Consider the following 55,402-nt stretch of genomic DNA (forward strand, 5'->3'; position numbering starts at 1 on the left):
CGTTTATTTTTCCGCTTTTTTATTAATATTACCTACCGCCAGGTCGGTTAATTTAACATCGGTTTGCTTTTCTTCTTCCAGGGTTTCGGCCAGCAGTTTGACCGCTTTTTTATAACCCAACTGTTCCGCCAGGGTAACCAGGGTACCGTAACTGGCAATTTCGTAATGCTCGACCTTTTGCGCAGCGGCAATTAACGCGGCATCGCGTACCTCATTTTTTTCCGTGCTCTCAACGACTTCATTGGCCTCTTCGATCAATCCTTCCATGGCCACGCATTTCATGCGTTTGATTTTCAGACCAGATTCCTGCTCAATAATCTGGTCGATACGTTCAATCTGGCCCTGGGTTTCTTCAAGATGAGCATTGAACGCCGCGCTGAGTTTTTCACTGGACGCCGCTCTGGCCAGTTTTGCCAGCCCGCGGGTTAATTGTTTCTCTGCGCTGTAGGTATCTGAGAGCAGGTGAATAAATACATCTTCAATGCTTTTCATATTCATAGAAATACCTTCTGGAGTCAGAAAATAACTGCGAGTCTGTGACAGACTCGCAGGAGATACTTTCACTTCAGGGTGCAAGGAAAAGGATAATCAGGAATTATCGGACTTGCGGCCACCGCCGTGGCTGTTTTGTCCGCCTTTTTTACCCGCTTCAGACGCACGCTGCGGATCATTTTTAAAGTTCCCGCCGCTGTGCTGACCACCTTTACGACCTGCTTCAGAAGCTTTTTCACGGTCTTCAGCAAAATTTCCGGAACCACCACGATGCTCTGCCATATTTCACCTCATGTATATCGGTTATGTCAGTACGATACGAAAATATTCCGTATCACTCGTCGTTCGATATTTAAATCTAGCGGGTAATGCTGGTTAGTCAAATTATTATCCCGTGTTTTTGATGCCTTTTAGGAGTAATTCGGAATAATTCTACAAAACACATCAAAAATAACCAGACGGTACATTCCCGCTAACTTACTGTGTTCAGGGAAATAATGCACACAGAGCACCACTGTGGCAAAGAATTATTTATACCGGCGGAGTACTCCTGTTGGGTTATATAACGAAGCGGCAGTAACGCCCTTAGTCTGGTTGAAATTCAGATTTTTTCTTTTTTTAAGGCAAAAAAAAGCCGCTGGGGAAGCGGCTGGAAAATAAAACGGAGCGAATATCATGCCCGATTAAGCCTGGCATACATAAGGGGAATAGGCAAATAACCTCAAATAACCTCAACAAACCAGCCGCTAAATAAGCGAAGCGTGGAATACATTCACTGAGTGGAATATCACGCAGTTCCATTATAAGTACTCTACGCTTTATTTTTACTGTGGTTTATCGGCGGCAATAACGTTAGGTCACAATGCCTTTTCGCCTGCTGCTATCAGCCATTCTCTCCAGGAGAAGACTTTATGAAAGCACTCACTTATCATGGCCCCCATCATGTCAGCGTCGACACCATGCCCGGCCCGGCCCTTGAGGCGCCGGACGATATTATTCTGCGCGTCACGGCGACGGCGATCTGCGGTTCCGATCTGCACCTTTACCGCGGTAAGATCCCCGGCACGCACCATGGTGATATTTTCGGCCATGAATTTATGGGGGAAGTGGTGGAAGCCGGTTCCGAGGTCACCGCGGTTCGTAAAGGTGATCGGGTGGTTATCCCGTTTGTCATCGCCTGCGGAGACTGCTTCTTTTGTCGCCTGCAGCAATATGCCGCCTGCGAAAGCACCAATAGCGGCCAGGGGGCGACGCTCAACCGAAAAGGCATTTCGCCACCGGCGGCCCTGTTCGGCTACAGCGATTTGTACGGCGGGATCCCCGGCGGCCAGGCGGAATATGTGCGCGTTCCCAAAGCCAATACCGGACCGTTTAAAGTGCCAGACACCTTACCCGATGAAAAGGTGCTGTTTCTGTCAGATATTCTGCCTACCGCCTGGCAGGCGGTAAAAAACGCCGAGGTCAAACCCGGCAGCAGCGTGGCTATTTTTGGCGCCGGCCCGGTTGGCCTGCTGTGTGCCTCCTGCGCCAGGCTCAATGGCGCAGAGCAGATATTTATCATCGATCATAACGATTACCGACTCGACTTCGCGCAGCGGCGCTATGGCGCGATCCCGATAAACTTCGACCACCATGACGATCCGGCGCAGTGGATTATCGACAACACCGCCGGCCATCGCGGCGTCGATGCGGTGATTGACGCCGTCGGCTTCGAGGCGAAAGGCAGCCTTACGGAAACCGTCCTCAGCACCCTGAAAATCGAGGGCAGCAGCGGGAAAGCGCTGCGCCAGTGCATCGCTGCCGTGCGCCGCGGCGGCATCGTCAGCGTGCCCGGGGTTTACGCCGGTTTCATTCACGGATTTATGTTTGGCGATGCCTTTGATAAGGGGCTGACCTTCAGAATGGGGCAAACCCACGTCCATGCCTGGTTGCCGGATCTACTGGCGCTTATTGAGCAAGGGTTGCTCACCCCGGAGGAGATTGTCACTCACCATATGCCTCTGGAGGAGGCCGCGCGCGGCTATCAGATCTTTGAGAAACGTGAAGAGGCATGCCGCAAAGTGATCCTCGTGCCGGGGATGCAGCCCGGAAAGGCAACGCTTTGAGGCGGAGATTAACGCAGCGAAATCCCTCGGAGGCCAGTCTGCGCCGTGCTATAAAAACAGCATGCGCTGGCCGGCCGTCGCTGATACAGCCGTTAACCACAGGGGAAGGAAATGCTCGAGTTACGCCCGAATTGCGAATGCTGTGATAAAGATCTGCCGCCAGACTCACGCGAAGCGTTTATCTGTTCGTTCGAGTGCACCTTTTGCCAGGACTGCATGACGGCGCGGCTTAACGGCCATTGCCCGAACTGCGGCGGCGAACTGGTGCGGCGCCCTGTGCGTCCCGAAGAGGCGCTCCGGCGCCACCCCGCCTCCACCCTGCGTCGCCATGGGCAGTAAAACCGGATGAGCAGGCGTAGCGAAAGGGAGCCCTCGGGCTCCCTTTCTTCATCCTTATTTCGCTGCCGAAAAGCGCCACTCTGCGGCGGTCGACAGCGTCACAAATGGCCCGGCAAGGGTGACATTGTGATGGCCAATGATGTCAGGCGCTGATAAACGTTCGTTATCCATGGTTGAGTGCGCATCTGAGATCAGCACCGTCCGTAATCCCAGCGCCGATGCCGCTCGGCAGGTCGTGTCCACGCAGAATTCGGTTTTCATCCCGGCAATAACCAGCTGTTTTACGCCGGCCTGAGCGAGCTGATGCGCAAGGTCAGTTTGCTGGAAACAGGAAGGGTACTTTTTAATAAAGACGATATCCCGCTCGCCGTTAACACCCATCTCAGGCAGCAGTTGAGTTAATGGACTTTGCGCGGAGAACGGAGAGTCGTCAGCTCCGGTATGGCGGGCAAAGAAGACGGGCACCTCAGCCTGTCTCGCTTTTTCAATCAGCAGGCAAACGTTCGCCAGAAGCGCATCGGCCTGATACGGGGAAACCGGGCCACGGAAAAGCCCCTGCTGCATATCGATAATTAACAGGGCATGCTCAGATGAAATCATGATGGGTCTCCATTCAGTCTGTCACGAACGGAGAGGTCTCTCCCCGTCCACATTGGCGGGGAGTGAGGATCTGTTTGTCAGGAGCCGGTCACAGATACGCCCACACCACCGCAGGTTACGGTCGTGGTGGTGACGGTGGTGGTTGGCTGCACTGACGTAATCATTATCTGACCTTCACTTATTCCTTACAGATAAAACATAAGCGCCATTAAAACGGCTCTTTTCTTATAGCATTGAGCAGATACGGATGGCAATTTATGCGCGATCAACGCAGCCGCCAGCACATAAATCCCCCCTCCACAGAGAAAAGGCAAATCTATGCAACATGCTTATACCAGCAATATCACATGGACCGGCAATCAGGGCACGGGTACCTCGGGTTACAAGGCTTATGCCCGGACCTGGGATATCGCGGTAAAGGGAAAAGAACCCATTCATTGTTCAAATGATCCATTACTGGGCGGCGATCCCGGCAAAATGAACCCGGAAGATCTCCTGCTCTCTTCTCTCTCTGCCTGTCACATGCTGTGGTACTTACATCTGGCCTCAGATGCCGGCATTACGGTCATGGAATATCAGGACTCGCCGGTGGCAACGGGTGAAGTATTTAAAGGGGGCGCGGGTCGCTTTATTTCTGCCACCCTCAGGCCGAAAATCACCGTATTACCAGGAACCGATCTCGACGCCGCCACGGCCATTCATCAGCAGATCCATCACGTCTGTTTTATCGCCCGATCGGTCAATTTCCCGGTCAGTTACCAGCCTGAATTTATTATTTTTAACGCAGAGTAACGCGTTTCTGGGACGGTAATTCGGCGCGCAGGCGCTGTGCCGCACGGACAGATCAGATGGCTCCGCGCGGCAACAGCCACGTAGTGCCATCCATCGGTCTGTCAGCGCCCGGGTTAATCAGGAAGCATGCGAGGCCTTGCCGGTGGATGCCGCTAAGGCTGACAAAACCTGGGTATGGGCATAGCGTAATACTGATTTTATCTCGTCGGCAGAGATATCTGCCAGGCCAAACCCACGGAGCAAAAAAGCGCCTTCCACGGCAAGAAACGCGTGGCGCACGGCAACGTACTCCCCGCTCACCGAACGAAGCGGATCGAGGAGTGATCGGTAAAGACTTCGGACGGGTTCCAGCATGCCGGGAGCATGAACGAGCGCGGTGATAAGAAACGCCGCCATTTGGGTGGAGACGTCCTCTTCCGCCAAAGCCTCTTCGATATGCGCGAGTACGAGTTCGATCGGTCCCACCGGAGCGGCAGGAAGACGCTGCCGGACTGCCTCCTGAAAACGGGCCACTTCACGCTCCAGGACAGCGTGAATCAGACCGTCCTTGGAAGAAAAGGTATATACCAGGCCACCCTTGCTTATGCCGGCACGCTCGGCGACGGCATCCAGGGTGAATAATCGGCCACCCGACTCAAGAATCAGGCTTTCCGCGGCATCCAACACCTTTTCTTTATCGATCTCTTTTTTACGCGTCACAACTTCCCCTTGTCTTTTTCGACTGATCAGTCGCATAATATTTTCGACTAGCCAGTCAGATTAGCACTGCGACCCGGTAGCAACAAGATTGCTACTGCATTTTTCCACAACAACATATTTATAAGGCAATGAAATGGAAGAATTTGTACCATCTGCAGCCATCGCACATTTTGTCATGAAGGTGAAAGACGTTGAGTCGAGTTATGCCTTCTACCAGGGCCTGGGACTACGCGGTATCGACAAATTTCCGGAAATGGCAATCATTGAGCTTCGCGGCGGCACCCATCTCCTGTTAGCCGCGAAAGACGATCCCATGGCGGGTGCGCTTCACGCCAGCCGCGTTGGCCAGCGTCCTGATTTTATTAGCGAAAAGATTGATCTGATGATCGCCGGACACACCAGAGCCGATCTCGAAAAATATCGTGCCGAATTAATGGCTAACGGCTACTCCCCTGCGGATATTGCCGAAGCACCGCTGTATGGGCATGATTACTTCTCAATGCTGGATCCTGATGGCCATGGCGTGAGCGTCTATACCAGCCACTGTGGCGATAAGCCAGTGTGAGATAACGCCGGGTGGTGATGGCCCTCCTGTCCTGCTTCCCGCCTGTCGCCATCGTCCGCCCTGCCGTAGCTTACTGCAGCCTGACGCTCGTTAGCCCTGCGCCAGAGGCCGGTCTGATGTTGAAAAAGGCGTATCGGGTAGTGGTACCCACCGTCAGACCGTTTTTTTTCCTAACAGGCATATTTCGCTACAGACCGAAGCATCCTGCTCGGGCCGTCAGTAGACTGCGGGGAAATTCACCACGGAGCAGACTGATGATTGCAGTACTTTTCGAGGCCGACGCCTTACCAGAAGCACAGGAAAGATATTTACAGCTTGCGGCCGGGCTGACGCCTTTGCTTTCAGACACGCCGGGGTTTATTGCCATTGAGCGCTTTCAGAGCCTGAATTCGCCCGGCAAAATCCTCTCGCTATCCTGGTGGGAAGATGAAGCATCGGTGGCCAACTGGCAGCAAAATGAGCGGCATCTGGCTGCCCAGCGCGAAGGCAAAGCATCGATTTTTTCATACTACAGAATACGCGTTGCCCGCGTGTTCCGGGATTACGCATCGGATCGAGGAGCGTAGCCAGATGTATGACATTCACGTGATTCTCAGCAACACGCCGGGCTCGCTTGGCGCAATGGGTATGGCGCTGGGTAACAACGGCGTGGGGCTCGAAGGCGGTGGCGTATTCACCACGCCTGATGCCGGACATGCGCATTTTCTGGTGGAAGACGGTGAGAAAGCCCGCAGGGTACTGACCGAGGCCGGTTTTGCCGTCAGCAGTGTATGCCGTCCTCTGATCAGAAAGTTACCTCAGGAACGACCAGGGGAACTGGGCGACATCGCAGACACCCTTGCCCGCAATGGCATTAATATTCTGGTACAGTACAGCGACCACCGTAACCGGCTCATTCTCATTACCGATGATGACACCCGGGCAGCGGAAGTGACCAAAAAATGGGCCATACTTTCTGAATGAATCTCCTGAAAACGCAGCAAGACAGTGAGCCAGAGGCGGCACTGGAAACCGCGATGGCGATGGTGGCCTCCGCCCTCTCTGACCCGTCAAGGGTCAGTATTCTCTGCGCGCTGATGGATGGGCGCGCATGGACGGCAACCGAACTCAGTACGGTTGCCGAGGTGTCTGCCTCCACCACCAGCGGGCATCTTGCCCGACTGCTCAGCAACGGGCTGGTGGTGTGTCTCGCGCAGGGGCGTCACCGCTATTACCGCCTGGCGGGCGCGCATATCGCCGCGCTACTGGAAAACCTGATGGGCGTCTCAATGCAGTCGCATAAGGCGCTGGCCACCAGCACGCCGGTGACACTTCGCTACGCTCGCACCTGCTACGACCATCTGGCGGGCGAACTGGCGGTGAAGATTTATGAGTTTATGCTGCGGGAAAAATGGCTGGCGGCCGATGGGCAGTCCCTGACGTCAGCCGGTAAAACCCAGCTTGAAAGCCTGGGCGCGGTACTTAACGCTCGCCCGCGACGTAAGCCTTGTTGCCCCTGTCTTGACTGGAGCGAAAGACGTTTTCATCTGGGAGGCGACGCCGGTTCGGCGGTGATGGCGCTGTTTGAGCAGAAAGGATGGATAACCCGCGCGCCGGGATATCGGGAAGTGCAAGTGACGGATAGCGGCAGAGCGGCGCTGTCCCGGCTGTTTAATCTGAAGGTGGGTGGATAGCCTGAGTTTAGGCTACATCGCATTTTCGCCGAACGGCACCGGTTTAAGCCGGTCGGGCCATCAGTAAGACCCCTGGCGTTCAATCCATACCCACTTGCGATCTCGCGGTAAACTGAGCTAGCCCTGTTGTAAGCGCATGGCTTTGATGGACATTGTGTTGCGGGAAATCGACCATGCTACCGCGCAGCGAGTGTCCGGCAAAATAACGGCCTGAATGCGATAAAAAAACGGGAGCCCATCGGCTCCCGCTCTTACTTAATCCACCAGCGGGATTACATGTTCGCGATAATCGCGTCGCCAAACTCTGAACATTTCAGCAGTTTAGCGCCTTCCATCAGACGTTCGAAGTCATAAGTCACGGTCTTGGCGGCGATAGCGCCTTCCATGCCTTTGACGATCAGGTCTGCGGCTTCGAACCACTGCATATGGCGCAGCATCATCTCTGCGGACAGGATGATGGAGCCCGGGTTCACTTTGTCCTGGCCAGCATACTTCGGCGCAGTACCGTGAGTCGCTTCGAACAGCGCGCACTCGTCGCCGATATTGGCGCCCGGGGCGATACCGATACCGCCAACCTGTGCCGCCAGCGCGTCAGAGATGTAGTCGCCGTTGAGGTTCATACAGGCGATAACGTCGTATTCCGCAGGACGCAGCAGGATCTGCTGCAGGAAGGCGTCGGCGATCACGTCTTTTACCACGATCTCTTTACCGGTGTTCGGGTTCTTGATTTTCACCCACGGGCCGCCGTCGATCAGCTCGCCGCCGAACTCTTCGCGAGCCAGCTGGTAGCCCCAGTCTTTGAACGCGCCTTCGGTGAACTTCATAATGTTGCCTTTGTGCACCAGAGTGACGGAATCACGATCGTTGGTGATCGCATACTCAATGGCTGCACGAACCAGACGTTTGGTGCCTTCTTCAGAGCACGGCTTGATGCCGATGCCGCAATGTTCCGGGAAGCGAATTTTCTTCACGCCCATCTCATCGCGCAGGAATTTGATCACTTTGTCTGCTTCAGCAGAGTCGGCTTTCCACTCGATGCCTGCATAGATATCTTCGGAGTTTTCACGGAAGATAACCATGTCGGTCAGTTCCGGGTGCTTAACCGGGCTCGGGGTGCCCTGGTAGTAACGTACCGGACGCAGGCAGACGTAGAGATCCAGCTCCTGGCGCAGCGCCACGTTCAGGGAACGAATGCCGCCGCCGACTGGGGTAGTCAGAGGACCTTTGATAGCAACGCGGTAGTCACGAATCAGATCGAGGGTTTCAGCTGGCAGCCAGACATCCTGGCCATAGACGTGTGTCGATTTCTCACCGGTGTAAACTTCCATCCAGGAAATTTTACGCTCGCCCTTATAGGCTTTCTCAACGGCGGCATCAACCACTTTCAGCATCGCTGGGGTAACGTCAACGCCGATACCGTCACCTTCAATGAACGGGATAATCGGATTGTGAGGGACGTTCAGTTTGCCGTTTTGCAGGGTGATTTTTTGACCTTCCGCCGGAACTACTACTTTGCTTTCCATTAACCTCTCCTTCGAGCGCTTCTGGTTCTGCTCTTCCCTCTTCACGCGAGCCTGGTGTTGGCTGAGTCGGCCAGCTTCGGAGTACCGGGTCATCCCGCTAACCGGAGCTATCGCGTCCGTGTCGCCTTCCTGCCTGTAGTGCGAATCGGTTTGAGCAATTTTTTGTTAATAATTTGTAATGAGCATGTCAATACTACCTGAATGTTTGCGTCCATGAAAGGCATTCGTAATTAGGCTATAATGCGGCAATTGATAGAGCCTGAAAATACCATGCAGAAAACTTCATTTAGAAAACATCGCGTTGAGCGATTCAGCACACAACAAGTCACCAGACAACGTAAAGAACGCCAGCCAAAAACTGTGATCTTGTTCAATAAACCCTATGATGTGTTGCCGCAATTTACCGACGAGGCCGGGCGCAGCACGCTGAAAGATTTTATTCCGGTGGCGGGCGTCTATGCTGCCGGTCGGCTCGATCGCGACAGCGAAGGCCTGCTGGTGCTGACCAACGACGGCGCGCTGCAGGCGAAGCTGACCCAGCCGGGTAAGCGCACCGGCAAGATCTACTATGTTCAGGTGGAAGGCGAACCCACGCCCGAGGCGCTGACCGCCTTGCGCGACGGCGTCACCCTCAACGACGGCCCCACCCTGCCTGCCGACGTAGAACTTGTGGAGGAACCCGTCTGGCTGTGGCCGCGCAACCCGCCGATTCGTGAGCGCAAATCGATTCCCACCCGCTGGCTGAAAATTACGCTCTACGAGGGACGCAACCGCCAGGTGCGCCGGATGACCGCCCACGTCGGCTTCCCCACCCTGCGTCTGATCCGCTACGCCATGGGCGGCTATACACTCGACGGACTGGCCAATGGCGACTGGCGCAAAGCCGAATAACTGAAAAGGAAAAGCGATGTTTAAACCTCATGTCACCGTTGCCTGCGTGGTTCACGCCCAGGATAAATTTCTCATCGTCGAAGAAACCATTAACGGCAAAGCGCTGTGGAACCAGCCGGCGGGCCATCTCGAGGCCAATGAAACGCTGCTGCAGGCCGCTGAACGTGAACTGTGGGAAGAGACCGGCATTCGCGCCACGCCGCAGCACTTCATCCGTATGCATCAGTGGCTGGCTCCCGATAACACCCCGTTTCTGCGCTTCCTGTTCGCTATCGAACTTAGCGATCCGTGCGCCACTGAACCGCACGACAGCGATATCGATCGCTGCCTGTGGCTCAGTGCTGAGGAAATTCTTAACGCGCCAAACCTGCGCTCGCCGCTGGTTGCCGAAAGCATTCGCTGCTACCTGCAGGACCCGCGGCAGCCGCTGTCGCTGATTGGCGCCTTTAACTGGCCGTTCACAGGGGGTGAATGAACGGTGAGCGCGTGCTAGAATACGCCGCCTCGAAGTTCAATGTAGCGAGTATTTCCATGTCAGAAAGCCAGAAAAAAGTGATCGTCGGCATGTCCGGCGGCGTCGACTCCTCGGTCTCCGCGTACCTGTTGCTGCAGCAAGGGTATAAGGTGGAAGGCCTGTTCATGAAGAACTGGGAGGAAGACGACGGCGAGGAATACTGCACCGCCGCCGCCGACCTTGCCGATGCGCAAGCGGTCTGCGATAAGCTGGGCATTGAACTGCACACCGTTAACTTTGCCGCCGAATATTGGGATAACGTCTTTGAGCTCTTCCTGGAAGAGTACAAAGCCGGCCGCACGCCGAACCCGGATATTCTGTGCAATAAAGAGATCAAATTTAAAGCCTTCCTCGAGTTTGCTGCCGAAGACCTCGGCGCCGACTACATCGCCACCGGGCACTATGTGCGCCGCGCCGATGTCGACGGTAAAAGCCAGCTGCTGCGCGGCCTCGACGGCAATAAAGATCAGAGCTACTTCCTTTATACCCTCAGCCACGAGCAGATTGCCCAGAGCCTGTTCCCGGTGGGTGAACTGGAAAAACCGCAGGTGCGTAAGATCGCCGAAGAGCTGGATCTGGTCACCGCGAAGAAAAAAGATTCCACCGGCATCTGCTTTATCGGCGAGCGTAAATTCCGCGATTTCCTTGGCCGTTACCTGCCGGCGCAGCCGGGCAAAATCCTCACCGTCGACGGCGAGGAGATCGGTACCCATCAGGGGCTGATGTACCACACCCTGGGCCAGCGTAAAGGGCTGGGTATCGGCGGCACCAAAGAGGGTAGCGAAGATCCATGGTACGTGGTCGATAAAGACGTTGAGAATAATATTCTTATCGTCGCCCAGGGCCATGACCACCCGCGCCTGATGTCCGTCGGTCTGATTGCCCAACAGCTGCACTGGGTAAACCGTGAACCGCTGCAGGGCACCCTGCGCTGCACGGTGAAAACCCGCTATCGCCAGACCGATATCCCCTGCACCGTTACCGCGCTGGATGAAGACCGTATCGAAGTCCGCTTCGATGAGCCGGTCGCGGCGGTGACACCGGGCCAGTCCGCGGTATTCTATTTGGGTGAAGTGTGTCTCGGCGGCGGAATTATTGAACAACGACTGCCTCTGCAGTCCTGAACGCGCGTTATTTCCGCCGGGACGAACCGCCCCGGCGGCTGACAAGGAGTATGTGTGGCGAAGAATTACTATGACATCACCCTGGCGCTGGCTGGCGTTTGCCAGGCGGCGCGACTGGTTCAGCAACTGGCGCATCAGGGACATTGCGACAGCGATGCCCTGCATGTGTCGCTGAACAGCATCATCGACCTCGATCCCGAGTCGACGCTGGCGGTGTTCGGTGGCAGTGAAGCCAATCTTCGCCTCGGCCTTGAAACGCTGCTCGGGGTGCTCAATACCAGCAGCCGTCAGGGCCTCAATGCGGAACTCACCCGCTATACCCTGAGCCTGATGGTGCTGGAGCGCAAGCTCGCCGCCAGTAAAGGGGCGATGGACACGCTCGGCAACCGCATCGCCGGCCTGCATCGTCAGCTGGAGCACTTTGACCTGCAGTCCGAAACGCTGCTCAGCGCCATGGCGGGCATCTATGTCGATGTGATAAGCCCGCTGGGCCCGCGTATTCAGGTGACCGGCTCCCCTGCCGTGCTGCAAAGCCCGCAGGTGCAGGCGAAAGTTCGCTCAGCGCTGCTTGCGGGTATTCGCGCCGCGGTGCTCTGGCATCAGGTGGGCGGCGGACGTCTCCAGCTTATGTTTTCCCGTAATCGTCTGGTTAACCAGGCAAAGCAAATTCTTGCTCATTTAACCCCGGAGTTGTGATCTATGGAATTATCCTCACTGACCGCCGTTTCCCCTGTAGACGGCCGCTACGGCGATAAAGTCAGCGCGCTGCGCGGTATCTTCAGCGAATTCGGTTTGCTGAAATTCCGCGTTCAGGTGGAAGTACGTTGGCTGCAAAAACTGGCCGCCCACGCAGCGATCAAGGAAGTTCCTGCTTTTGCTGCCGACGCAAACGGTTTCCTTGACAAAATCGTCGCCGATTTCAGCGTCGAAGACGCCGAGCGCATCAAAACCATCGAGCGCACCACTAATCACGATGTGAAAGCGGTAGAGTACTTTCTGAAAGAGAAAGTCGCTGACATCGCCGAACTGCACGCCGTGTCGGAGTTTATTCACTTCGCCTGTACGTCCGAAGACATCAATAACCTCTCCCACGCGCTGATGCTGAAAACCGCCCGCGACGAAGTGGTTCTGCCTTACTGGCGCAAACTGATTGACGCGGTAAAAGATCTGGCGACCCAGTACCGCGATGTGCCGCTGCTCTCCCGTACCCACGGCCAGCCAGCGACACCGTCCACCATGGGTAAAGAGATGGCCAACGTCGCCTACCGTATGGAGCGCCAGTACCGTCAGCTGAACCAGGTGGAAATCCTTGGTAAAATCAACGGCGCGGTGGGTAACTACAACGCCCACATCGCCGCTTACCCGGAAGTCGACTGGCATCAGTTCAGCGAAGAGTTTGTTACTTCGCTGGGCATTCAGTGGAACCCGTACACCACGCAGATCGAGCCGCATGACTATATCGCTGAGCTGTTTGACTGCATCGCGCGCTTTAACACCATTCTGATCGACTTCAATCGCGACGTGTGGGGCTACATCGCGCTCAACCACTTCAAACAGAAGACCATCGCCGGGGAAATCGGCTCCTCCACCATGCCGCACAAGGTGAACCCGATTGACTTCGAAAACTCCGAAGGCAACCTCGGCCTGGCCAATGCGGTCATGCAGCACCTGGCCAGCAAACTGCCGGTTTCCCGCTGGCAGCGCGACCTGACCGACTCCACCGTTCTGCGTAACCTCGGCGTGGGCATCGGCTATGCGCTGATCGCCTATCAGTCCACCCTCAAAGGGATCAGCAAGCTGGAGCTGAACCAGGATCGCCTGCTGGACGAACTGGATCACAACTGGGAAGTACTGGCTGAGCCGATCCAGACCGTGATGCGTCGTTACGGTATCGAAAAACCGTACGAGAAGCTGAAAGAGCTGACCCGCGGCAAACGCGTGGACGCGGAAGGGATGAAGCAGTTTATTGACAGCCTCGCCCTGCCGGAAGAGGAAAAAGTGCGTCTCAAAGCGATGACCCCGGCCAACTATATCGGTCGGGCAACCACCATGGTTGACGAGCTGAAGTAATCGCCCTGCCCCTCTTTCCGCCGGAAAGAGGGGCGTTTTATCGCCGGAAAGCGATCAGATCCAAACGTCGTTCACTGCCGTCCGCTCGCCGCCCTCGTGGCCGGTATTTAACACCCCGCGCGGTTCAATCAGCATCAGCTTCGCTTCCGTCTCCGCCGAGGTCTTATGTTCCACCCCTCGCGGCACGACGATCATCTCCCCGGCCTTCACCAGCACATGTCCGTCGCGGAAGTCCACGCGCAATACCCCCTCCACCACCATCAGCGTCTCATCGGTTTCCGGGTGGCTGTGCCAGATAAAGTCGCCGGCGATGCGCACGATCTTGAACTGATAGTCATTCATTTCGGCCACCACTTTGGGCTGCCATTGTTCGCTGAACAGGGAAAATTTCTGAGCAAGATTAACGAGTTGATACATAGGCTGTCTCCTTGTGATAAAGGCAGTCAGCATAGTTCGCCTCGCCGCGTTGACGCTTGAACGATTGTGCAACCTGCGCCGCCTTAGCCGCGGATCGCCCGCAGCCAGCGCCCCGGAGAGAGGCCAAAGCGGCTGATAAACTGGCGCGTCATGTGGCTCTGGTCGGCAAACCCCGCGTCAGCGGCAATATCCACCAGACGCTCCCCGGCGCGCATCCGCTGGCGACAAAAATCGAGCCGGCGCATCATGACGTAGCGCCACGGGCTGGTGCCGTACAGCGTTCTGAAATCACGGCTCAGGCTCCAGCGGTCCCGGCCGCTGACCTGCGACAGGGTGTCGAGGGTCATATCCTGCATAAAACAGGCATGGATATACTCCCGGGCCCTCTCCGCCGCCTGATAATCAAACGCCTGGCGACGGGAACGCTGCCCGCCGACCACGGCCAGGGTCTGCGCCAGGTCGTACAGGGCGTCTTCTTCCTCCAGCGGCTCGAAGGTATCCGTGACCGCTTTCAACAGCGGCTGCACGGCGCGACCTAGCCGTGGATCCGCCGACAGGCCGCCGGGGATAAACGGCAATGGCCTGCCGCCGAGTATCTTCTGGATCAGCGCTGGCTCAATGTAGACCATGCGGTAGTGAAACCCCGCCTCGGTGCCCGCCTCGCCATCGTGTATTTCGTCCGGGTGAAGGACCATCGTCCCGCCGGGCAGACTGTGCTGTAGCCCGCCGCGATAATGAAAGCTCTGCACGCCAGCGATCGTCTGGCCGATGGCGTAGGTGTCATGCCGGTGCGGCTCGTAGCCGTGGCCGCCGAAGAAGGCTTCGATGCGCTCCGTCCGGCTGGGCGATTGCGCCAGCCTGACCCAATCCGCGCTCTGCTGCTGAGACATAATGAATAACCTGCGGCGTTCTTGAGGGAGGATTCCAGCACTATTACACAAAAAATTAACATCACCAACCCGCTCACTGCCGCGCCCAGCCGCTGGGCGTTTGCTGAAATTACGCATAGAATGAAGGAGTTCCATACCCGCTGCGCAAAAGGCGCCGCTCAACGCCGGCCTGCCCGGCGATGCTCCACGCCGTTTGTATAAAAAGCTTTATTTAACAGCTGTTTATATTTTGCGTATATAATAAGCGTCAGACTACTTTCGAAATTGCAAGGGAGAACAGCCATGCGCGTACTCGTGGTTGAGGATAATGCCCTGCTGCGTCACCACCTCAAAGTTCAGCTCCAGGAGCTGGGCCATCAGGTCGATGCCGCAGAGGATGCCAAGGAAGCGGATTACTATCTGGGCGAACATCTCCCGGATATCGCCATCGTCGATCTCGGCCTGCCGGACGAAGATGGATTATCGTTGATCCGCCGCTGGCGCAGCCACGACGTGTCGCTGCCGGTGCTGGTGCTGACCGCCCGCGAAGGATGGCAGGATAAAGTCGAAGTGCTCAGCGCCGGGGCGGATGATTACGTCACTAAGCCTTTTCATATTGAAGAGGTTGCCGCCCGCATGCAGGCGCTGCTGCGCCGCAACAGCGGCCTGGCCTCGCAGGTGATCTCTCTGCCGCCGTTTCAGGTCGACCTCTCCCGGCGCGAGCTGTCGGTGAACGATCAGCCGATCAAGCTGACGGCCTTTGAGTACACGATTATGGAAACCCTGATCCGCAACCGCGGCAAAGTGGTCAGTAAAGATTCCCTGATGCTCCAGCTTTACCCGGATGCCGAACTGCGTGAAAGCCATACCATCGACGTGCTGATGGGCCGGCTGCGTAAGAAAATTCAGGCTGAATACCCGCAGGACGTCATCACCACGGTGCGCGGCCAGGGCTATCTGTTCGAACTGCGCTGATGAAGGGACTGTTGCGGCATATTTTCCCGCTGTCATTACGGGTTCGCTTCCTGCTGGCGACCGCCGGGGTGGTGCTGGTGCTCTCCCTGGCCTATGGCATGGTGGCGCTGGTGGGCTACAGCGTCAGCTTCGATAAAACCACCTTCCGTCTGCTACGCGGCGAGAGCAATCTCTTTTATATGCTAGCCAAGAGGGAGAACGGCGCCATTGATGTCGATATCCCGGAAAATCTGAATATGGAAAGCCCGACGGTGACCCTTATTTACGATGAGAAGGGCAAACTACTGTGGGCGCAGCGCGATGTCCCCTGGCTGACGAAGCGCATTCAACCGGATTGGTTGAAACGCAATGGCTTCCATGAAATTGAAGCCGATGTCGACAGCAGCAGTATGCTGTTGCGCAATAACCATGAGGTTCAGGAACAGCTGGACGCCATCCGCGAACAGGGCGACGATTCGGAGATGACCCACTCGGTGGCGATCAACTTCTACCCAGCCACCAGCAAAATGCCCCAGCTCAGTATCGTGGTGGTCGACACCATCCCGGTGGAGCTCAAGCGCAGCTATATGGTGTGGAGCTGGTTTATCTACGTGCTGGCCGCCAACCTGTTGCTGGTGATCCCCCTGCTGTGGGTCGCCGCCTGGTGGAGCCTGCGCCCCATCGAGTCGCTGGCCAAAGAGGTGCGCGAGCTGGAGGAACATCACCGCGAGAAGCTCAATCCCAACACCACCCGCGAGCTGACCCGACTGGTGAGCAACCTTAACCGGCTGGTTCGCAGCGAGCGTGAACGCTATGACAAATACCGCACCACCCTCACCGATCTCACCCACAGCCTGAAAACGCCGCTGGCGGTGATGCAGAGCACGTTGCGCTCGCTGCGCGGCGAGAAGATCAGCGTCGACGAGGCGGAGCCAGTGATGCTGGAGCAGATCAGCCGTATCTCGCAACAAATTGGCTACTATCTGCATCGCGCCAGCATGCGCAGCGGCGGCACCCTGCTGAGCCGGGAGCTGCATCCGATCGCCCCGCTGCTCGACAGCCTGACCTCCGCCCTCAATAAGGTCTATCAGCGCAAGGGGGTCAATATCTCGCTCGACATCTCGCCGGAGATCAGTTTTGTCGGCGAGCAGAACGATTTTATGGAAGTGATGGGCAACGTTCTCGATAACGCCTGTAAGTACTGCCTGGAGTTCGTGGAGGTTTCCGTGCGCCAGACCACCGACAGCCATCTGCACATCCTGGTGGAAGACGATGGGCCGGGGATCCCGCTGAGCCAGCGCCGCGCCGTCTTCGACCGCGGCCAGCGGGCGGATACTCTGCGTCCCGGCCAGGGGGTGGGGCTCTCCGTCGCCCGGGAAATCGTCGAACAATATGACGGGGAGATCATCGCCGGCGAGAGCCTGCTCGGCGGCGCCTGCATGGAGGTGGTGTTTGGCCGCCAGCTGATGGAAGATAAAGAGAGTTAATCGTTGAGTTTTTTCACGGCGCCTGCATCGCCGGGACGCCGCATCCGTTATAATCCCTGTCAGACACCTGCAGTGGAATATCAATATGGATTATCAATTAACGCTTAACTGGCCCGACTTTATCGAACGCTACTGGCAAAAACGGCCGGTGGTATTGAAGCGCGGCTTCGCCAATTTTATCGACCCGCTGAGCCCGGACGAACTGGCTGGACTGGCCATGGAGAGCGAGGTCGATAGCCGCCTTGTCAGCCATCAGGATGGAAAATGGCAGGTCAGTCACGGTCCCTTCGAAAGCTACGATCACCTGAGCGAAAACAACTGGTCCCTGCTGGTGCAGGCGGTTAACCACTGGCATGAGCCGTCTGCGGCGCTGATGCATCCGTTCCGCGCCCTGCCGGACTGGCGTATCGACGACCTGATGATCTCCTTCTCAGTACCGGGCGGCGGCGTCGGCCCGCATCTGGATCAGTATGATGTGTTTATCATTCAGGGCACCGGCCGTCGACGCTGGCGCGTCGGGGAAAAAGTGCCGATGAAACAGCACTGCCCGCATCCGGACCTGCTGCAGGTTGACCCCTTCGAGGCGATTATCGATGAAGAAATGGAGCCGGGGGATATTCTCTATATTCCGCCAGGATTCCCGCATGAGGGGTATTCGCTGGAAAACTCGCTCAACTATTCGGTCGGCTATCGCGCGCCGAATGCCCGCGAGTTGTTCAGCGGATTTGCCGACTACGTTCTCCAGCGCGAACTGGGCAGCCAGCGCTACGCCGATCCAGACGTGCCGTCGCGCGACCATCCGGCGGATATTTTACCGGCCGAACTCGACCGCCTGCGCGAGATGATGCTGGGGCTGATTAACCAACCGGAGCACTTTAAGCAGTGGTTCGGCGAGTTTATCACCCAGTCGCGTCATGAACTTGACGTCGCGCCGCCGGAGCCGCCGTATCAGCCTGACGAGATTTATGATGCCCTGCAGCAGGGCGATACCCTGGAACGCCTTGGCGGCCTGCGGGTGCTGCGCATTGACGGCGAGGTGTTCGTCAATGGCGAGAAGATCAACTCCCCGCACCGTCCGGCGCTGGACGCCTTAGCTACCCACCTGACGCTGCGCGCCGACCATTTTGGCGATGCGCTGGAAGATCCTTCCTTCCTCGCCATGCTGGCGGCGCTGGTCAACAGCGGCTACTGGTTCTTTGGCGACTGAGTCTCCATCCTGCCCGGCGGCACTGCCCTTGCCGGGCCTATGGGTTCTGTTGTCACCGGCTGGACCGTAGGCCGGATAAGGCGAAGCCGCCATCCGGCATCTTATGCGACAAGCAGAATGACCGGTCTGGTTGCGAAGGTTATTTCCCTGTTCGTGCCGCCGTCAGCTCGGCGATACGCACGATCACCTGCACCGCTTTCTCCATCCCTTCCAGGGTGACAAACTCATGTTTGCCGTGATAGTTGTAGCCGCCGGTAAACAGGTTCGGGCACGGCAGTCCCATAAACGAGAGCTGCGCGCCGTCGGTACCGCCGCGGATCGGTTTCATCTGCGGTTCGATATCGCAGTCCACCATCGCCTGGCGGGCAATATCGACCACGTGCGGGTGGGCGATCACCTGCTCATGCATGTTGTAATAACTGTCCTCGATCACCAGCTCGATATAGCAGTCCGGGTGTAGCCCCTTGCCCACCTTTTTGGCGATCTCCATCATCTTGCGCTTGCGCGCCTCAAAGTGCTTGCGGTCAAAATCGCGGATGATGTAGTGCATCTCGGCCCGATCGACGCTGCCTTTGATGCTGGTGAGGTGATAAAAGCCTTCATAGCCTTCTGTGGTCTCCGGCGCCTCGTCGGCCGGCACTTCGGCATGAATGCGCGCGGCCAGCGACAGCGCGTTGACCATCACCCCTTTCGCGGTGCCGGGGTGCACGTTGTTGCCGACGATCTTAATGGTCACCGAGGCGGCATTGAAATTTTCAAACTCCAGTTCGCCGACCCCGCCGCCATCTACGGTGTAGGCCCAGCGGGCGTCAAAGGCCTCGACGTCGAAATGCTTCGCCCCTTTTCCCACCTCTTCATCGGGGGTGAAGGCCACGCGGATATCGCCGTGGGGGATGTTTTTCGCCTGCAGGGTCGCCAGCGCGGTCATGATTTCGGCGATGCCGGCCTTGTCGTCCGCCCCCAGCAGCGTCTTCCCGTCGGTGGTGATCAGCGTCTGCCCCAAAAGCTGATGCAAAACCGGGAACATCACCGGAGAGAGCACCTCATCGCCAATGCCGAGCGCGATATCGCCGCCGCGATAGTTTTCGACAATCTGCGGGTTAACGTTTTTGCCGCTGAAATCCGGGGAGGTGTCGACGTGAGAGATAAAGCCGATGGCCGGGATATCGCCCTCAACGTTGGCGGGCAGGGTTCCCATTACCGTCCCTTTTTCACTCAGCGTTACCTTGACCAGTCCCATTTCTTCCAGCTGCGCCTGCAACAGGCGTAACAGCTTCCACTGCCCTTCCGTGCTGGGGACCTGACGAACGCCAGGCTTCGACTGCGTGTCCAAAGAAACGTACTGCAAAAAACGCTCAAGCAATTTATCCATGTAGCCACCCTCTTCTTTTGTGACAACATTATTGATAAGCCAGAAAAGACAAATATTGCGTCAGGTCATTTTTAGCCCGTAAAGCGAAATTTAATAACGGAACCGACGTTATGGTGTAAAGGTAGACTATGCGGGCGTATCAAGGATTGGCGATTACCCTCGTTTGCCGTAGAATGCTGGCCCTTATTAAAAACGTGCAACCCCAAAGGTGGTTAATCACAAACCCCGCAGCGGCCGGAAATTTCCGTTGCGTCTACATGGGACAGAGTCAAAAATTGAATATACAACCGCGTTCGCGTTCGCCGCTGGTGCATCTGGCGGGAATTCGCAAGAGCTTTGATGGTAAAACGGTCATCGATAACCTTAACCTGACCATCAACAATGGTGAGTTTCTCACCCTGCTTGGCCCCTCTGGCTGCGGTAAAACCACCGTTCTGCGCCTTATTGCCGGCCTGGAAAACGTCGACAGCGGACGGATCCATCTCGAAGATCACGATATCACTCATGTTCCGGCGGAAAACCGCCACGTTAATACCGTATTCCAAAGCTACGCCCTGTTTCCGCATATGACGGTGTTCGAGAACGTCGCCTTTGGCCTGCGGATGCAGAAAACCCCGGCGGCGGAAATCACACCGCGGGTGATGGATGCCTTAAAGATGGTGCAGCTGGAGGCCTTTGCCCAGCGCAAACCGCACCAGCTCTCCGGCGGCCAGCAGCAGCGCGTGGCCATCGCCCGCGCGGTGGTCAACAAACCGCGCCTGCTGCTGCTCGATGAGTCCCTTTCGGCGCTGGATTACAAGCTGCGCAAGCAGATGCAGAACGAACTGAAAGCGCTGCAGCGTAAGCTCGGCATCACCTTCGTCTTCGTCACTCACGACCAGGAAGAGGCCCTGACCATGTCCGATCGCATCGTGGTGATGCGTGATGGCAAAATTGAGCAGGACGGCACCCCGCGCGAGATCTACGAAGAGCCAAAAAACCTGTTCGTCGCCAGCTTTATCGGCGAGATCAATATCTTCGACGCCACGGTCATTGAACGCCTCGACGAACAGCGCGTGCGGGCCAGCGTGGAAGGGCGTGAATGCAACATCACCGTCAATTTTGCGGTGGAGGCCGGCCAGCGCCTGCATGTCCTGCTGCGCCCGGAAGATCTGCGCGTCGATGAGATCCACCACAACAGCGACGCCGACGGCCTGATAGGCTATGTCCGCGAGCGCAACTATAAGGGCATGACCCTCGAGTCGGTGGTGGAGCTGGAAAACGGCAAAATGGTGATGGTCAGCGAATTCTTTAACGAAGACGACCCGGATTTCGACCACTCTCTTGATCAGAAAATGTCTATCAATTGGGTAGAGAGCTGGGAGGTGGTGCTGGCCGATGAAGAACACCAGTAAATTCCAGAATGTGGTGATCGCCACCATCGTTGGTTGGCTGGTGCTGTTTGTCTTTCTGCCCAACCTGATGATCATCGCCACCAGCTTCCTGACCCGCGACGACGCTAACTTCGTCAAGCTGGTCTTCACGCTGGACAACTACTCGCGGCTGCTGGATCCGCTCTATTACGACGTGCTGCTGCATTCGCTGAACATGGCGCTGCTGGCGACCCTCGCCTGCCTGGCGCTGGGCTACCCGTTTGCGTGGTTCCTTGCCCGGCTGCCGCAGAAGGTGCGCCCCCTGCTGCTGTTCCTGCTGATCGTTCCCTTCTGGACCAACTCGTTGATCCGCATCTACGGGCTGAAGATTTTCCTCAGCACCAAAGGCTACCTTAACGAGTTTCTCCTGTGGCTGGGAGTGATCGACACGCCGATACGCATTATGTTCACCCCGTCGGCGGTGATTATCGGCCTGGTATACATCCTGCTGCCGTTTATGGTGATGCCGCTTTACTCCAGCATTGAGAAACTGGACCGTCCGCTGCTGGAAGCGGCGAAAGATCTCGGCGCCAGCAAGCTGCAGACGTTTATCCGCATCATCATTCCGCTAACCATGCCGGGGATCATCGCCGGCTGCCTGCTGGTGATGTTGCCGGCGATGGGGCTATTCTACGTTTCCGACCTGATGGGCGGCGCCAAGAACCTGCTGATCGGCAACGTGATCAAGAGCCAGTTCCTCAATATTCGCGACTGGCCGTTCGGCGCAGCAACCAGCATTACCTTAACCCTGGTGATGGGCCTGATGCTGTTGATTTACTGGCGCGCGGCGCGCCTGCTGAATAAAAAGGTGGAGCTGGAATGATCGGTCGACTGCTGCGCGGCGGCTTTATGACCGCCATCTACGCGTATCTCTACATCCCTATTATTATCCTGATCGTTAACTCGTTTAACCGGTCGCGCTTCGGCATCAACTGGCAGGGGTTCACCACCGACTGGTATAGCCTGCTGATGAACAACGATAGCCTGCTGCAGGCCGCCCAGCACTCGCTGACCATGGCGGTGCTGTCGGCGACCTTCGCCACCCTTATCGGCTCGCTGACCGCCGTGGCGCTGTATCGCTATCGCTTTCGCGGCAAACCGTTCGTTAGCGGTATGCTGTTTGTAGTGATGATGTCGCCAGATATTGTCATGGCTATCTCCCTGCTGGTGCTGTTTATGCTGATTGGCGTCCAGCTTGGCTTCTGGTCGCTGCTGTTTTCGCATATCACCTTTTGCCTGCCGTTTGTGGTGGTCACCGTATACTCCCGGCTGAAAGGCTTTGACGTGCGGATGCTGGAGGCGGCGAAAGATCTGGGCGCCAGCGAGATGACCATCCTGCGTAAAATCATCCTACCGCTGGCCCTGCCGGCGGTGGCCGCCGGGTGGCTGCTGAGCTTCACGCTGTCGATGGATGACGTGGTGGTCTCCTCGTTCGTCACCGGTCCGGGGTATGAAATCCTGCCGCTGAAGATCTATTCGATGGTGAAGGTCGGCGTTTCGCCAGAGGTGAACGCCCTGGCAACAATACTGTTGGTTCTGTCGCTGGTGATGGTCATCGCCAGTCAGTTAATTGCACGTGATAAAACTCAGGGGACGTTAAAATGAAAAAATGGTCACGCCACCTGCTCGCGGCGGGCGCTCTGGCAATCGGCATGAGCGCTGCCCACGCGGACGACAGCAAAACGCTCTACTTCTACAACTGGACCGAATATGTGCCGCCGGGCCTGCTGGAGCAGTTCACCAAAGAGACCGGCATCAAGGTTATCTATTCGACCTACGAGTCGAACGAAACCATGTACGCCAAACTCAAGACCTATAAAGACGGTGCGTACGACCTGGTCGTCCCGTCGACCTACTTCGTCGACAAGATGCGCAAAGAAGGCATGCTGCAGAAGATCGATAAGAGCAAGCTGACTAACTTCAGCAACCTCGATCCGCAGATGCTGAACAAACCGTTCGACCCGAATAACGACTACTCCATCCCCTACATCTGGGGGGCGACGGCTATCGGCGTTAACAGCGACGCTATCGATCCGAAAACCGTCACCAGCTGGGCCGACCTGTGGAAACCGGAATACAAAAGCAGCCTGCTGCTGACCGACGACGCGCGCGAAGTGTTCCAGATGGCGCTGCGTAAGCTGGGTTATTCCGGCAACACGACCGACCCGAAAGAGATTGAAGCCGCCTATAACGAGCTGAAAAAACTGATGCCCAACGTCGCGGCGTTTAACTCCGATAACCCGGCGAACCCGTATATGGAAGGCGAAGTGAACCTCGGGATGGTATGGAACGGCTCGGCTTATGTCGCACGCCAGGCCGGTACCCCGCTGGAAGTGATCTGGCCGAAAGAAGGCGGCATCTTCTGGATGGACAGCCTGTCGATTCCGGCAAATGCTAAGAACGTCGACGGCGCGCTGAAGCTGATTAACTTCCTGCTGCGCCCGGATGTCGCCAAACAGGTCGCGGAAACCATCGGCTATCCCACGCCAAACCTGGCGGCGCGCAAAATGCTCAGCCCGGCAGTGGCCAACGATAAATCGCTCTATCCGGACGCCGCCACCATCGAAAAAGGCGAATGGCAGAATGACGTCGGCAGCGCCAGCGCCATTTATGAAGAGTATTACCAGAAGCTGAAAGCGGGCCGCTAATCCCGCAGGGCGGAACCGCGGTTCCGCCCTTTTTTCCCCTCAGTTTAGCCTCTCAGCGCGCGCCAGAGGATCGCCGGCAGCTTGCGCCAGCGCGGCCGATGGTAAAAATCCACCAGCCGCTGCGCCACCGCTTCCTGCCCCCGGTGGGTAATAAACCAGGGCGGCAAAGGCATCAGCGTCAGTTCGCCATGCCACAGACTGCGCGGAAACGGCCGAAACGGCGCCTCAATCACCGTGCGCTCGGTTTTCTCCAGCATAAAGCTGTTATGCACCTTGCCCCGCCCGCTCTGAATATCGTCGAGCGTATGGCCAGGGAACGCCCCCCACGGGCAAGGGGCTAACAGGAAGGCTACCCCGCTCCAGCAGTTGATCGCCACCGTGCCGTAGCGCAGCTCGGCGATCAGCGCGTTAAAACGCTTACGCCCTATCGCTTTACGGGTGCGCGGGTGGATCACAATATTGGCCCCCAGCGTGCCCTGCAGCCGCTGATTGGCATAGCCGATCGCCTGACGCAGAAAGCTTTCCGCGCTGTCGGCCTCAAGGCGGGTGATCGACAGCCCCGGACCAAAGACCTCCTGCTGGCAGAAGTCGGGGTCATCCTCGGTGTTCGCCACAATCAACGGCAGCGCATCGCCGCGCGCTATCTCCAGCGGCTGGCGGGCGCGCAGGCGAAAGTTAGTCAACCGGTTTTCCGCACCGGGGTAATAGTCCTGGCGGGTATTGGCGGCGATCAGCCGGTACAGCTGGTTAAGCAGGGCCGACGCCGGCTCCCAGCCCTGCTGCAGGATCAGCACCTGGCTGGCCACGCAGTTAAACCCGCCGTTGTTCATTTTCTGCGTCGCCAGCTGCTGCGCCTGAAAAGCGATATCCGCCTCGCTCCATGGCCCGGGGACGATAATGGTGGGGCTGACCCCGCCCAGCTCTGAGGTCACCCGGCGCGGGTTCAGCGGCATCCCGGCGGCCCGACGCTGGCGAGCGGCCTCACCGTCGCCCCAGACGATGGCGTCATGGCTCTCCCGCGATCCGGTGATATGGATCTCATCGACAGCGGGATGGGTGGTCAGCCACGCCCCCGCCCGGGCGTCGCCGGTGACGATGCGGAGCGCATCCATGGCGATCAGCGGCGCCAGAGCCTGAGCCAGCAGATCGTGCAGATAATCATTCACCGGATTGAGCTTCAGCAGGCAGACCTGATTTTCAATAAACAGCTTGTGTAACACGTCCAGCGGCGCGATAGAGGCCACATTTCCGGCGCCGAGCACCAGCGCCAGCTTGCCCTGCCGCGCGGCCGGCGGGATGTCGTATGCGGCTGCCGCGCAGCGATCGAGATTGGCCCGGGTGACTCCCGGCTGCATCCAAATTTCAGCGCGAATACCGGAGAGCAGCAACCGATCCCAGAGCGTGCCGGGCACCACCCGCAGCGCCAGCCGGCCGTCCGCCAGCGTCCTCAGCGGGATCCGCCGCAGAAAGGTTTTCTCCTCCAGTTGCTCCAGGGTGGTGATAAGCCCGTTGCAGCCGACCATTAGCGCGCAGGGGCCCGCCAGCCATTCTTCGCCCGTCAGCGGATCCCCCGGCGGCAGCCCTTTAGCCCTCGCCGCCGCCTCCACCCACGCCGGCGCTATGCTGGCCAGGGCATCCTTGATCTGGCGCAGGAGCGCCAGACGACGGTTCACTGAGGTTTCCGCCCAGCGCTGGCGCGCCGCCGACAAGGCGTGCAGCGCTGCGTCATACTGAGAGCAGGTCGTCAGACCGGGTCGCGCGTGGCTCATTGTCCCTCACTCATTAAAATTTCCCCGTAGGCCTGGCGCAGCTGGTTTTTAAGCACCTTACCCGTGGCGCTGACCGGCAGCGCATCGACAAATATCACCCGGTCCGGGATCTGCCATTTAGGCACCCGTTTCTCAAACCAGGCCAGCAGATCGCTCTCCTCCACTTCCCCCCCTTCCGCGCGGACGCACAGCAGCACCGGCCGTTCGTCCCAGCGCGGGTGGCGGGCGGCGATGGCCGCCGCGCTGCGTACCGCCGGATGCGCGATGGCAATATTCTCCAGCTCAACGGTGGAGATCCACTCGCCACCGGACTTGATAATATCCTTTGCCCGATCGCTGATCACCAGATAACCATTGGCGTCGAGCGTACCGATATCGCCGGTATCAAACCAGCCTGCCGCGGTCAGGGCGCTTTCGTCCTGACCATAGTATTGCTCTACCACCCAGTGCCCCCTCACCTGCAGATACCCCTGACTTTGACCATCCCGGGGCAACGGTTCGCCATCCACGTCGACCACCTGCAGCTCGATGCCAAAAATAGGCCGCCCCTGACCGGTACGCTGCTTTTGCTGCTCCTGTGCCGGGAGGGCGTCATGTTTGCTCAACAGCGTGTTGATGGTGCCGATAGGCGATGTTTCGGTCATTCCCCAGGCGTGGGTCAGCGCAATGCCGTAATCGCGCTGAAAGGCCTCGGCCATCGACGGCGGCAGCGCGGAGCCACCAACCAGCGCACGTTTGAATTCAGGCATTCTCACGTCTGTCCGACGCATCGCCGCCAGCAAGCCGGCCCAGATCACCGGCACGCCAAACCCCACGGTTACTTTCTCGGCAGCCAGCAGCTGCAGCAGGCTGTCGCCATCGAGGTGCGGCCCCGGCAGCACCAGCCGCGCCCCGACCATGGCGGCGATAAACGGCGTCCCCCACGCGTTGACATGGAACATCGGCACCACCGGCAACAGGCTGTCCCTGGCCGATATCCCGGCGGCGTCCGGCTGATTGCCGCTCAAAGCGTGCAGGACCAGCGAACGATGGGTATTCAACACCCCTTTCGGCCGGCCAGTGGTTCCCGAGGTATAGCAGAGCGAGGCCGGCGTCAGTTCATTCAACTGCGGCCAGCGATAGTTTGCCATTCCCTGCTGCAACAGATCGTCATAAAACAGCAATGAGGGCAGCTGGCTGAGCGCCGCTTCGCTGCGCGGCTCCATCAGCACGACGTGTTTCACCGTCGGCAGCTGCGCCAGCAGCTGCGCTACCAGCGGCATAAAGGTCTGATCAAAGAACAGCACTTCGTCGGCAGCGTCATTGAGGATATACAGTAGATGGTCAACCGACAGCCGCGGATTGACGGTATGCGTTACCCAGCCGCCGGAGGCGACGGCAAAATAGATCTCCAGGTGGCGACGGTTGTTCCATGCGAGGGTGGCGCAGCGGGCGCCCGGTGGCAGCCCCAATGATGCCAGCGCCGACGCCAGCCGCTGAGCGCGGCAGGCCACCTCCCCCCAGCTGCTGCGCTCCTTCTCACCGCCAGCGCTCACCGAGACGATCTCGGTCTCGCTGTGGTATTGCGCCGCATGGCTGAGCAGCGCGGTGGTGGTGAGATCCTGATAAATCATCGGTGACGGCATGGCGGGGTCTCCTTTGCAGACTTCCGGGCGGGGGAACAGGGTCGCGGCGCGAACGTGCGGACGCCTATTGAATCTGGTCTACATTTGCCGGTATGCACAAAAAAACGTACAGAAATCAGCGGTCACGCACAAAATAGAGTAGGAAATCGCTCAGAAAGGAGAAGCCGAGAATGACAGGATGGAGATCATTGCCCGGCGCCGGTCCGGGCCATATCGTCAGAGCGACCGCCGGGGGCTGACGGTAGCCAGGAGAAAGTTATGCGCGTCTCAGGGGGAAGCGGATCAGCGTCGTCCGCCGTCGCGCTGACCTTTACCCTTCCCTTTTGCGGCTCGCCGCTGCAAAACACCCTCCATGATGCCGACAACCCCGTTGAGGGGTTTCCACAGCGCCACCAGCAGCAGCAACGGGCCGTATATTCGCACACCGCCGGTCGCTATCTGGCCGGTTAGCAACAGGGCTAAACCATCCAGCAGCAGGCACAATGCGCTGCCGGTGCCGACGAACAGACACAGCAGGAAGAGGATCGGTCGGCTGTCGGCGTGTAGCGGTAAAGCACGCTGGCTCCAGACGCCAACGAGAATGGCCGCGAACAACATGATCGCTTCGATAACCAGCGGATTATGCATGGTCTGACTCCTGTCATGACGTATCATCCTTGTCAGCAGCGCTGCCGGAGGCGGCGGGCGTCGCCCTCGTCCCCGGCAGGCTGCTTCAGTTTACAGCGCGTTTTCCTGCAGCAGCTTATCGATAAAGGCGGGCACCACTTCGCTCGCCAGTCCGTAGTGCTTTTCGGCAAACTCGCTGCCCACCTGGCTGGGCTCCAGGTTCAGTTCAACGGTGTGGGCGCCGTGCAGCCGCGCCTCGTGCACAAAGCCGGCCGCCGGATAAACGTGGCCGGAGGTGCCGATGGCGATAAAGATATCCGCTTCGGCCAGCGCGCTGTAGATCTCGTCCATCCCCAGCGGCATTTCGCCAAACCAGACCACGTGGGGACGCAGCGCCGCCGGGAACTGGCAGCAGTGGCACTTGTCCTCTGCGGTGACGTCGCCGGTCCACTCCAGTACCTGGCCACTCCACGAACAGCGCACCTTCAGCAGCTCGCCGTGCATATGGATCACCCGGCGGTTGCCGGCGCGTTCGTGCAGATTATCGATATTCTGGGTGACCAGCAGAAAATGGTCGCCCAGCAGATCCTCCAGACGCGCCAGCGCCAGATGCGCCGCGTTCGGCGCGATCTCCGGACTCTGCAGCTGACGACGGCGGGCGTTGTAGAACGCCTGCACCAGCGCCGGGTCGCGGGCGAAGCCTTCCGGCGTCGCCACATCTTCCACCCGATGCTCTTCCCACAGGCCATCGGCCGCGCGGAAAGTTTTGATCCCCGACTCCGCCGATATCCCCGCGCCGGTTAACACCACCACTCTCGGTTTGGCCATCGCTTCAGGCTTCATCCTGTCCTCCCTAAAGAAAATCCGCTGACGCAGACGGTCACGCAACTGACGTTTATTGCGACGAAAACGGCTCAATCGATGTAAACGGCGCGACTGCATAGCTACCTCTGTGATTAATGAGTCAGATGAAGGAAGGCCGCACCGCGCATTCCCCCGGCATCGCCGTGGCGCGCGCGCTCAATGCGCGGTACCCTGGCGACCGGCAGAAGATGGCGCGGTAATCGCTGCGCCAGCCCTTCGCTAATGGCCGTAAAGTTAGATAATCCACCGCCGAGCACCAGCAAATCCGGGTCGACAATGGTCAGTATATTCCCCAGACACACCGCCAGCAGATCGAGATAGCGCTCTACGTGCGCCTGGGCGCGCGGATCGTACTGCTGCCACTGCGCCACAATCTCCGGCGAGGTGAGCGGTTGCTGATAAAAATGTTCATACAGCCAGGCAAAACCGCGGCCGGAGAGATAATTTTCAATGCAGCCCAGCTGGCCGCAGCCGCAGCGAAGCAGCGGAAAATCACGCCCGACCACCTCCAGGGCATCCACCGGCAGACGAATATGACCAAACTCGCCGGTGATATAGCTATGTCCGGTAATCGATTTACCGTTCAACACCAGGCCGCCGCCCACGCCGGTGCCGAGGATCAGCCCCATCACCAGCGGGTATTGCGTAAACTCATCGTCCCACGCTTCCGACAGCGCGAAGCAGTTGGCGTCATTATCGAGGCGCACATCGCGCCCCAGCCGCGCGCTGAGGTCGGCGCGCAGCGGCCGGCCGCTGGCGGCAGGCACGTTAGCGGCATACAGCGTGCCGTCCGCCGTTTCCGGCATCCCCGGGATACCGATCCCAACCGACCCCTGCTGGTCGAAGCGCTCATCGGCCTCGCGGACCAGCGCCTCTACCGCCTGGAGAAAATCCTCATAACTGCTTTTCGGCGTGGCGACGCGTTTTTCCCACTGCAGCCGCCGCTCCTGATTAAATACGCCCAGCGCTATCTTGCTGCCGCCAATGTCAAATCCATAGTACATTTCAGCAATTCCTCTTGTGTCGTCAGCCAGGCCGACGATGACGATAAATTACTGGCCACTCAGCACCCTCGCCGGGTCGATACGGCTGGCGCGGCGGGCGGGATACCAGCTGGCCAGCAAACTCAGCAACAGTGCTGTCACCAGCACATAAAAGACGTCCAGCCAGTGCAGTTCTGACGGCAGGAAGTCAATAAAATAGATGTCGCCGGAGAGGAATTTATGTCCAATCAGGTATTCGATGCCGTTGATGATTGACGTCAGGTTCAACGCGCAGATCACGCCGATCACCACCCCAAACAGGCTGCCTACCGATCCGGCTAATAAACCATACCACACGAAAATCGCGCGAATTAAGCCGTCTTTTGCGCCAAGCGTGCGCAGCACCGCAATATCGCCGCTCTTGTCTTTGACCGCCATCACCAGCGTCGAGACGATGTTAAAGCAAGCCACGCCGATCACCAGCACCATTGCCAGGTACATAATGGCGCGGATCATCTGGATATCGCGATACATATAGCCGTAGGTGCCGATCCAGCTCTTGATATAGACGTAGCTGTTGGTCACCTCGCCGGCGTCGCGCACCAGCTTGTTAGCATGGAAAACGTCCGTGACCTTGATGGCGATACCGGTCACGCTGCCGCCCATCTCCAGGTACTGCTGCGCATCCTGCATCGGGATCATGGCAAAACTATGATCGAGCTGGCCGCTCAGCTGCAAAATACCTGTCACATGCAGCCTGACGCGTTTCGGCTGCAGCAGCTGATGGTCGGCGTCGGCGTTAGGGATCATGATCGACACCCAGTCTCCCTGCTTCACGTGCAGCGCATCAGCGACGCCTTTACCCAGAATCACCTGCTGTTCACCGGCCTTGAAGCCGGCCCACGCGTTATTCTGCACAAAGGTGGGCAGCGCGCTGAGCCGGGTTTCCTGCTGCGGGTCGACCCCTTTCACCTGGATGGCGCGCATATTGCTGCCGCTTTCCACCAGGCCGGTGAAGTTAATATAGGGCGCCGCGGCGACTATCCCCTTCACTTTCTGCACCTTAGCCAGCGCCTCCTGCCAGTTATTCCACGGCTGGTTCACGGGTTCGATTTCACCGTGCGGCACCACCGCCAACACGCGGTTATTCAGCTCGCGCTCAAAGCCGTTCATCGCGCTGAGACCGACGATCAGCACTGCCACCCCCAGCGCAATACCGATGGTGGAGATCACCGAGATCAGCGACACCATGCCGCCGCGCCGCCGGCCGCGGCTGAAACGCAATGCAATCAGTAACGATAACGGAGAGGCCATTACTCGGCCCCCATCAGGGTCAGGTCGGCGGTCAGGCGGCCATCGCGCATCTCCAGCTGGCGGCTCATCCGCTTCGCCAGCTGCAGGTCGTGGGTCACCACCAGAAACGCGGTGCGCTGCGCGAGGTTCAGTTCGCCCAGCAGCTGGAAGATGCTGTCGGCGTTGCGAGCGTCGAGGTTACCGGTCGGCTCATCCGCCAATACCAGTCGCGGTTTGTTCACCAGCGCGCGGGCAATCGCCACCCGCTGGCGTTCGCCACCGGAGAGTTCCGACGGACGGTGATGGCTGCGGTGTTCAAGCCCGACCGCCTGCAGCATCGCTTTCGCCTGACGTTCAATGTCCGCCGGCTTCTTTTTGCCAATCAGCAGCGGCATCGCCACGTTTTCCAGTGCGCTAAAGTCCGGCAGCAGATGGTGGAACTGATAGATAAAGCCCAGCTCGCGGTTACGCAGGTCGGCGCGCGCGGCGGTGGAGAGCTTGCTCATCGGCTGGCCGGAGAAAATCACGTCGCCAGAGGTGGGGGTATCGAGGCCGCCCAGCAGATGCAGCAGGGTACTTTTGCCGGAGCCGGAGGTACCGACGATGGCCATCATCTCGCCTTCATCAATGCTGAAGCTGACATTGTGCAGGACATCGGTTTGCACATTGCCTTCCTGATAGCGTTTGCACAGGTTGTCGCATTGCAGCAGGATCTTATTCATAACGTAAAGCCTCAGCGGGTTGAGTGGCGGCAGCGCGCCAGGAAGGGTACAACGTAGACAACAATGCCAGCGCCATCGCCACCAGGGCGATAACGACGACCTGCAGCGGCTCAATCGCCACCGGCAGCGCCGCGCCGTCAAGGAAGGCGCCGATGATCGGCATTAAATTATTCAACTGGCTGGCCAGCAGCGCACCAAGCACCGCTCCCAGCAGCGCGCCGACGATCCCTGCGCTGGCGCCCTGCACCATGAAGACGGCCATAATCTGCCGCGGCGTCAGCCCCTGGGTCTGTAGGATCGCCACTTCGCCCTGCTTCTCCATCACCATCATCCCCAGCGAGGTAATAATGTTGAAGGCCGCGACGGCGACGATCAGGCTGAGCAGCAGGCCCATCATATTTTTCTCCATGCGCACCGCCTGGAACAGTTCACCCTTGCGCTCGCGCCAGTCCTGCCACTGGGTGCCCGGCGGCAGCGTCTGCTGGCTGAGGGTATCCACTTGCAGCGGTTTATCCAGCCACAGGCGCCAGCCGGTGATATTCCCCAGCGGATAGCGCATCAAACGGGAAGCGTCGTCGATGTTGGTCAGCATCTGATAACCATCGACTTCGCTGTTGGCAGCGAAGGTGCCGATGACCGTAAACAGGCGCTGGCTCGGCACGCGGCCCATCGGCGTAAACTGGCTGGCGGAAGGAACCATCAGGCGAATTTTATCGCCGCGATTAACCCCCAGCTGACCCGCCAGCTGCTCGCCGAGAATAACGTTATATTTACCCGCCTGCAGATCGCTCTGTTTGACGTTCACCAGGTACGGGGTCAGGGGATCGTTCTGCGCAGGGTCGATGCCCAGCATGACCCCGACCGCCACGCTGCGCGCGCTCTGCAGCACCACGTCGCCGGTGGTGATCGGCGCCACCCGGGTTACGCCCTGGAGTTTCGCCTCGCGCTCCGGCAGCTGTTGGGGATTCACCGAACCCTGTTTGGCGCTAAGTATGGCCTGGGGCATCAGCCCCAGGATGTTGTTTTGCAGCTCGCGTTCAAAGCCGTTCATCACCGACAGGACCGTCACCAGCGCCATGACGCCGAGGGTAATACCGATGGTGGAAAGCCAGGAGACGAAGCGACCGAAGCGGTCGGCTGCTCGCCCACGCATATAGCGCAGGCCGATAAAGAGTGCGGCAGGTTGATACATGTCATCCATCTGGTTGCTGATAGCCGATTCCCGAGTATATAAGCGATTAGGGGCAGCGTAAATGACTGATACCTGACGACTTTATTAGCAAAAATCCTAAAACCCAAGCAAATACAAACGGATAGATAAGTACTTACTTATTTATCTTTACGCTTATCGACAGCGCTGACCTTTCTTCACCCAACACGCGATGGCAATTCGGGTTGGCGAATCCAGACCAATCGCGGATAATCTCACTATTGAATATCAGCGAGTTGCCCTCCATATCGGCAGAGCGAATCCCTAAGAGACCATGAAACCGTCTATGCCTGAACAATATCGATACTCATTGCCGGTGAAAGCCGGTGACCAGCGCCAGCTTGGCGAGTTGACCGGCGCAGCCTGCGCCACCCTGGTGGCGGAGATGGCCGAACGCCACAAGGGCCCGGTGGTGCTGGTGGCGCCTGACATGCAAAACGCGCTGCGTCTGAACGACGAGATCAGGCAGTTCACCGACAGCATGGTGATGGGGCTGGCGGACTGGGAGACGCTCCCTTATGACAGCTTCTCACCGCATCAGGACATCATCTCCTCCCGTCTTGCCACCCTTTACCAGTTACCCACCATGCAGCGCGGCGTGCTGATCGTCCCGGTCAGCACGCTGATGCAGCGCGTCTGTCCGCACAGCTTCCTTCACGGCCACGCGCTGGTGATGAAAAAGGGTCAGCGCCTGTCGCGCGATGCGCTGCGCGATCAGCTTGAGGGGGCCGGCTACCGCCATGTCGATCAGGTGATGGAGCATGGCGAATATGCTACCCGCGGCGCGCTGCTCGATCTGTTCCCGATGGGCAGCGACCAGCCCTACCGCCTCGATTTCTTTGACGATGAAATCGACAGCCTGCGCCTGTTCGACGTCGACAGCCAGCGCACGCTGGAGGAAGTGGCGGCCATTAACCTGCTCCCGGCGCACGAATTCCCCACCGATCAGACCGCCATCGAGCTGTTCCGCAGCCAGTGGCGCGACCGCTTTGAAGTGAAACGCGATGCCGAGCATATCTATCAGCAGGTCAGTAAAGGGACGCTGCCTGCCGGTATCGAATACTGGCAGCCGCTGTTCTTCAGCGAGCCGCTGCCGCCGTTATTCAGCTATTTCCCGTCCAGCACGCTGATCGTCAACACCGGCGATCTCGAGACCAGCGCGGAGCGTTTCCAGAATGAAGCCCGCGCCCGTTTTGAAAACCGCGGCGTCGATCCGATGCGCCCGCTCCTGCCGCCGGAACTGCTGTGGCTGCGCAGCGATGAGCTGTTTAGCGAACTGAAAAAGTGGCCGCGCGTACAGCTGAAAACCGAGCGCCTGGCGGACAAAGCGGCAAATACCAATCTGGGCTACCAGACGCTGCCGGACATCGCCGTCCAGGCACAAAACAAAGCGCCGCTGGATAATCTGCGCCGCTTCCTCGAAGCGTTTACCGGCCCGGTTATCTTCTCGGTGGAAAGCGAGGGTCGCCGTGAAGCGCTGAGCGAAATGCTGGCGCGGATTAAAGTTGCGCCAAAACACGTGCTGCGTCTGGAGGAAGCCACCGGCAACGGCCGCTATCTGATGATTGGCGCCGCCGAACACGGGTTTATCGACAGCCAGCGCGGCCTGGCGCTGATTTGCGAGAGCGACCTGCTCGGCGAGCGCGTAGCGCGCCGTCGTCAGGATTCCCGTCGCACCATTAACCCTGACACACTCATTCGCAACCTTGCCGAACTGCATATCGGCCAGCCGGTCGTTCACCTGGAACACGGCGTGGGCCGCTACGCAGGCATGACTACCCTGGAGGCGGGCGGCACCACCGGCGAATACCTGATGCTGACGTACGCCAACGATGCCAAATTATACGTTCCGGTCTCCTCCCTGCATCTTATTAGCCGCTACGCCGGCGGAGCGGAAGAGAACGCGCCCCTGCACAAGCTGGGCGGCGATGCCTGGACCCGGGCGCGGCAAAAAGCGGCCGAGAAGGTACGCGACGTCGCGGCCGAATTGCTGGATATCTACGCCCAGCGCGCAGCGAAAGCCGGGTTTGCCTTTAAACACGACCGCGAACAGTATCAGCTGTTCTGCGACGGTTTCCCGTTTGAAACCACGCCGGATCAGGCGCAGGCGATCAACGCCGTCCTCAGCGATATGTGCCAGCCGCTGGCCATGGACCGCCTGGTGTGTGGCGATGTGGGCTTCGGCAAGACCGAAGTGGCCATGCGCGCCGCCTTCCTCGCCGTGGAGAACCACAAACAGGTGGCGGTACTGGTGCCGACCACCCTGCTGGCTCAGCAGCACTATGACAACTTCCGCGATCGTTTCGCCAACTGGCCGGTACGCATCGAAATGCTCTCCCGTTTCCGCAGCGCTAAGGAGCAGGCGCAGATCCTCGAGCAGGCCGCGGAAGGCAAAATCGATATCTTGATCGGCACCCACAAGCTGCTGCAGAGCGAGGTGAAGCTCCGCGATCTGGGGCTGCTGATCGTCGACGAAGAGCACCGGTTTGGCGTGCGGCATAAAGAGCGTATCAAAGCGATGCGCGCCGATGTCGATATCCTGACCCTCACCGCAACGCCGATCCCGCGAACGCTGAACATGGCGATGAGCGGGATGCGGGATCTGTCGATCATCGCCACGCCGCCGGCGCGCCGCCTGGCGGTAAAGACCTTCGTTCGCGAATACGATGCGCTGGTGGTGCGCGAGGCGATCCTGCGTGAAACGCTGCGCGGCGGCCAGGTTTACTACCTGTTTAATGACGTCGAGAACATCCAGAAAGCCGCCGACAAACTGGCGGAGCTGGTGCCTGAGGCGCGGATCGCCATCGGCCACGGTCAGATGCGGGAGCGTGAGCTAGAGCGGGTGATGAATGACTTCCATCACCAGCGCTTCAATGTGCTGGTGTGCACCACCATCATCGAAACCGGGATCGACATTCCCACCGCCAACACCATCATCATCGAACGCGCCGACCATTTTGGCCTCGCACAGCTGCACCAGCTGCGCGGCCGCGTTGGCCGCTCCCATCACCAGGCCTATGCCTGGCTGCTGACGCCGCATCCAAAGGCGATGACCACCGATGCGCAAAAGCGCCTCGAAGCCATTGCCTCGCTGGAAGATCTCGGCGCCGGCTTTGCGCTAGCCACCCACGATCTGGAGATCCGCGGCGCCGGGGAACTGCTGGGCGAAGATCAGAGCGGTCAGATGGAGACCATCGGCTTCTCCCTGTATATGGAGTTGCTGGAGAATGCGGTGGATGCGCTGAAAGCCGGGCGCGAGCCGTCGCTGGAGGATCTCACCAGCCAGCAGACGGAAGTCGAACTGCGCATGCCTTCCCTGCTGCCTGACGATTTCATCCCCGACGTCAATACCCGCCTGTCGTTCTATAAGCGCATTGCCAGCGCCAAAAACGAACAGGATCTGGAGGAGATCAAAGTCGAGCTGATCGATCGCTTTGGCCGCCTGCCCGACGCCGCCCGCAACCTGCTGGATATCGCCCGTCTGCGTCAGCAGGCGCAGAAGCTGGGGATCCGTAAACTGGAAAGTAACGAAAAAGGCGGCGTGATCGAATTTAACGAGAAAAACAACGTCAATCCGGTGTGGTTAATTGGCCTGCTGCAGAAGCAGCCGCAGCACTTCCGCCTGGACGGGCCGACGCGCCTGAAGTTCATGCAGGATCTCGAGGAGCGTAAGACGCGGATGGACTGGGTTCGCCAGTTCATGCGCCAGCTGGAAGAGAACGCCGTCGCCTGATCGCGGGGGGATATGGCCGTTACGCCGTATCCCCCTTTCCACATATCTGGCAATCTTTACAAACATTTTGCAATCCGCCTGGATTTCCCCACACAGACTCACGCCATAATCTCATCTCCTTTTTCATATAAAAATAACCACTTATATATTTTGGAGTTATGGTAATGAGAATCCGTTTCCCCTTGATGCTGGCGCTGGTCGCGCTGGTTGCTGCGCTGGCGCTGCCCGCGCGCGCTAACACCTGGCCCCTTCCCCCGCCGGGCAGCCGACTGGTGGGGCAGAATCAGTTCCATGTGGTGCAGGATAACGGCGGTTCGCTGGAGGCGATTGCCAAAAAGTACAATGTCGGCTTCCTGGCCCTGCTGCAGGCCAATCCCGGGGTGGACCCCTACGTTCCGCGCGCCGGCAGCGTGCTGACCATCCCCCTGCAGACGCTGCTGCCCGATGCGCCGCGCGAAGGGCTGGTGATTAACCTTGCCGAACTGCGCCTCTACTATTACCCGCCGGGCAAGAATGAAGTGACCGTCTACCCGATCGGCATCGGCCAGCTGGGCGGAACCACCATCACACCGACAATGGTTACCACCGTGTCCGACAAGCGGGCCAATCCGACCTGGACGCCAACCGCCAACATTCGCGCGCGCTACAAAGCGATGGGGATTGAGCTGCCGGCGGTGGTGCCTGCCGGTCCTGACAACCCGATGGGACATCACGCCATCCGCCTCGCCGCCTATGGCGGAGTCTATCTCCTGCACGGCACCAATGCCGATTTCGGCATAGGTATGCGCGTCAGCTCCGGCTGTATTCGTCTGCGCGACAACGATATCAAGGCGCTGTACAACGCCATCTCGCCGGGCACGAAGGTGAATATTATCAACACGCCGATCAAGGCGTCGGTAGAGCCGGACGGTCGCCGTCTGGTTGAGGTCCATCAGCCGCTGTCTGAGCATATCGATGACGACCCGCAGACCCTGCCTATTACGCTTAACGCGGCCATGAAGGCGTTCAAACAGGCGCCGCAGACCGACGGAACAGTGATGGAGCGCGCGATGAATTACCGCTCGGGCATGCCCATTGACGTCACCCGTCATGCGGACCCCGGCCCGCAGTCGCTGTAACCTCACACCGCAGAAAACAAAAAACCCGCCTGAAGGCGGGTTTTTTGTTGGCAAGGGTCAAACAGGGGTACAACAGGGTTTTACTCATCGCTGACCGGTGAAGGGGGCCGGGCAGCGACGCATCGGGTTTACTTGTAGATAACCGCGGTACCGTGAAGGGTATTCGGACCGGTTACCGAAGTAATACGGTATGAGGTGGCGCCCATCTCATCCGCTTTCTGCGCCAGCTGGTCTTCCAGCGAACCCAGGTTAGTCCCTGCGGAAGCTGAGATAGTACCCACTTTATGCTGGCCGGCTGGGGTGGACTGCACCTCAACAGCGGCAAAGCTGGCGAAAGAGAGGGAGCTAAGAACGGCGGCAATAGCCAGAGTATTAACGGTTTTCATGATTATTATACCTATGCAGATGAATTTTATAGTAGGGTCGTAAGCATTAACTTAACGATCGATAGGTAAATATTAATGTGATCTAAGTCACACGTCAACGCATTTTTATAACGATCGTTTAACTATTTATAAAATGCTTAATTTTCATACGCATATGAATTATTTATTTTTGAACCAACAGCGCTGGCCCCGGCGATCGTTTATTTTTATAATGACGATTCACCAAACCAACATAGGTACAACGGCATCATGACAACTGACGTTCAGAGTTGCGCCAAAAAAAGCCGTGGCCGACCGAAGGTGTTCGACAGGGATGCGGCGCTGGACAAAGCCATGACACTCTTCTGGCAGCACGGCTATGAGGCGACCTCGCTCGCCGATCTGGTCGAGGCGACAGGAGCAAAAGCCCCCACCCTGTATGCGGAATTTGTGAATAAAGAAGGACTGTTCCGCGCAGTATTGGACCGTTACATTTCGCGCTTTGCCGCGAAGCACGAAGCCGTGCTGTTTGCTGAGGGAAAATCCGTCGATCGGGCGTTGCGCGACTACTTCACCGCGGTCGCCACCTGTTTTACCAGCAAAGAGACACCGGCCGGCTGCTTTATCATTAATACCTCCGCCGCGCTGGCCGCCTCCTCGACGGATATCGCCAATACCATCAAATCCCGCCATGCGATGCAGGAGCAGGCGCTAACCCAGTTTCTGCAGCAACGGCAAGCGCAGGGCGAACTGCCCGCGGGCCGCGACGTGGGGCAGCTGGCGCAGTTTCTCAACTGTGTCCTGCAGGGGATGTCCATCAGCGCACGGGAAGGCGCCGATTTTGACAAACTGATGCAAATCACTGACACCACCCTCCGTCTCTGGCCGCTGGTCCTCGAGTCCTGATGCGCCCCGCTTCCGGCGGTGTTCAACCGCCGGAACCGCCCGCCGTTTCGCTTTATCCCCACAAAATAGATTGATTTTTATTACCTTTTCTCGCGCAAGATAAACGCAAATGATATTGATTGCGATATTCATTATGTGCAAAATCCTTTTTTGAGTTTTTCCAGATGTTTCGCATTGTAACGAATACCGGCCCGACGCCGGCCCATAACAACGACAAAACAACTTGCTCATAAAAGGAATGGATATGAAAAAGCGCCTCTGGGTGCTCCACCCTCTGCTGCTGGCCAGCGCGCTGCCTGCGCTGGCGGCTCAGTCTGAAGAAGACAGCATTATCGTTAGCGCGAACCGCACCCATCGCACCGTTGCCGAAATGGCCCAAACCACCTGGGTCATTGAGGGCCAGGAGATTGAGCAGCAGGTCCAGGGCGGAAAAGAGTTCAAAGACGTGCTGGCGCAGCTGATCCCGGGCATCGACGTCAGCAGCCAGGGGCGCACCAACTATGGGATGAACATGCGCGGGCGCGCCATCGTCGTGCTGATTGACGGCGTCCGGCTCAACTCTTCCCGCACCGACAGCCGCCAGCTCGACGCCATCGACCCGTTCAACATCGAGCATGTCGAAGTGATCTCCGGGGCAACCTCGCTGTACGGCGGCGGCAGTACCGGCGGACTTATCAACATCGTCACCAAAAAAGGGCAGCAGGATCGCCAGGTCGATCTTGAGGTGGGCAGCAAGAGCGGGTTTGCAAACAGCAACGATCATGATGAGCGTGTCGCGGCGGCGGTCAGCGGCGGGACAGACCACGCGTCCGGGCGTTTATCGGTAGCCTATCAGCGTTTCGGCGGTTGGTACGACGGCAATAACGATGCGCTGATCCTCGATAACACCCAAACGGGGCTCCAGCACTCTGATCGTCTGGACGTCATGGGGACGGGGACGATCGAGATCGACGACAACCGCCAGCTGCAGCTGGTCACCCAGTACTATAAAAGCCAGGGCGATGATGACTATGGCCTGTGGCTCGGGAAAAATATGTCCGCGGTCACCAGCGGCGGCAAAGCGTACACCACCGATGGGCTCAATTCCGATCGTATCCCCGGCACCGAGCGCCATCTGATCAGCCTCCAGTACTCCGATGCCGATTTCCTCGGCCAGAATCTGGTGAGCCAGGTGTACTATCGCGATGAGTCCCTCACCTTCTATCCATTCCCGACGCTCAGCAAAGGTCAGGTCAGCAGCTTCTCCTCGTCGCAGCAGGATACCGATCAGTACGGGGCAAAGCTGACTCTCAACAGCCAGCCGCTGGCGGGATGGGATCTCACCTGGGGTCTCGACGCCGATCATGAGACCTTCAATGCCAACCAGATGTTCTTCGATCTGCAACAATCGCTGGCGTCCGGCGGGCTGCACAACGAATCGATCTACACCACCGGTCGCTATCCGGGATACAGTATCTCCAACGTCGCGCCGTTCCTGCAGTCGAGCTATGATCTGAACGATATCTTTACCCTCAGCGGCGGGGTTCGCTACCAGTGGACCGAAAACCGGGTTGACGACTTTGTCGGCTACGCCCAGCAACAGGATATCGCGAACGGCAAAGCGCGCTCCGCCGACGCCATCAAAGGCGGCAAAACCGATTATGACAACTTCCTGTTTAACGCCGGGATCGTGGCCCATCTGACCGAGCGTCAGCAGACCTGGTTTAACTTCTCGCAGGGCGTTGAGCTGCCGGATCCGGGTAAATACTATGGCATCGGGAAATACGGCGCGGCGGTCAATGGTCATCTGCCGCTGCTCTCCAGCGTCAACGTCGATGACTCGCCGCTGCAGGGGATCAAGGTTAACTCGTATGAGCTGGGCTGGCGCTATACCGGCGATAACCTGCGCACTCAGCTGGCGGCGTATTACTCGACTTCGGATAAGACCATCGTCGTCAACCGTACCGATATGACCATCGATGTTCAGTCCGACAAACGGCGTATTTACGGCGTTGAGGGTGCGGTCGATTACTTTATTCCGGACAGCGACTGGAGCGTCGGCGGCAACTTCAACGTGCTGAAATCACAGGTGCAGACCGATGGCCGCTGGCAGAAGTGGGACGTCACCCTCGCCTCGCCGTCCAAAGCCACCGCCTGGGTGGGCTGGGCGCCGGATCCGTGGAGCCTGCGCGTGCAGAGCCAGCAGGTGTTTGACCTCAGCGACGCCGCCGGCAACAAGCTGGAAGGCTATAACACCGTCGATTTTATCGGCAGTTACGCGCTGCCGGTGGGAAAACTGACCTTCAGTATCGAAAACCTGCTTAACGAAGACTATATCACCATCTGGGGCCAGCGCGCGCCGCTGCTCTACAGCCCAACCTACGGCAGCTCGTCGCTGTATGAATACAAGGGCCGCGGCCGCACCTTCGGTCTGAATTACGCGTTAACCTTCTGATAAAAAAAGCCCCTCAGCCTGAGCGATTGAGGGGCTAATCAATACACAAATCTGTTTTTAGATTTTGTTGTTCAGGACCAGCTGGCCGTTGTTGTCCAGCGGGATCTGGCTGCCAGGATCGTGATCCATCCGGATTTTCCCCTGCTGATCGCCTATCTTATAGGTCACATCGTAACCCAGCATTTTGTCGGATTTGTCATACACCGTTTTGCAGCGCTGTTGCGTGGTGGTGTAGGTGTCGTTGTCCTGCATCGCGCCCTGGATCTGGTTACCGGCATAGCCGCCGCCCAGCGCGCCCACCACCGTCGCCACGCTGCGTCCGTGACCGCCGCCGAACTGGTGGCCAATCACCCCGCCCGCCACCGCGCCCAGCACGGAACCGGCGATGCGGTTTTCATCCTGTACCGGACGACGATGGGTCACGGTGACATTGCGGCATTCCTGGCGCGGGGTTTTCACGGTTTCTTTAATCGGTGTACTGGAGACCACTTGCGCATACTGCGGGCCGCGATCTAACACGTTGAGACCAGCGACAGCTGCAACGCCCAGCGCGGCAGCCACGCCTATCCCTATACCCGCCAACATAGATTTATTCACGGGAGATCCTCCTTTGTTGCTGTTGATACAATTTTGCAACCGGACCCGGGAAGGCGCAAATCAGATAGCGGATGAAAAGTGCGAGAATTCGCTGCAAATCAAAGGGATTCAGAGGATTCCGAGCGGGATCGCCGCCGGTTCAGCAGAAGAGCCCGGAGGCGCCGCCAGGGCGCGCTCCGGGTCGCAACAGCGATTAATGCAGCTTGAGGCGCGGGCGAATGATGCGGTTGATGCGCCCAACCAGCATCATCAGGCCGGTTTTGAAATAGCCGTGCAGGGCGATCTGGTGCATACGGTACAGGGAGATGTACACAAAGCGCGCAATGCGCCCTTCCACCATCATCGAGCCGCGCATCAGGTTGCCCATCAGGCTGCCGACGGTGGAGTAGTTGGATAGCGACACCAGTGAGCCATGGTCTTTATAGGTATACGCCTTCAACGGTTTACCTTTCATCTGCGCGAGGATGTTATTCAGCGCGCAGGTGGCCATCTGGTGCGCCGCCTGGGCACGCGGTGGTACAAAGCCGCCTTCCGGACGGGCGCAGGAGGCGCAATCGCCAATGGCGAAAATATCCGCGTCGCGGGTGGTCTGCAACGTCGGCTCAACCACCAGCTGATTGATACGGTTGGTTTCCAGGCCGCCGATCTCTTTCATGAAATCTGGCGCTTTGATCCCGGCCGCCCAGACCATCAGATCCGCTTCAATATATTCGCCATCTTTGGTGTGCAGGCCGCCCGCATCGGCGCTGGTGACCATGGTCTGCGTCAGCACCCGTACACCCAGCTTGGTCAGCTCATTATGCGCCGCCCCGGAAATGCGCGGCGGCAGCGCCGGCAGAATGCGTTCGCCCGCTTCGACCAGCGTGACGTTCAGCGCTTCGTTGGTCAGCCCTTTGTAGCCGTAGCTGTGCAGCTGTTTCACGGCATTATGCAACTCAGCGGAGAGTTCCACGCCGGTGGCGCCGCCGCCGACGATGGCAATGTTTACTTTACCGTTAGCGCCGAGGTTCGCGGAGTATTTAAGGAACAGGTTGAGCATTTCCTGATGGAAACGACGCGCCTGGTGCGGGTTGTCGAGGAAAATGCAATTCTCTTTAACGCCAGGGGTGTTGAAGTCATTCGAGGTACTGCCCAGCGCCATCACCAGCGTGTCGTACGGCAGTTTACGCTCAGCCACCAGCAGCTCGCCTTTTTCATTGCGCAGCTCGCCGAGGGTGATGGTCTTCCCTTCGCGATTGATATCGACCACCGACCCCAGCTGGAACTGGAAGCCGTGGTTGCGGGCATGGGCCAGATAGCTCAGCGCATCGACACCTTCATCCAGAGAACCGGTGGCCACTTCGTGCAGCAGCGGCTTCCACAGATGGCTGTGGTTACGGTCCACCAGGGTGATTTTCGCTTTCTTATGGCGCCCTAACTTTTTCCCCAGCTGAGTTGCCAGTTCCAGTCCGCCTGCGCCGCCACCCACAATTACGATTTTTTTCAATGGCGTAGTCATGTGTACCCCTAAAATTATTAACCAATTGTTAAATAAAAGTTATTAAAATAGCCTTTATTTAACAACAAGTTACGTCAATGAAACCATTCAGCACTGTCGAGAATACCATGAACGGTGCATTGGTCATACCAAAATTGATGTGCATCAAGTTTTGTCGCGTATTTTTTCAGCGAAACCAATAAGTGTAGACATGAAAAAACCCGCGCGGCGAACCCGGCGCGGGTTTGGAGACAGGGGAAAGGCTTAACCGAGGGTTTTAAACGCTTTCAGCCGCTGCAGGTGCGGCGAAATGTTTTTAAACTTATGGGTCTGCTCTTCATCCCAGATAATTTCATAATAGTGGTGCAGAAGGTCGGCGGAACGCTGGCTGTCCAACGCTTCGTCCTGTCGGGAAAGCACCACCAGACAGCGATCGCGGTTCTTTTCGCGGAAGTTGGTCACGCATTTGGTGGCGATGTCAGCATACTCTTCCGGTCGGTCGATTTTGCCTTCCATATTCTCATGCGGAAACAGGTTCGGATTGAACACCGCCTGACGGATATCGCACAGGAAACCAATCCGCTCCGCCCAGTAACCGCCGAGTCCAACGCCGCAGATCAGCGGCCGGTCATCGGCGGTAAGCTGCAGCATTTTATCAACCTCTTTCAGCAGATGCTGCATGTCGTGCTTGGGATGGCGCGTGCTGTAGCTTATCAACCGCACGTCAGGGTCAATAAACTGCAACTGCATCACCTTCTCGTGGTTACCGGGGCTGTTCGAGTCAAAACCGTGTAAATAGATAATCATCGCATCCTCACCAGACAACAACGCCCCGCAGAGCGTTACGCGGACTTCGCCTCTTGCCAGCGCGCATGAAGCTGCTCCAGCTGGGCACTCACCGTTTTCCAACGGGCTGAATCCCTTAACTCCTGACGGGAAAAGGAACCTTTATGATACAATTTCGTAACACGCTCTGCTTTGATCGGCGACAGGTTATCCAGCACACTAACCGCGCCCTTACGATTATTGCAGACGAGTATCATATCGCAACCGGCGTCGAGCGATGCCTGGCCGCGTTCGGCATAGCTGCCCATGATCGCCGCCCCTTCCATCGACAGATCGTCGGAGAAAATCACCCCATCGAAGCCCAGCTCGCCGCGCAGCACCGTTTTCAGCCAATAGGCCGAACCGCTCGCCGGACGCGGGTCGAGCTCCGGGTAAATCACATGCGCCGGCATAATGGCATCCAGACGCTGCTCGGCGATAAGGCTTTTGAATACCGCCATATCGTGGTCGCGGATAACCGATGCCGGACGCGGATCGAACGGGGTTTCTTTGTGCGAATCGGCAGTCACCGCCCCGTGTCCCGGGAAGTGTTTGCCGGTGGTTTTCATGCCCGCGGCGTGCATGCCGTCAATGACGTGACGCGCCATCGTCAACGCTTTCTGCGGATCTTCATGATAAGAACGTTCGCCGATTGCGGCGCTGATGTGACCGACGTCCAGCACCGGCGCAAAGCTGATATCGATGTCCATGGCGATCATTTCGCTGGCCATCAGCCAGCCAGCCTCGGCGGCCAGTTTGCCCCCCTCTTCCATCCCCAGCAGCGCAGCGAAAGACTGGGCCGCCGGTAAACGGGTAAAGCCTTCGCGGAAACGCTGAACGCGTCCCCCTTCCTGATCGACCGCCACCACCAGATGGTTACGGGAGGCTTCGCGGATCTGGCGCACCAGCTCCCGCAGCTGCGCCGGATCGTGATAATTTCGGGTGAAGAGGATCAACCCTCCCACCAATGGATGCGCCAGAATCTCTCGCTCTTCCGCATCCAGTTCATACCCTTCAACATCCAACATCACTGGGCCCACACTGACCTCTCTTATCCTTTGCGTTCGTTGTCTAACTGACACCATGTTTCATCTGCCAGCATGATAAATTGCCGATCCCCGCTCTGCCGCCAGCGCATTTCATACCAGCCCGCCATGAGCAGCAGTACCCACGGACGCCAGCGCGCCACCTGCCGCCATAGCTGCTGCGCGTCGATAGCCGCCCGTCGGGCATATGCCGCCACCAGCTGGCGGCGCTCGTCCGGGGCGATCCACACGGCGGCCAGCTCCAGCGCGATATCGCCATCGCCGGCATATTCCCAGTCGATCAGCTTCAGACCGGCGTCACTGTGGATAATATTGCCGGCATGGACATCCATATGCAGCGGCGCCAGCCGCAGAGGACGAGGCTCTCCCCGGCGGCACAGCCGCTGATGCCAACGTAGCCAGCGCGGCGTGCGCCGGGCCGGATCGCTCCTCTGCCAGTACTGCGCCAGCAGCGGCCCGAGACTAACACGCCAGCCGAACCGCGGTTGCTGATGCAAATCATACAATAAGCCAGACAGTTGCGGGCAGTCAGGTAACTCGCTTTTCACCTCACCCGCGCAATACTCCACCACCATCCAGCAGGGCGAGTAAAACAGAGGATTGGGCGCCAGCCTGGCAGGCAGCCGGCGCAGCGCACGATACTGACGGCGAAAATAACAGGCAGCGGCAGACGGGTCGTGCGGCTGACGCAGCACTCGTCGCTGGTCGCCATCGCTGATAATCACACTGCCGCCGCTGAGGCCGGTCTGGCTCAGCGAGGCGACAGGATGATAGTGGGGAAAGAAGCGCGACAAGAGCTCGTCGCGCGTTAGCTTATTGTTGCTGAACCGCACCTTTACCTGACCAGATAATCTCGCCGGTTTGCACCAGCATCAACTGCATCTTCAGCTCGGGCGCGTTGACGTTGCCAGTGGCATTGGAATAAAGCACATACTGTGCGCCCACGTTGCGGGCGATGCCCATGGCTTTGCTGCGGCTGCCGAGGCTGTCCTGCGGCGACAGGCCCAGCTGCTGCTTGGCGACCGCCAGCTGCTGCGGTGAAACAAGGGTAAATTTGCCGTTGCCCGCCAGCGCGTTACGTAACGCGGTGGTGGCTTCTCCGGCATTCAGCGAACCGTTGGTGCGGTTGTTCACGCTGTCAACCAGCAGAATACTGCCGGCATTGACCCCGCCCGCCTGCAGCATCTGTCCCACCATCGGCTGCACCGCGCCGTTCCAGTCATAATGACGCACGCGCGGCGCCGGCTGACCCGACTGCTGATCCTGATGCTCAATCGGTCCTGGCTGCGAAGGGACGGAAGGCACCGCCGGTACCGTCGGCACCGTGGGCTGTGGCTGCGCAGGCTGCTGCGGCTGCGGTTTGGCCTCTTCTACCGGCGCGGGCTGCTCACGCAGCCCCGCACAGCCTGCGAGGAATATCGCCAGTGCTGTGATTAACGCATAGCGACACATTTTCATCATTATAATTACCCCTTACAGATAAAGATAAAGGCGGGCCTTATGCGCCCCCAGGATATTGGCGCTGCCATACAACGTCACCGAGGAGCGAGCCGGGACCACGATGGTGCGCGGCGCCTCCAGGGGGTGCATCTCCAGCCCTCGGGCGTCATACCAGAAAAAACGATAATGCACGGTGACCGGCTGTTGGCGCTCGTTATACAGCGTAGAGGAGGCGGTAGCCTGTATCTCCGTCGCCACGACGACAGGCTCGCTGGCGCTGATCCCGGCGGCCAGCACGCTCGACTCCATCACCAGCGCCTGCTGGTCAGAAACCGGGATCTCCGGGTGTGAACTACATCCGGCCAGCAGCCCCGCCGCCAGACACGCGCCCAAAAGGGTCCTTAGCATGGCGTTAGCCTTTGTGCGCCAGCATCGGACCCAGCGGACGACCGCCCAGCAGATGCATATGGATATGGTAAACTTCTTGGCCGCCGTGGCGGTTGCAGTTGACGATCAACCGGTAGCCATCGTCGGCGAGGCCTTCATCGCGGGCAATCTTCGCCGCGACGGTCATCATCCGGCCCAGGGCCAGCTCATGTTCGGTGGTGACGTCATTTACGGTAGGAATCAGAACGTTCGGGACAATCAGAATGTGGGTGGGCGCCTGCGGGGAGATGTCGCGAAAAGCGGTCACAAGCTCATCCTGATAAACAATATCCGACGGGATCTCCCGGCGAATGATTTTGCTGAAAATCGTTTCTTCTGCCATGACTGATTCCTTATTAGTTTTATCCCGTACGCTGGCCTGCTTCTGCAGATAAACGCAGACGCACAGGTTCCGGTAAGAGTATGAGCGACATCCTCCCTCTCTTTCAACCTGAAAGCTCTTTTTCTTATTCAACTATAGACTTAGCTGCTGAGGGAATAAGCATTTGGCGGACAGTTAGCAGGGTTATCGCCTCTGGAAGGCCGATCTTGTCACGTAAAAAAGGCAGCCAGTTGGCTGCCTTAGTCTCCCCGATACTACGTCTTAACTGTTACGGATGTACTCATCCATTTCAGTTTTCAGGTTATCGGACTTGGTACCGAAGATGGCCTGTACGCCAGAACCTGCCACTACCACGCCAGCGGCGCCCAGTTTTTTCAGGCCAGCCTGGTCAACTTTCGCTACATCCGCCACGCTAACACGCAGACGAGTAATACATGCGTCGAGGTTGGTGATGTTCTCTTTACCGCCGAAAGCGGCGATCAGAGCCGGGGCCATCTCGCTGGTTGCGCCAGCTTTGCTCTCTTCGGTGGTATCTTCACGACCCGGTGTTTTCAGATCCAGGGCTTTAATCAGCACGCGGAAAATGACGTAGTACACGATCGCATAGCAGATACCGACGATCGGGAACAGCCACAGCTTGCTGCTGTTACCGGACAGCACGATAAAGTCGATCAGGCCGTGAGAGAACGAAGTACCGTCACGCATACCCAGCAGGATACAGATCGGGAACGCCAGACCCGCCAGGATGGCATGGATAACGTACAGGATCGGCGCCACGAACATGAACGAGAACTCGATCGGCTCGGTGATACCGGTCAGGAACGAGGTCAGCGCGGCGGAGATCATGATACCGCCCACTTTGGCGCGGTTTTCCGGTTTAGCAGAGTGCCAAATCGCGATAGCCGCTGCCGGCAGACCGTACATTTTGAACAGGAAGCCGCCAGACAGTTTGCCCGCGGTCGGGTCGCCTGCCATGTAGCGCGGGATATCGCCGTGGAATACCTGACCAGCCGCGTTGGTGTATTCACCGATCTGCATCTGGAAAGGAACGTTCCAGATGTGGTGCAGACCAAACGGCACCAGGCAACGCTCGATGAAACCGTAGATACCAAACGCCACCACCGGGTTCTGATAAGCAGCCCACTGGGAGAAGGTCTGGATCGCGGAACCGATCGGCGGCCAAATGAAGGAGAGGATCACGCCGGTGAAGATAGCGGCCAGACCAGAGATAATCGGTACAAAGCGCTTGCCCGCAAAGAAGCCGAGATATTCTGGCAGCTTAATGCGATAGAAGCGGTTGAACATGTACGCGGCGATAGCACCGGAGATAATACCGCCAAGCACGCCGGTATCAGCCAGGTGTTTTGCCGCAATCTCGTCAGCAGGTAAATGCAGCACCAGCGGCGCAACCACCGCCATGGTTTTCACCATGATGCCGTAAGCTACCACTGCAGCCAGTGCGGATACACCGTCGTTATTGGTGAAGCCGAGGGCCACACCGATAGCGAAGATCAGCGGCATGTTGGCGAAAACTGAACCGCCTGCTTCTGCCATAACGTGGGAGACCACGGCTGGCAGCCAGCTGAAGTTTGCGGAACCGACGCCCAGCAGGATACCTGCGATAGGCAGTACGGATACCGGCAGCATCAGCGATTTACCGACCTTCTGCAGGTTAGCAAATGCATTCTTAAACATAATTGAGAGTGCTCCTGAGTATTTGGTACTTTTTTACGTTTTCACGCATTGGCCCGGGGGGAGAACCGCGCCGTGGACAGGACATCTAAGCGCCCTTTATTTATTACACAGAGTAAAATAATTAACGGGATGATTGTTTGACGGCTATCACGTTTCAATCAGCCTTCCGGTAAAAATTTACATCAGCTTACATAAGTTGTATCCAGATGTTGCCAAAAAACCTTCACCGCCACTTTTGTGGCGGTGAACTTTACTCGCTTTGGCTATTAATTACGAGCCTTAAAATAATAAGCAGATCAAGCAGGTTGCAAGCGGGCGGGGTCAATGTGGAACAGCGTGGCAAAATTGTCGGTGGTCTGCTGAGCCAGTTGCTCCAGCGACACACCCTTCAGTACCGCCATGTATTCAGCAACGTCACGCACCAGCGCCGGCTGGTTCTCTTTGCCGCGATGGGGTACCGGCGCCAGGTATGGCGAATCGGTCTCCACCAGCAGACGATCCAGCGGAACATAGCGCGCCGCATCGCGCAGCTGCTCGGCGTTACGGAAAGTGACGATACCGGAAAACGAGATATAGAACCCCATGTCGAGCAGCTTACCCGCCGTCTCCCTGTCCTCAGTGAAACAGTGTAGTACGCCTCCGCAATCCGTCACCTTTTCTTCGCGTAAAATGGCCAGGGTATCGGCGCGAGCATCACGGGTATGCACGATCACGGGCTTGTTCAGCTCCCGGCCGATGCGGATATGGTCACGGAACGAAGTTTGCTGCTGGACTTTGGTTTCCGGGGTATAAAAATAGTCCAGTCCGGTCTCTCCCATCGCGACGACGCCCTCTTCCGCCGCCAGCGTGCGCAGCGTCTCCACCTCGTAGGGCTCATCCTGATTTAACGGGTGCACGCCGCAGGAGAAGACGACGTTGTCACGCCTTCCTACCAGCTCGCGCATACTGCGGTAGCCAGACAGCGTCGTGGCGACCGCCAGGCAAAATTTCACATCGCGTGCGGCCGCTTTTGCCAGTACGTCATCGACGTTTTTGTGCAGGGTTTGATAATCCAGACCATCAAGATGGCAGTGGGAGTCGACTAAAAACATAATGTCTCACTCAGAGGTGGGAGACGGGTAAAACCGTCCCGGGTTGCAGGTAATGTTCCCAGCGCAGCAGGCGCTCGGTGAGCAGCAGTTCGCGGTTGACGCCGACGACGTTCAGCAATTGCTCGCGGCAGGTACAGACGTCATGGGCAATCGCCTGCAGCCGGGCGGCGGGCAGACTGTGCGCCAGCTGCTCCAGCAGCGGCCAGACATCCGGGTTACTCACCAGGGCAATTCCCTGCTGTCGTTTTTGCGCATCGACCAGCAGCGATGCCAGCCAGTGCAGGCGAACCGCCGCCTGTTCATGATTGAGTATCGGCAGCAGCGCCAGCCAGTCACCGCTCGCCAGTGTGGTCGCCAGCGCCTGACACAGCTGCTGTCGCGCCGTCCACTGCGGCTCCTTAAGCAGCTCGAGCGCAGCGGCCGGCGCGCTGGCGCACAGACGTAACGCGGCCAGCAGCGCCTCCTGCGGCAGGTTCACCTCACGCTCCAGCCAGGCCAGGGCATAAGATTCCGTCGGCGGCGACAGGTGGTGCAGGCGGCAGCGACTGCGCAGGGTGGTCAGCAGACGCGCCGGCTCCTCGCAAGCGAGGAAGAACCAGGTATTTTCCGGCGGCTCCTCCAGCGTTTTCAGCAACGCGTTGGCGGCGGCATCGGTCAGCAAGGCGGCATCGCTAATCCATACCACCTTCGCCCCACCAAGACGCGCGCGCTCATAGAGCTTGTCGTTGACATCGCGCACCGCGTCAATACCCAGCGCGCTCTTGCCTTTCTCAGGGCTCAGCGGATAGTAATCGGGGTGCGTACCGGCCTGCATCAGCTGGCAGCTGTGGCAGTGACCGCAGCTTTTATGCCCTTCAGGCTGGCGGCACATCAGGAAGCGGCACAGCGCATAAATCAACGCCTCGCCGCCCATCCCGCTCAGGGACTGTAACAGTAAGGCGTGGTGGCCACGTCCGGCCTGATAGCTACCGACCAGTTGCTCGAACGAGGGGCGCAGCCACGGATACCATTTCATGCCGGTTGCTCCGCCATCCACTGGGCGATCGTGGCGCGAATATCGCGTGCGACGGCATCCAGCGGCTGCGTCGCGTCCACCGTGCGGATAGAAGGATCTGCCGCAGCCAGCTCAAGGTAGCGCGCGCGGGTACGATTGAAGAAGTTCATCGACTCCTGCTCAATGCGATCCAGTTCGCCGCGGGCGCGGGCGCGCTGCAGCCCCACTTCCGGCGTAACGTCGAGGTACAGCGTCAAATCGGGACGAAAATCGCCGAGAACGGCGTCGCGCAGCGTCGCCAGCATCGTGCGGTCAATGCCCCTGCCGCCGCCCTGATAGGCCTGGGTGGAGAGATCGTGACGATCGCCGATCACCCACTGGCCGCGAGCCAGAGCAGGCTTAATCACCGTCTCCACCAGTTGGACGCGCGCCGCGTAAAACATCAGCACTTCCGCTTTATCGTTAATCACTTCATCGCCCGTGGACTGGATATCCAGCACCAGGCTACGCAGTTTTTCAGCAAGGATTGTGCCCCCCGGCTCACGGGTAAACACCATATCGTGAATACCTGCCGACTGCAGCGTCTCCACCACCAGTTGACGTGCGGTGGTCTTCCCGGCGCCCTCCAGCCCCTCGATGACGATATAGTTACTGCGCATTTTTTTCCTTAAGTACTTTCAGATAGTCCTGCACCGCGCGGTTATGGCTGACCAGGTTTGTGGTAAACGTATGGCCCCCTTTCCCGTCGGCGACAAAATAGAGGTATGGTGTTTTCGCCGGATGGGCGGCCGCCTTCAGCGACGCTTCGCCCGGCACCGCGATAGGGCCTGGCGGCAGGCCGCTGATGGTATAGGTATTGTACGCGGTCGGCGTCTCCAGATCCTTACGCGTTAACTTTCCATTATACCCTTCGCCCATCCCGTAGATCACCGTTGGGTCGGTCTGTAAGCGCATGCCGATGCGCAGGCGGTTGATAAATACCGACGCGACGCGATCGCGCTCTTCCGCCACCGCGGTCTCTTTCTCAATAATCGAGGCCATGGTCAACAGCTGATTCTGATCGGCATAGGGCAGATTATCCATCCGTCCTTCCCAAACCTTCGCCACTTCGGTGACCATTTTCTGATGCGCGCGCTTGAGGATGGCGATGTCGCTAGTATTGGCGGTATACATCCAGGTATCCGGCCAGAACCAGCCTTCCACCCAGTCGGCATGGTCAAGACCTAACGCCTTAGCCACCGTCGCGTAGCTATCGTCTTCAAGCGTGTGCTTCACGTAGGGAGCATCGCGCAGCTGACGAAGGTAGTCGCTGACGCGCATGCCTTCGACAAAGCGCAGCGGAAACTGCGCCTCTTTGCCGCTGGCCAGCAGCTGCAGCATCTCGCGCACCGTCATTTGCGGCGTGAGGCGATAGGTCCCGGCCTTGAAGTGAGACAGCTCAGGCTCCATCCGCAGCAGCCACTGGAACACGCGCGGGCGATTGATCACCTTCTCGCGATAGAGATCCTGCCCCAGCGCCAGCCGGCCGGTGCCGGCTTCGAGGGTAAAGATGGTCTCTTCTTTAATCAGCAGCTTGCTGTCCGCCAGCTGGCGTACCTTCCACATTCCTGCCGCCGCGGCGATGCCCAACAGCACCACCAGCAACAGGATAAAACGTAACATTTTCTTCATACTAACCAGACAGCTCACACAAAGGGGCTAAAAAATGGTAAAGCTCGCGCGAGGACCAGACGGTCTCCTCCCAGCGACGAACCGGCACCAGCGGCATCAGCGCATTGCAGATCAGCACTTCATCGGCCTCCCGCAACGCCTCGGGACGCGCTGTCACTTCGACAACGCGAAACGTCGATGGTGCCAGCTGCGCGATACAGCGCTGCCGCATTATGCCGTTGACCCCGGCATAATCGAGTCGCGGAGTAAATACATCCCGTCCCTGACGCCAGAATAAATTCGCGGCACAGCATTCCGTAAGCCACCCGTCACTGTCAAGGACCAGCGCCTCATCGGCGTCCGTCTGTTCAAGATGAGAGCGAATCAGCACCTGCTCCAGACGATTAAGATGCTTCAGGCCAGCCAGCCAGGGGTTGCGCCCCAGGGTCACCGGGCTCCGGGTCAGGGTAATGCCCTCCTCCCGCCAGCGCGCGTAGTGCGCCGGAAGCGGAGAGTCGCTCAGAATACGGGTGGGCGACGCACAGCCCGCCGTGCTGTATCCCCTTCCCCCAACGCCGCGGGTAAGGGTCACCTTAAGCACGCCCTGCGCGTGCGGTCGAGCCAGACGCTGCATCTCGTCGCTTAGCGTCAGCCAGTCGTCAAACGGGATGCGTAATTTTTCGCAGGTTGTCTGCAAACGCTGCAGATGGGCGTCCAGTAACGCAACCTGTCCATGCTGTATACGGGCAGTGGTAAAACAACCGTCGCCAAACTGGACGGCGCGATCGTTCGCCGCCAGCGTGTCCTGTTCAACGCCATTTATCAAGAACATAAAGGACTCCTTTTCACTGGTCGGTGAGTGTCTCAGGACACGGAGCAGAGGACAAGTGGAGAAAGCCGAATAAAAAAGGCCCGACAATCGGGCCTTTTGTTAAAGCAGTACCGGGGCAAGCCCTGTCACACTTTTTTGAAGATCAGCGAACCGTTAGTGCCGCCAAAGCCGAAGGAGTTGCACAGGGTGTACTCCATACCGGAAACCTGACGCGCTTCGTGCGGAACGAAGTCGAGGTCGCAGCCCTCATCCGGGTTGTCGAGGTTGATCGTCGGCGGAACCGCCTGATCGCGCAGCGCCAGGATAGAGTAAATCGACTCTACCGCCCCTGCCGCGCCCAGCAGATGCCCGGTCATGGATTTGGTGGAGCTCACCAGTACGCGGCTCGCCGCATCGCCGAAGACAGACTTAACCGCCTGCGCTTCCGCTTTATCGCCAGCCGGCGTCGAGGTGCCGTGGGCATTGACGTAGCCGATCTGGCACGGTTCGATGCCCGCATCGCGAATGGCATTCACCATCGCCAGCGCGGCGCCCGCGCCATCTTCCGGCGGTGATGTCATATGGTAAGCATCGCTGCTCATGCCGAAGCCGACGATCTCGGCGTAGATTTTCGCGCCGCGTTTTTTTGCGTGCTCGTACTCTTCCAGCACCACCATGCCCGCGCCGTCGCCCAGCACGAAGCCGTCGCGATCTTTATCCCACGGACGGCTTGCCGCCTGCGGGTTGTCATTGCGCGTGGAGAGCGCCCGCGCTGCGCCAAAGCCGCCCACGCCAAGCGGGGTACTGGCTTTTTCCGCACCGCCTGCCACCATCGCATCGGCATCGCCATAGGCGATGATGCGCGCAGCCTGACCGATGTTGTGCACGCCTGAAGTACAGGCGGTCGCGATGGAGATACTTGGTCCACGCAGACCAAACATGATGGTCAGATGGCCGGCCACCATGTTAACAATTGTGGAGGGAACGAAGAATGGGCTGATCTTACGCGGTCCGCCGTTGACCAGCGAACTGTGGTTTTCTTCGATCAAGCCGAGACCGCCAATACCAGAGCCGATTGCGGCGCCAATACGGGTAGCATTCTCTTCCGTCACTTCAAGGCCAGAATCCTGCATGGCCTGAACGCCAGCGACAATTCCATATTGAATGAAGGCATCCATCTTGCGCTGCTCTTTGCGCGAGATGATGTCATCACAGTTAAAATCCTTTACTAAGCCAGCAAATTTCGTTGCATAGGCGCTAGTATCGAAATGGTCGATCAGGCTGATGCCACTCTGACCGGCAAGGAGAGCTTTCCAGGTAGACTCTACGGTATTGCCGACAGGAGACAACATGCCCAGTCCGGTCACAACTACACGACGCTTAGACACGTTTGTCCTCCAGGGAGGGAAAATAGATTCTTGTGGGACAAATAAAGATAAAACTCAGGCGGTCGAATGACCGCCTGGAGATGTTCACTTACGCCTGGTGGCCGTTGATGTAATCAATGGCAGCCTGAACGGTGGTGATTTTCTCAGCTTCTTCGTCCGGAATCTCAGTATCAAACTCTTCTTCCAGAGCCATTACCAGCTCAACGGTGTCAAGAGAATCAGCGCCCAGGTCTTCAAC

Annotated in this window: 59 protein-coding genes (1 of these 59 running past the window's edge); 24 read left to right on the forward strand and 35 right to left on the reverse strand. The window is 58.2% G+C overall.

All coding sequences use genetic code 11. The annotated features are described in order from the left end of the window. Positions 1-3: 3 nt before the first annotated feature. On the reverse strand, positions 4-498 hold the full coding sequence (locus ACQUTI_RS08445) for a ferritin-like domain-containing protein (protein ID WP_008807707.1): 495 nt from the start codon (positions 496-498) through the stop codon (positions 4-6). A gap of 90 nt (positions 499-588) precedes the next feature. Further along, entirely contained in the window at positions 589-774 is a 186-nt protein-coding gene (locus tag ACQUTI_RS08450) for a general stress protein (RefSeq protein ID WP_004150795.1), read from the reverse strand. A 629-nt stretch (positions 775-1,403) separates the two neighbouring features. Between ACQUTI_RS08450 and ACQUTI_RS08455 the strand changes: the two genes are divergently transcribed. Continuing rightward, a complete protein-coding gene (locus tag ACQUTI_RS08455) occupies positions 1,404-2,597 on the forward strand; it encodes a zinc-dependent alcohol dehydrogenase (protein WP_428923239.1) in 1,194 nt (397 codons plus the stop codon). 111 nt (positions 2,598-2,708) lie between these two features. Further along, on the forward strand, positions 2,709-2,936 hold the full coding sequence (locus ACQUTI_RS08460) for a DUF1272 domain-containing protein (protein WP_004203710.1): 228 nt from the start codon (positions 2,709-2,711) through the stop codon (positions 2,934-2,936). 54 nt (positions 2,937-2,990) lie between these two features. On the opposite strand, the gene ACQUTI_RS08465 is transcribed toward ACQUTI_RS08460, so the two are convergent. After that, a complete protein-coding gene (locus ACQUTI_RS08465; protein WP_048294493.1) occupies positions 2,991-3,536 on the reverse strand; it encodes a cysteine hydrolase family protein in 546 nt (181 codons plus the stop codon). A 318-nt stretch (positions 3,537-3,854) separates the two neighbouring features. Here ACQUTI_RS08465 and ACQUTI_RS08470 point away from each other — a divergent pair, with 318 nt between their 5' ends. Beyond that, positions 3,855-4,328 carry an OsmC family protein gene (locus ACQUTI_RS08470; protein WP_087771623.1) on the forward strand — a complete coding sequence of 158 codons (474 nt, stop codon included), beginning with the start codon at positions 3,855-3,857 and terminating at the stop codon, positions 4,326-4,328. Between the two features lie 117 nt (positions 4,329-4,445). Here the strand turns inward: ACQUTI_RS08470 and ACQUTI_RS08475 are convergent, their stop codons facing one another. After that, complete coding sequence (locus ACQUTI_RS08475; RefSeq protein WP_025368242.1) at positions 4,446-5,027, reverse strand: TetR/AcrR family transcriptional regulator; 582 nt, start codon at positions 5,025-5,027, stop codon at positions 4,446-4,448. 133 nt (positions 5,028-5,160) lie between these two features. On the opposite strand from ACQUTI_RS08475, the gene ACQUTI_RS08480 reads away from it, so the two are divergent. The 4 genes from ACQUTI_RS08480 (at position 5,161) to ACQUTI_RS08495 (ending at position 7,265) form a co-directional block, all read left to right on the forward strand. Continuing rightward, positions 5,161-5,592 (forward strand): VOC family protein, encoded by a 432-nt coding sequence (locus ACQUTI_RS08480; protein ID WP_023339918.1) that lies wholly within the window; start codon positions 5,161-5,163, stop codon positions 5,590-5,592. Between the two features lie 254 nt (positions 5,593-5,846). Then, the gene (locus ACQUTI_RS08485) at positions 5,847-6,158 is read left to right on the forward strand and encodes an antibiotic biosynthesis monooxygenase family protein (RefSeq protein WP_048294492.1); all 312 of its coding nucleotides are present in this window, start codon (positions 5,847-5,849) and stop codon (positions 6,156-6,158) included. Positions 6,159-6,162: 4 nt separating this feature from the next. Further along, positions 6,163-6,555 carry an amino acid-binding protein gene (locus tag ACQUTI_RS08490; protein WP_012542152.1) on the forward strand — a complete coding sequence of 131 codons (393 nt, stop codon included), beginning with the start codon at positions 6,163-6,165 and terminating at the stop codon, positions 6,553-6,555. Then, a complete protein-coding gene (locus ACQUTI_RS08495; RefSeq protein WP_048294491.1) occupies positions 6,552-7,265 on the forward strand; it encodes an ArsR/SmtB family transcription factor in 714 nt (237 codons plus the stop codon). Before ACQUTI_RS08490 ends, ACQUTI_RS08495 begins: the two co-directional genes overlap by 4 nt. Positions 7,266-7,537: 272 nt before the next feature. On the opposite strand, the gene icd is transcribed toward ACQUTI_RS08495, so the two are convergent. Beyond that, complete coding sequence (gene icd / locus ACQUTI_RS08500; RefSeq protein WP_004150800.1) at positions 7,538-8,788, reverse strand: NADP-dependent isocitrate dehydrogenase; 1,251 nt, start codon at positions 8,786-8,788, stop codon at positions 7,538-7,540. Between the two features lie 240 nt (positions 8,789-9,028). On the opposite strand from icd, the gene rluE reads away from it, so the two are divergent. From rluE to purB, 5 genes are read left to right on the forward strand one after another with little or no spacing between them, the layout of a single operon-like run. Beyond that, positions 9,029-9,679 (forward strand): 23S rRNA pseudouridine(2457) synthase RluE, encoded by a 651-nt coding sequence (rluE, locus tag ACQUTI_RS08505; RefSeq protein WP_004206640.1) that lies wholly within the window; start codon positions 9,029-9,031, stop codon positions 9,677-9,679. 16 nt (positions 9,680-9,695) lie between these two features. Next, positions 9,696-10,154: an NUDIX hydrolase gene (locus ACQUTI_RS08510; protein ID WP_004206639.1), complete on the forward strand. Its 459-nt coding sequence runs from the start codon at positions 9,696-9,698 to the stop codon at positions 10,152-10,154. Positions 10,155-10,210: 56 nt separating this feature from the next. Further along, positions 10,211-11,317, forward strand: coding sequence for a tRNA 2-thiouridine(34) synthase MnmA (gene mnmA / locus ACQUTI_RS08515; RefSeq protein WP_064177984.1), 1,107 nt, complete (start codon positions 10,211-10,213; stop codon positions 11,315-11,317). Positions 11,318-11,371: 54 nt separating this feature from the next. Continuing rightward, on the forward strand, positions 11,372-12,013 hold the full coding sequence (gene hflD, locus ACQUTI_RS08520; protein WP_004140557.1) for a high frequency lysogenization protein HflD: 642 nt from the start codon (positions 11,372-11,374) through the stop codon (positions 12,011-12,013). 3 nt (positions 12,014-12,016) lie between these two features. Continuing rightward, positions 12,017-13,387: an adenylosuccinate lyase gene (gene purB, locus ACQUTI_RS08525; protein WP_065877888.1), complete on the forward strand. Its 1,371-nt coding sequence runs from the start codon at positions 12,017-12,019 to the stop codon at positions 13,385-13,387. A gap of 54 nt (positions 13,388-13,441) precedes the next feature. On the opposite strand, the gene ACQUTI_RS08530 is transcribed toward purB, so the two are convergent. Together ACQUTI_RS08530 and ACQUTI_RS08535 are read right to left on the reverse strand one after the other, a co-directional pair. Beyond that, positions 13,442-13,804, reverse strand: a complete 363-nt coding sequence (locus ACQUTI_RS08530; RefSeq protein WP_012542212.1) for a cupin domain-containing protein — start codon at positions 13,802-13,804, stop codon at positions 13,442-13,444. Positions 13,805-13,887: 83 nt separating this feature from the next. Then, the gene (locus tag ACQUTI_RS08535) at positions 13,888-14,694 is read right to left on the reverse strand and encodes an AraC family transcriptional regulator (protein ID WP_004206637.1); all 807 of its coding nucleotides are present in this window, start codon (positions 14,692-14,694) and stop codon (positions 13,888-13,890) included. A 282-nt stretch (positions 14,695-14,976) separates the two neighbouring features. On the opposite strand from ACQUTI_RS08535, the gene phoP reads away from it, so the two are divergent. The 3 genes from phoP (at position 14,977) to ACQUTI_RS08550 (ending at position 18,321) form a co-directional block, all read left to right on the forward strand. Next, a complete protein-coding gene (gene phoP / locus ACQUTI_RS08540) occupies positions 14,977-15,648 on the forward strand; it encodes a two-component system response regulator PhoP (protein WP_004206636.1) in 672 nt (223 codons plus the stop codon). Then, positions 15,648-17,114 (forward strand): two-component system sensor histidine kinase PhoQ, encoded by a 1,467-nt coding sequence (gene phoQ, locus ACQUTI_RS08545; RefSeq protein ID WP_428923240.1) that lies wholly within the window; start codon positions 15,648-15,650, stop codon positions 17,112-17,114. The genes phoP and phoQ overlap by 1 nt, the downstream gene beginning before the upstream one ends. A gap of 85 nt (positions 17,115-17,199) precedes the next feature. Continuing rightward, the gene (locus ACQUTI_RS08550) at positions 17,200-18,321 is read left to right on the forward strand and encodes a cupin domain-containing protein (protein WP_004206634.1); all 1,122 of its coding nucleotides are present in this window, start codon (positions 17,200-17,202) and stop codon (positions 18,319-18,321) included. A gap of 139 nt (positions 18,322-18,460) precedes the next feature. Here ACQUTI_RS08550 and pepT read toward each other — a convergent pair whose 3' ends face one another. Next, the gene (pepT, locus tag ACQUTI_RS08555; RefSeq protein WP_004206633.1) at positions 18,461-19,693 is read right to left on the reverse strand and encodes a peptidase T; all 1,233 of its coding nucleotides are present in this window, start codon (positions 19,691-19,693) and stop codon (positions 18,461-18,463) included. Between the two features lie 257 nt (positions 19,694-19,950). Here pepT and potA point away from each other — a divergent pair, with 257 nt between their 5' ends. From potA to potD, 4 genes are read left to right on the forward strand one after another with little or no spacing between them, the layout of a single operon-like run. Then, on the forward strand, positions 19,951-21,087 hold the full coding sequence (gene potA / locus ACQUTI_RS08560) for a spermidine/putrescine ABC transporter ATP-binding protein PotA (protein ID WP_004150811.1): 1,137 nt from the start codon (positions 19,951-19,953) through the stop codon (positions 21,085-21,087). Next, positions 21,071-21,928, forward strand: coding sequence for a spermidine/putrescine ABC transporter permease PotB (potB, locus tag ACQUTI_RS08565; RefSeq protein WP_004150812.1), 858 nt, complete (start codon positions 21,071-21,073; stop codon positions 21,926-21,928). Before potA ends, potB begins: the two co-directional genes overlap by 17 nt. Next, positions 21,925-22,710: a spermidine/putrescine ABC transporter permease PotC gene (gene potC, locus ACQUTI_RS08570; RefSeq protein WP_004150813.1), complete on the forward strand. Its 786-nt coding sequence runs from the start codon at positions 21,925-21,927 to the stop codon at positions 22,708-22,710. The genes potB and potC overlap by 4 nt, the downstream gene beginning before the upstream one ends. Then, positions 22,707-23,753 carry a spermidine/putrescine ABC transporter substrate-binding protein PotD gene (gene potD / locus ACQUTI_RS08575; RefSeq protein WP_004206631.1) on the forward strand — a complete coding sequence of 349 codons (1,047 nt, stop codon included), beginning with the start codon at positions 22,707-22,709 and terminating at the stop codon, positions 23,751-23,753. Before potC ends, potD begins: the two co-directional genes overlap by 4 nt. Before the next feature lie 44 nt (positions 23,754-23,797). On the opposite strand, the gene ACQUTI_RS08580 is transcribed toward potD, so the two are convergent. The 9 genes from ACQUTI_RS08580 to ACQUTI_RS08620 form a co-directional block, all read right to left on the reverse strand. Then, positions 23,798-25,522, reverse strand: coding sequence for an aldehyde dehydrogenase family protein (locus tag ACQUTI_RS08580; protein ID WP_122543587.1), 1,725 nt, complete (start codon positions 25,520-25,522; stop codon positions 23,798-23,800). Then, positions 25,519-27,147: a long-chain fatty acid--CoA ligase gene (locus ACQUTI_RS08585; protein ID WP_122543585.1), complete on the reverse strand. Its 1,629-nt coding sequence runs from the start codon at positions 27,145-27,147 to the stop codon at positions 25,519-25,521. The genes ACQUTI_RS08580 and ACQUTI_RS08585 overlap by 4 nt, the downstream gene beginning before the upstream one ends. A 282-nt stretch (positions 27,148-27,429) precedes the next feature. Further along, entirely contained in the window at positions 27,430-27,774 is a 345-nt protein-coding gene (locus ACQUTI_RS08590; RefSeq protein ID WP_064187942.1) for a hypothetical protein, read from the reverse strand. Positions 27,775-27,864: 90 nt separating this feature from the next. Further along, a complete protein-coding gene (gene cobB / locus ACQUTI_RS08595; RefSeq protein ID WP_017898959.1) occupies positions 27,865-28,695 on the reverse strand; it encodes a Sir2 family NAD+-dependent deacetylase in 831 nt (276 codons plus the stop codon). Positions 28,696-28,709: 14 nt separating this feature from the next. Beyond that, complete coding sequence (nagK, locus tag ACQUTI_RS08600; RefSeq protein ID WP_122543583.1) at positions 28,710-29,621, reverse strand: N-acetylglucosamine kinase; 912 nt, start codon at positions 29,619-29,621, stop codon at positions 28,710-28,712. 48 nt (positions 29,622-29,669) lie between these two features. Beyond that, entirely contained in the window at positions 29,670-30,914 is a 1,245-nt protein-coding gene (gene lolE, locus ACQUTI_RS08605; protein ID WP_008806005.1) for a lipoprotein-releasing ABC transporter permease subunit LolE, read from the reverse strand. After that, a complete protein-coding gene (gene lolD / locus ACQUTI_RS08610; RefSeq protein ID WP_004204584.1) occupies positions 30,914-31,615 on the reverse strand; it encodes a lipoprotein-releasing ABC transporter ATP-binding protein LolD in 702 nt (233 codons plus the stop codon). Before lolD ends, lolE begins: the two co-directional genes overlap by 1 nt. Continuing rightward, positions 31,608-32,807: a lipoprotein-releasing ABC transporter permease subunit LolC gene (lolC, locus tag ACQUTI_RS08615; protein ID WP_004204582.1), complete on the reverse strand. Its 1,200-nt coding sequence runs from the start codon at positions 32,805-32,807 to the stop codon at positions 31,608-31,610. Before lolC ends, lolD begins: the two co-directional genes overlap by 8 nt. A gap of 133 nt (positions 32,808-32,940) precedes the next feature. Further along, entirely contained in the window at positions 32,941-33,072 is a 132-nt protein-coding gene (locus tag ACQUTI_RS08620) for a hypothetical protein (protein ID WP_004140630.1), read from the reverse strand. A gap of 39 nt (positions 33,073-33,111) precedes the next feature. On the opposite strand from ACQUTI_RS08620, the gene mfd reads away from it, so the two are divergent. Next, positions 33,112-36,558 carry a transcription-repair coupling factor gene (mfd, locus tag ACQUTI_RS08625; RefSeq protein WP_428923241.1) on the forward strand — a complete coding sequence of 1,149 codons (3,447 nt, stop codon included), beginning with the start codon at positions 33,112-33,114 and terminating at the stop codon, positions 36,556-36,558. Positions 36,559-36,722: 164 nt separating this feature from the next. Next, positions 36,723-37,676, forward strand: a complete 954-nt coding sequence (ldtC, locus tag ACQUTI_RS08630) for a L,D-transpeptidase LdtC (RefSeq protein ID WP_017898955.1) — start codon at positions 36,723-36,725, stop codon at positions 37,674-37,676. 128 nt (positions 37,677-37,804) lie between these two features. Here ldtC and bhsA read toward each other — a convergent pair whose 3' ends face one another. Then, complete coding sequence (gene bhsA / locus ACQUTI_RS08635; protein ID WP_002900788.1) at positions 37,805-38,062, reverse strand: multiple stress resistance protein BhsA; 258 nt, start codon at positions 38,060-38,062, stop codon at positions 37,805-37,807. Between the two features lie 133 nt (positions 38,063-38,195). Here bhsA and ACQUTI_RS08640 point away from each other — a divergent pair, with 133 nt between their 5' ends. Both ACQUTI_RS08640 and ACQUTI_RS08645 read left to right on the forward strand, forming a co-directional pair. Next, positions 38,196-38,315, forward strand: a complete 120-nt coding sequence (locus ACQUTI_RS08640; RefSeq protein ID WP_048294479.1) for a hypothetical protein — start codon at positions 38,196-38,198, stop codon at positions 38,313-38,315. Continuing rightward, on the forward strand, positions 38,312-38,947 hold the full coding sequence (locus ACQUTI_RS08645; RefSeq protein WP_004204579.1) for a TetR/AcrR family transcriptional regulator: 636 nt from the start codon (positions 38,312-38,314) through the stop codon (positions 38,945-38,947). Before ACQUTI_RS08640 ends, ACQUTI_RS08645 begins: the two co-directional genes overlap by 4 nt. Positions 38,948-38,999: 52 nt before the next feature. On the opposite strand, the gene ACQUTI_RS08650 is transcribed toward ACQUTI_RS08645, so the two are convergent. Next, positions 39,000-39,122, reverse strand: coding sequence for a hypothetical protein (locus ACQUTI_RS08650; RefSeq protein ID WP_004140642.1), 123 nt, complete (start codon positions 39,120-39,122; stop codon positions 39,000-39,002). A 69-nt stretch (positions 39,123-39,191) separates the two neighbouring features. Between ACQUTI_RS08650 and ACQUTI_RS08655 the strand changes: the two genes are divergently transcribed. After that, the gene (locus ACQUTI_RS08655) at positions 39,192-41,381 is read left to right on the forward strand and encodes a TonB-dependent siderophore receptor (RefSeq protein ID WP_048294478.1); all 2,190 of its coding nucleotides are present in this window, start codon (positions 39,192-39,194) and stop codon (positions 41,379-41,381) included. 57 nt (positions 41,382-41,438) lie between these two features. Here the strand turns inward: ACQUTI_RS08655 and ACQUTI_RS08660 are convergent, their stop codons facing one another. The 16 genes from ACQUTI_RS08660 to acpP all read right to left on the reverse strand — a co-directional run. Then, positions 41,439-41,978 carry a glycine zipper 2TM domain-containing protein gene (locus tag ACQUTI_RS08660; protein ID WP_002900781.1) on the reverse strand — a complete coding sequence of 180 codons (540 nt, stop codon included), beginning with the start codon at positions 41,976-41,978 and terminating at the stop codon, positions 41,439-41,441. A gap of 193 nt (positions 41,979-42,171) precedes the next feature. Beyond that, positions 42,172-43,476 (reverse strand): NAD(P)/FAD-dependent oxidoreductase, encoded by a 1,305-nt coding sequence (locus tag ACQUTI_RS08665; protein WP_008805997.1) that lies wholly within the window; start codon positions 43,474-43,476, stop codon positions 42,172-42,174. 243 nt (positions 43,477-43,719) lie between these two features. Next, complete coding sequence (ycfP, locus tag ACQUTI_RS08670; protein ID WP_002900775.1) at positions 43,720-44,262, reverse strand: alpha/beta hydrolase YcfP; 543 nt, start codon at positions 44,260-44,262, stop codon at positions 43,720-43,722. 35 nt (positions 44,263-44,297) lie between these two features. Next, positions 44,298-45,308 (reverse strand): beta-N-acetylhexosaminidase, encoded by a 1,011-nt coding sequence (gene nagZ, locus ACQUTI_RS08675; protein WP_072140424.1) that lies wholly within the window; start codon positions 45,306-45,308, stop codon positions 44,298-44,300. Between the two features lie 23 nt (positions 45,309-45,331). After that, the gene (gene thiK, locus ACQUTI_RS08680; protein ID WP_004204574.1) at positions 45,332-46,159 is read right to left on the reverse strand and encodes a thiamine kinase; all 828 of its coding nucleotides are present in this window, start codon (positions 46,157-46,159) and stop codon (positions 45,332-45,334) included. Next, positions 46,140-46,778 carry a penicillin-binding protein activator LpoB gene (gene lpoB / locus ACQUTI_RS08685; protein ID WP_072096711.1) on the reverse strand — a complete coding sequence of 213 codons (639 nt, stop codon included), beginning with the start codon at positions 46,776-46,778 and terminating at the stop codon, positions 46,140-46,142. Before lpoB ends, thiK begins: the two co-directional genes overlap by 20 nt. Positions 46,779-46,799: 21 nt before the next feature. After that, positions 46,800-47,174 carry a YcfL family protein gene (locus tag ACQUTI_RS08690; protein ID WP_004204572.1) on the reverse strand — a complete coding sequence of 125 codons (375 nt, stop codon included), beginning with the start codon at positions 47,172-47,174 and terminating at the stop codon, positions 46,800-46,802. 4 nt (positions 47,175-47,178) lie between these two features. After that, positions 47,179-47,535 carry a purine nucleoside phosphoramidase gene (gene hinT / locus ACQUTI_RS08695; RefSeq protein ID WP_004204571.1) on the reverse strand — a complete coding sequence of 119 codons (357 nt, stop codon included), beginning with the start codon at positions 47,533-47,535 and terminating at the stop codon, positions 47,179-47,181. 261 nt (positions 47,536-47,796) lie between these two features. Beyond that, on the reverse strand, positions 47,797-49,230 hold the full coding sequence (gene ptsG, locus ACQUTI_RS08700; RefSeq protein ID WP_004204570.1) for a PTS glucose transporter subunit IIBC: 1,434 nt from the start codon (positions 49,228-49,230) through the stop codon (positions 47,797-47,799). A gap of 296 nt (positions 49,231-49,526) precedes the next feature. Beyond that, complete coding sequence (locus ACQUTI_RS08705) at positions 49,527-50,321, reverse strand: metal-dependent hydrolase (RefSeq protein ID WP_064150310.1); 795 nt, start codon at positions 50,319-50,321, stop codon at positions 49,527-49,529. A gap of 10 nt (positions 50,322-50,331) precedes the next feature. Then, entirely contained in the window at positions 50,332-51,336 is a 1,005-nt protein-coding gene (gene holB, locus ACQUTI_RS08710) for a DNA polymerase III subunit delta' (protein WP_060656436.1), read from the reverse strand. Beyond that, entirely contained in the window at positions 51,333-51,974 is a 642-nt protein-coding gene (gene tmk, locus ACQUTI_RS08715) for a dTMP kinase (RefSeq protein ID WP_004204566.1), read from the reverse strand. Before tmk ends, holB begins: the two co-directional genes overlap by 4 nt. After that, entirely contained in the window at positions 51,964-52,986 is a 1,023-nt protein-coding gene (gene yceG, locus ACQUTI_RS08720; protein ID WP_057214306.1) for a cell division protein YceG, read from the reverse strand. Before yceG ends, tmk begins: the two co-directional genes overlap by 11 nt. A gap of 1 nt (position 52,987) precedes the next feature. Then, entirely contained in the window at positions 52,988-53,797 is an 810-nt protein-coding gene (pabC, locus tag ACQUTI_RS08725) for an aminodeoxychorismate lyase (protein WP_057214305.1), read from the reverse strand. Between the two features lie 125 nt (positions 53,798-53,922). After that, a complete protein-coding gene (fabF, locus tag ACQUTI_RS08730; protein ID WP_065904860.1) occupies positions 53,923-55,164 on the reverse strand; it encodes a beta-ketoacyl-ACP synthase II in 1,242 nt (413 codons plus the stop codon). Positions 55,165-55,252: 88 nt separating this feature from the next. Beyond that, a protein-coding gene (acpP, locus tag ACQUTI_RS08735) for an acyl carrier protein (RefSeq protein ID WP_000103754.1) crosses the window boundary here: on the reverse strand, positions 55,253-55,402 show its 3' portion. 87 nt of this gene lie beyond the right edge of the window; only the last 150 of its 237 coding nucleotides appear in the window; its start codon lies beyond the right edge, outside the window — the gene reads right to left on this strand; its stop codon occupies positions 55,253-55,255.

It is taken from the genome of Klebsiella sp. 7-CIP_Kleb. (genome assembly GCF_050378655.1).
In the GTDB taxonomy this organism is placed as follows: domain Bacteria; phylum Pseudomonadota; class Gammaproteobacteria; order Enterobacterales; family Enterobacteriaceae; genus Klebsiella; species Klebsiella quasipneumoniae.

Excerpts from the sequence above, each read along its gene's own strand:
- ACQUTI_RS08590 (WP_064187942.1), bottom strand. The coding sequence starts at position 27,774 with ATGCATAATCCGCTGGTTATCGAAGCGATCATGTTGTTCGCGGCCATT.
- ldtC (WP_017898955.1), top strand. The coding sequence starts at position 36,723 with ATGAGAATCCGTTTCCCCTTGATGCTGGCGCTGGTCGCGCTGGTTGCT.
- ACQUTI_RS08450 (WP_004150795.1), bottom strand. The coding sequence starts at position 774 with ATGGCAGAGCATCGTGGTGGTTCCGGAAATTTTGCTGAAGACCGTGAA.
- lolD (WP_004204584.1), bottom strand. The coding sequence starts at position 31,615 with ATGAATAAGATCCTGCTGCAATGCGACAACCTGTGCAAACGCTATCAG.
- ACQUTI_RS08645 (WP_004204579.1), top strand. The coding sequence starts at position 38,312 with ATGACAACTGACGTTCAGAGTTGCGCCAAAAAAAGCCGTGGCCGACCG.
- ACQUTI_RS08490 (WP_012542152.1), top strand. The coding sequence starts at position 6,163 with ATGTATGACATTCACGTGATTCTCAGCAACACGCCGGGCTCGCTTGGC.
- ACQUTI_RS08510 (WP_004206639.1), top strand. The coding sequence starts at position 9,696 with ATGTTTAAACCTCATGTCACCGTTGCCTGCGTGGTTCACGCCCAGGAT.
- ACQUTI_RS08530 (WP_012542212.1), bottom strand. The coding sequence starts at position 13,804 with ATGTATCAACTCGTTAATCTTGCTCAGAAATTTTCCCTGTTCAGCGAA.
- potA (WP_004150811.1), top strand. The coding sequence starts at position 19,951 with ATGGGACAGAGTCAAAAATTGAATATACAACCGCGTTCGCGTTCGCCG.
- lolC (WP_004204582.1), bottom strand. The coding sequence starts at position 32,807 with ATGTATCAACCTGCCGCACTCTTTATCGGCCTGCGCTATATGCGTGGG.
- yceG (WP_057214306.1), bottom strand. The coding sequence starts at position 52,986 with ATGAAGAAAATGTTACGTTTTATCCTGTTGCTGGTGGTGCTGTTGGGC.
- ptsG (WP_004204570.1), bottom strand. The coding sequence starts at position 49,230 with ATGTTTAAGAATGCATTTGCTAACCTGCAGAAGGTCGGTAAATCGCTG.
- ACQUTI_RS08690 (WP_004204572.1), bottom strand. The coding sequence starts at position 47,174 with ATGCTAAGGACCCTTTTGGGCGCGTGTCTGGCGGCGGGGCTGCTGGCC.
- ACQUTI_RS08640 (WP_048294479.1), top strand. The coding sequence starts at position 38,196 with ATGCTTAATTTTCATACGCATATGAATTATTTATTTTTGAACCAACAG.
- ACQUTI_RS08470 (WP_087771623.1), top strand. The coding sequence starts at position 3,855 with ATGCAACATGCTTATACCAGCAATATCACATGGACCGGCAATCAGGGC.
- mfd (WP_428923241.1), top strand. The coding sequence starts at position 33,112 with ATGCCTGAACAATATCGATACTCATTGCCGGTGAAAGCCGGTGACCAG.
- rluE (WP_004206640.1), top strand. The coding sequence starts at position 9,029 with ATGCGGCAATTGATAGAGCCTGAAAATACCATGCAGAAAACTTCATTT.
- cobB (WP_017898959.1), bottom strand. The coding sequence starts at position 28,695 with ATGCAGTCGCGCCGTTTACATCGATTGAGCCGTTTTCGTCGCAATAAA.
- phoQ (WP_428923240.1), top strand. The coding sequence starts at position 15,648 with ATGAAGGGACTGTTGCGGCATATTTTCCCGCTGTCATTACGGGTTCGC.
- ACQUTI_RS08480 (WP_023339918.1), top strand. The coding sequence starts at position 5,161 with ATGGAAGAATTTGTACCATCTGCAGCCATCGCACATTTTGTCATGAAG.
- potB (WP_004150812.1), top strand. The coding sequence starts at position 21,071 with ATGAAGAACACCAGTAAATTCCAGAATGTGGTGATCGCCACCATCGTT.
- ACQUTI_RS08455 (WP_428923239.1), top strand. The coding sequence starts at position 1,404 with ATGAAAGCACTCACTTATCATGGCCCCCATCATGTCAGCGTCGACACC.
- ycfP (WP_002900775.1), bottom strand. The coding sequence starts at position 44,262 with ATGATTATCTATTTACACGGTTTTGACTCGAACAGCCCCGGTAACCAC.
- nagZ (WP_072140424.1), bottom strand. The coding sequence starts at position 45,308 with ATGTTGGATGTTGAAGGGTATGAACTGGATGCGGAAGAGCGAGAGATT.
- pabC (WP_057214305.1), bottom strand. The coding sequence starts at position 53,797 with ATGTTCTTGATAAATGGCGTTGAACAGGACACGCTGGCGGCGAACGAT.
- purB (WP_065877888.1), top strand. The coding sequence starts at position 12,017 with ATGGAATTATCCTCACTGACCGCCGTTTCCCCTGTAGACGGCCGCTAC.
- ACQUTI_RS08665 (WP_008805997.1), bottom strand. The coding sequence starts at position 43,476 with ATGACTACGCCATTGAAAAAAATCGTAATTGTGGGTGGCGGCGCAGGC.
- nagK (WP_122543583.1), bottom strand. The coding sequence starts at position 29,621 with ATGTACTATGGATTTGACATTGGCGGCAGCAAGATAGCGCTGGGCGTA.
- ACQUTI_RS08465 (WP_048294493.1), bottom strand. The coding sequence starts at position 3,536 with ATGATTTCATCTGAGCATGCCCTGTTAATTATCGATATGCAGCAGGGG.
- ACQUTI_RS08445 (WP_008807707.1), bottom strand. The coding sequence starts at position 498 with ATGAATATGAAAAGCATTGAAGATGTATTTATTCACCTGCTCTCAGAT.
- ACQUTI_RS08620 (WP_004140630.1), bottom strand. The coding sequence starts at position 33,072 with ATGGAGGGCAACTCGCTGATATTCAATAGTGAGATTATCCGCGATTGG.
- ACQUTI_RS08650 (WP_004140642.1), bottom strand. The coding sequence starts at position 39,122 with ATGCGAAACATCTGGAAAAACTCAAAAAAGGATTTTGCACATAATGAA.
- potC (WP_004150813.1), top strand. The coding sequence starts at position 21,925 with ATGATCGGTCGACTGCTGCGCGGCGGCTTTATGACCGCCATCTACGCG.
- ACQUTI_RS08535 (WP_004206637.1), bottom strand. The coding sequence starts at position 14,694 with ATGTCTCAGCAGCAGAGCGCGGATTGGGTCAGGCTGGCGCAATCGCCC.
- pepT (WP_004206633.1), bottom strand. The coding sequence starts at position 19,693 with ATGGATAAATTGCTTGAGCGTTTTTTGCAGTACGTTTCTTTGGACACG.
- mnmA (WP_064177984.1), top strand. The coding sequence starts at position 10,211 with ATGTCAGAAAGCCAGAAAAAAGTGATCGTCGGCATGTCCGGCGGCGTC.
- lolE (WP_008806005.1), bottom strand. The coding sequence starts at position 30,914 with ATGGCCTCTCCGTTATCGTTACTGATTGCATTGCGTTTCAGCCGCGGC.
- hinT (WP_004204571.1), bottom strand. The coding sequence starts at position 47,535 with ATGGCAGAAGAAACGATTTTCAGCAAAATCATTCGCCGGGAGATCCCG.
- ACQUTI_RS08705 (WP_064150310.1), bottom strand. The coding sequence starts at position 50,321 with ATGTTTTTAGTCGACTCCCACTGCCATCTTGATGGTCTGGATTATCAA.
- holB (WP_060656436.1), bottom strand. The coding sequence starts at position 51,336 with ATGAAATGGTATCCGTGGCTGCGCCCCTCGTTCGAGCAACTGGTCGGT.
- lpoB (WP_072096711.1), bottom strand. The coding sequence starts at position 46,778 with ATGTGTCGCTATGCGTTAATCACAGCACTGGCGATATTCCTCGCAGGC.
- tmk (WP_004204566.1), bottom strand. The coding sequence starts at position 51,974 with ATGCGCAGTAACTATATCGTCATCGAGGGGCTGGAGGGCGCCGGGAAG.
- ACQUTI_RS08495 (WP_048294491.1), top strand. The coding sequence starts at position 6,552 with ATGAATCTCCTGAAAACGCAGCAAGACAGTGAGCCAGAGGCGGCACTG.
- ACQUTI_RS08655 (WP_048294478.1), top strand. The coding sequence starts at position 39,192 with ATGAAAAAGCGCCTCTGGGTGCTCCACCCTCTGCTGCTGGCCAGCGCG.
- ACQUTI_RS08485 (WP_048294492.1), top strand. The coding sequence starts at position 5,847 with ATGATTGCAGTACTTTTCGAGGCCGACGCCTTACCAGAAGCACAGGAA.
- ACQUTI_RS08460 (WP_004203710.1), top strand. The coding sequence starts at position 2,709 with ATGCTCGAGTTACGCCCGAATTGCGAATGCTGTGATAAAGATCTGCCG.
- ACQUTI_RS08580 (WP_122543587.1), bottom strand. The coding sequence starts at position 25,522 with ATGAGCCACGCGCGACCCGGTCTGACGACCTGCTCTCAGTATGACGCA.
- icd (WP_004150800.1), bottom strand. The coding sequence starts at position 8,788 with ATGGAAAGCAAAGTAGTAGTTCCGGCGGAAGGTCAAAAAATCACCCTG.
- potD (WP_004206631.1), top strand. The coding sequence starts at position 22,707 with ATGAAAAAATGGTCACGCCACCTGCTCGCGGCGGGCGCTCTGGCAATC.
- phoP (WP_004206636.1), top strand. The coding sequence starts at position 14,977 with ATGCGCGTACTCGTGGTTGAGGATAATGCCCTGCTGCGTCACCACCTC.
- bhsA (WP_002900788.1), bottom strand. The coding sequence starts at position 38,062 with ATGAAAACCGTTAATACTCTGGCTATTGCCGCCGTTCTTAGCTCCCTC.
- ACQUTI_RS08550 (WP_004206634.1), top strand. The coding sequence starts at position 17,200 with ATGGATTATCAATTAACGCTTAACTGGCCCGACTTTATCGAACGCTAC.
- ACQUTI_RS08585 (WP_122543585.1), bottom strand. The coding sequence starts at position 27,147 with ATGCCGTCACCGATGATTTATCAGGATCTCACCACCACCGCGCTGCTC.